Origin of the sequence: Kineosporia sp. R_H_3 (assembly GCF_002198675.1) — a bacterium.
In the GTDB taxonomy this organism is placed as follows: domain Bacteria; phylum Actinomycetota; class Actinomycetes; order Actinomycetales; family Kineosporiaceae; genus R-H-3.
This window is the reverse complement of sequence record NZ_MWLL01000085.1, coordinates 54,306-111,059: the sequence shown is the minus strand read 5'-3', so window position 1 is coordinate 111,059 and position 56,754 is coordinate 54,306. Positions and strand designations below refer to the sequence as shown.

At 74.8% G+C, this 56,754-nt stretch carries 54 protein-coding genes and 1 tRNA gene (2 of these 55 running past the window's edge); 22 read left to right on the top strand and 33 right to left on the bottom strand.

Annotated elements, in window-relative coordinates; genetic code table 11:
• The 3 genes from ECOMGDLI_RS36415 to ECOMGDLI_RS06580 form a co-directional block, all read right to left on the bottom strand.
• Positions 1-214: the 5' portion of an MMPL family transporter gene (locus ECOMGDLI_RS36415; RefSeq protein WP_088315289.1), read on the bottom strand. Its footprint begins 2,027 nt before the window's first position; 214 of the gene's 2,241 nt are visible here — the first part of the coding sequence; the start codon lies at positions 212-214; the stop codon falls past the left edge of the window.
• Positions 215-362: 148 nt separating this feature from the next.
• Entirely contained in the window at positions 363-1,661 is a 1,299-nt protein-coding gene (locus ECOMGDLI_RS06585; RefSeq protein WP_088315287.1) for an SLC13 family permease, read from the bottom strand.
• The gene (locus ECOMGDLI_RS06580; RefSeq protein ID WP_088315285.1) at positions 1,658-2,104 is read right to left on the bottom strand and encodes a CBS domain-containing protein; all 447 of its coding nucleotides are present in this window, start codon (positions 2,102-2,104) and stop codon (positions 1,658-1,660) included. The genes ECOMGDLI_RS06585 and ECOMGDLI_RS06580 overlap by 4 nt, the downstream gene beginning before the upstream one ends.
• Before the next feature lie 746 nt (positions 2,105-2,850).
• Between ECOMGDLI_RS06580 and ECOMGDLI_RS06570 the strand changes: the two genes are divergently transcribed.
• Complete coding sequence (locus tag ECOMGDLI_RS06570; protein ID WP_088315281.1) at positions 2,851-3,999, top strand: diguanylate cyclase; 1,149 nt, start codon at positions 2,851-2,853, stop codon at positions 3,997-3,999.
• A 13-nt stretch (positions 4,000-4,012) separates the two neighbouring features.
• On the opposite strand, the gene arsM is transcribed toward ECOMGDLI_RS06570, so the two are convergent.
• Positions 4,013-4,909 (bottom strand): arsenite methyltransferase, encoded by an 897-nt coding sequence (arsM, locus tag ECOMGDLI_RS06565; protein ID WP_088315278.1) that lies wholly within the window; start codon positions 4,907-4,909, stop codon positions 4,013-4,015.
• 114 nt (positions 4,910-5,023) lie between these two features.
• Here arsM and ECOMGDLI_RS06560 point away from each other — a divergent pair, with 114 nt between their 5' ends.
• The gene (locus tag ECOMGDLI_RS06560; protein WP_088315330.1) at positions 5,024-5,377 is read left to right on the top strand and encodes a metalloregulator ArsR/SmtB family transcription factor; all 354 of its coding nucleotides are present in this window, start codon (positions 5,024-5,026) and stop codon (positions 5,375-5,377) included.
• Between the two features lie 53 nt (positions 5,378-5,430).
• On the top strand, positions 5,431-5,775 hold the full coding sequence (locus tag ECOMGDLI_RS06555; RefSeq protein ID WP_088315276.1) for an iron chaperone: 345 nt from the start codon (positions 5,431-5,433) through the stop codon (positions 5,773-5,775).
• Between the two features lies 1 nt (position 5,776).
• Here ECOMGDLI_RS06555 and ECOMGDLI_RS06550 read toward each other — a convergent pair whose 3' ends face one another.
• The gene (locus ECOMGDLI_RS06550; protein ID WP_088315274.1) at positions 5,777-6,616 is read right to left on the bottom strand and encodes a DUF2510 domain-containing protein; all 840 of its coding nucleotides are present in this window, start codon (positions 6,614-6,616) and stop codon (positions 5,777-5,779) included.
• Between the two features lie 171 nt (positions 6,617-6,787).
• Here ECOMGDLI_RS06550 and ECOMGDLI_RS06545 point away from each other — a divergent pair, with 171 nt between their 5' ends.
• A complete protein-coding gene (locus ECOMGDLI_RS06545; RefSeq protein WP_088315272.1) occupies positions 6,788-8,443 on the top strand; it encodes an FAD-binding dehydrogenase in 1,656 nt (551 codons plus the stop codon).
• 27 nt (positions 8,444-8,470) lie between these two features.
• Here ECOMGDLI_RS06545 and ECOMGDLI_RS06540 read toward each other — a convergent pair whose 3' ends face one another.
• From ECOMGDLI_RS06540 to ECOMGDLI_RS06485, 12 genes are all read right to left on the bottom strand, one after another.
• On the bottom strand, positions 8,471-9,640 hold the full coding sequence (locus ECOMGDLI_RS06540; RefSeq protein WP_158220919.1) for an acyltransferase: 1,170 nt from the start codon (positions 9,638-9,640) through the stop codon (positions 8,471-8,473).
• Positions 9,641-9,803: 163 nt separating this feature from the next.
• Entirely contained in the window at positions 9,804-10,997 is a 1,194-nt protein-coding gene (locus ECOMGDLI_RS06535; RefSeq protein WP_088315268.1) for an EAL domain-containing protein, read from the bottom strand.
• A 154-nt stretch (positions 10,998-11,151) separates the two neighbouring features.
• Entirely contained in the window at positions 11,152-11,448 is a 297-nt protein-coding gene (locus tag ECOMGDLI_RS06530; protein ID WP_088315267.1) for a hypothetical protein, read from the bottom strand.
• Positions 11,449-11,497: 49 nt separating this feature from the next.
• A complete protein-coding gene (locus ECOMGDLI_RS06525; protein ID WP_143447547.1) occupies positions 11,498-12,340 on the bottom strand; it encodes a class I SAM-dependent methyltransferase in 843 nt (280 codons plus the stop codon).
• 102 nt (positions 12,341-12,442) lie between these two features.
• Positions 12,443-13,912: a cytosine permease gene (locus ECOMGDLI_RS06520; protein ID WP_088315263.1), complete on the bottom strand. Its 1,470-nt coding sequence runs from the start codon at positions 13,910-13,912 to the stop codon at positions 12,443-12,445.
• Positions 13,909-14,781 (bottom strand): purine-nucleoside phosphorylase, encoded by an 873-nt coding sequence (locus tag ECOMGDLI_RS06515; RefSeq protein WP_088315261.1) that lies wholly within the window; start codon positions 14,779-14,781, stop codon positions 13,909-13,911. Before ECOMGDLI_RS06515 ends, ECOMGDLI_RS06520 begins: the two co-directional genes overlap by 4 nt.
• Positions 14,782-14,874: 93 nt before the next feature.
• Positions 14,875-15,867, bottom strand: a complete 993-nt coding sequence (locus ECOMGDLI_RS06510; protein WP_088315259.1) for a PfkB family carbohydrate kinase — start codon at positions 15,865-15,867, stop codon at positions 14,875-14,877.
• A complete protein-coding gene (locus ECOMGDLI_RS06505) occupies positions 15,864-16,895 on the bottom strand; it encodes an ADP-ribosylglycohydrolase family protein (protein WP_088315257.1) in 1,032 nt (343 codons plus the stop codon). The genes ECOMGDLI_RS06510 and ECOMGDLI_RS06505 overlap by 4 nt, the downstream gene beginning before the upstream one ends.
• Before the next feature lie 96 nt (positions 16,896-16,991).
• Entirely contained in the window at positions 16,992-18,656 is a 1,665-nt protein-coding gene (locus tag ECOMGDLI_RS06500) for a sialidase family protein (protein ID WP_088315255.1), read from the bottom strand.
• 268 nt (positions 18,657-18,924) lie between these two features.
• On the bottom strand, positions 18,925-19,557 hold the full coding sequence (locus ECOMGDLI_RS06495; RefSeq protein ID WP_198954608.1) for an MBL fold metallo-hydrolase: 633 nt from the start codon (positions 19,555-19,557) through the stop codon (positions 18,925-18,927).
• On the bottom strand, positions 19,554-20,639 hold the full coding sequence (locus ECOMGDLI_RS06490; protein WP_088315253.1) for an S-(hydroxymethyl)mycothiol dehydrogenase: 1,086 nt from the start codon (positions 20,637-20,639) through the stop codon (positions 19,554-19,556). Before ECOMGDLI_RS06490 ends, ECOMGDLI_RS06495 begins: the two co-directional genes overlap by 4 nt.
• Positions 20,640-20,792: 153 nt before the next feature.
• Complete coding sequence (locus ECOMGDLI_RS06485; RefSeq protein WP_088315251.1) at positions 20,793-21,218, bottom strand: hypothetical protein; 426 nt, start codon at positions 21,216-21,218, stop codon at positions 20,793-20,795.
• A gap of 247 nt (positions 21,219-21,465) precedes the next feature.
• Here ECOMGDLI_RS06485 and ECOMGDLI_RS06480 point away from each other — a divergent pair, with 247 nt between their 5' ends.
• Positions 21,466-21,969: a DUF3145 domain-containing protein gene (locus ECOMGDLI_RS06480; protein WP_088288687.1), complete on the top strand. Its 504-nt coding sequence runs from the start codon at positions 21,466-21,468 to the stop codon at positions 21,967-21,969.
• A gap of 85 nt (positions 21,970-22,054) precedes the next feature.
• Here ECOMGDLI_RS06480 and ECOMGDLI_RS06475 read toward each other — a convergent pair whose 3' ends face one another.
• The 8 genes from ECOMGDLI_RS06475 to ppk2 all read right to left on the bottom strand — a co-directional run bounded on the left by ECOMGDLI_RS06475 (position 22,055) and on the right by ppk2 (position 30,495).
• Positions 22,055-23,683 (bottom strand): MFS transporter, encoded by a 1,629-nt coding sequence (locus ECOMGDLI_RS06475; RefSeq protein ID WP_143447546.1) that lies wholly within the window; start codon positions 23,681-23,683, stop codon positions 22,055-22,057.
• A 74-nt stretch (positions 23,684-23,757) separates the two neighbouring features.
• On the bottom strand, positions 23,758-24,384 hold the full coding sequence (locus ECOMGDLI_RS06470) for a TetR/AcrR family transcriptional regulator (RefSeq protein WP_088315249.1): 627 nt from the start codon (positions 24,382-24,384) through the stop codon (positions 23,758-23,760).
• A gap of 132 nt (positions 24,385-24,516) precedes the next feature.
• The gene (gene fabF / locus ECOMGDLI_RS06465) at positions 24,517-25,767 is read right to left on the bottom strand and encodes a beta-ketoacyl-ACP synthase II (protein WP_088315247.1); all 1,251 of its coding nucleotides are present in this window, start codon (positions 25,765-25,767) and stop codon (positions 24,517-24,519) included.
• 114 nt (positions 25,768-25,881) lie between these two features.
• Positions 25,882-26,130: an acyl carrier protein gene (locus tag ECOMGDLI_RS06460; protein WP_088288690.1), complete on the bottom strand. Its 249-nt coding sequence runs from the start codon at positions 26,128-26,130 to the stop codon at positions 25,882-25,884.
• Between the two features lie 124 nt (positions 26,131-26,254).
• Positions 26,255-27,283, bottom strand: coding sequence for a beta-ketoacyl-ACP synthase III (locus ECOMGDLI_RS06455; protein WP_088315245.1), 1,029 nt, complete (start codon positions 27,281-27,283; stop codon positions 26,255-26,257).
• Entirely contained in the window at positions 27,280-28,239 is a 960-nt protein-coding gene (locus ECOMGDLI_RS06450) for an ACP S-malonyltransferase (protein WP_088315242.1), read from the bottom strand. Before ECOMGDLI_RS06450 ends, ECOMGDLI_RS06455 begins: the two co-directional genes overlap by 4 nt.
• A gap of 101 nt (positions 28,240-28,340) precedes the next feature.
• Complete coding sequence (locus ECOMGDLI_RS06445) at positions 28,341-29,522, bottom strand: CdaR family transcriptional regulator (protein WP_233153340.1); 1,182 nt, start codon at positions 29,520-29,522, stop codon at positions 28,341-28,343.
• Positions 29,523-29,640: 118 nt separating this feature from the next.
• Positions 29,641-30,495 (bottom strand): polyphosphate kinase 2, encoded by an 855-nt coding sequence (gene ppk2 / locus ECOMGDLI_RS06440; protein ID WP_233153339.1) that lies wholly within the window; start codon positions 30,493-30,495, stop codon positions 29,641-29,643.
• Between the two features lie 408 nt (positions 30,496-30,903).
• On the opposite strand from ppk2, the gene ECOMGDLI_RS06435 reads away from it, so the two are divergent.
• A complete protein-coding gene (locus ECOMGDLI_RS06435) occupies positions 30,904-31,704 on the top strand; it encodes a hypothetical protein (protein WP_198954607.1) in 801 nt (266 codons plus the stop codon).
• Between the two features lie 73 nt (positions 31,705-31,777).
• Here ECOMGDLI_RS06435 and aceE read toward each other — a convergent pair whose 3' ends face one another.
• The gene (gene aceE, locus ECOMGDLI_RS06430) at positions 31,778-34,525 is read right to left on the bottom strand and encodes a pyruvate dehydrogenase (acetyl-transferring), homodimeric type (protein ID WP_088315240.1); all 2,748 of its coding nucleotides are present in this window, start codon (positions 34,523-34,525) and stop codon (positions 31,778-31,780) included.
• Positions 34,526-34,892: 367 nt separating this feature from the next.
• On the opposite strand from aceE, the gene ECOMGDLI_RS06425 reads away from it, so the two are divergent.
• Genes ECOMGDLI_RS06425 through ECOMGDLI_RS06415 form a run of 3 tightly spaced genes read left to right on the top strand, consistent with a single transcriptional unit; the run spans position 34,893 to position 37,821 of the window.
• Positions 34,893-35,360: a DUF3052 domain-containing protein gene (locus ECOMGDLI_RS06425; protein ID WP_088315238.1), complete on the top strand. Its 468-nt coding sequence runs from the start codon at positions 34,893-34,895 to the stop codon at positions 35,358-35,360.
• A complete protein-coding gene (speB, locus tag ECOMGDLI_RS06420; RefSeq protein WP_088315237.1) occupies positions 35,357-36,313 on the top strand; it encodes an agmatinase in 957 nt (318 codons plus the stop codon). Before ECOMGDLI_RS06425 ends, speB begins: the two co-directional genes overlap by 4 nt.
• The gene (locus ECOMGDLI_RS06415; protein WP_088315236.1) at positions 36,310-37,821 is read left to right on the top strand and encodes an amidase; all 1,512 of its coding nucleotides are present in this window, start codon (positions 36,310-36,312) and stop codon (positions 37,819-37,821) included. Before speB ends, ECOMGDLI_RS06415 begins: the two co-directional genes overlap by 4 nt.
• A gap of 23 nt (positions 37,822-37,844) precedes the next feature.
• On the opposite strand, the gene ECOMGDLI_RS06410 is transcribed toward ECOMGDLI_RS06415, so the two are convergent.
• From ECOMGDLI_RS06410 to ECOMGDLI_RS06395, 4 genes are read right to left on the bottom strand one after another with little or no spacing between them, the layout of a single operon-like run.
• The gene (locus ECOMGDLI_RS06410) at positions 37,845-39,530 is read right to left on the bottom strand and encodes an urease subunit alpha (RefSeq protein ID WP_088315320.1); all 1,686 of its coding nucleotides are present in this window, start codon (positions 39,528-39,530) and stop codon (positions 37,845-37,847) included.
• Positions 39,531-39,535: 5 nt separating this feature from the next.
• A complete protein-coding gene (gene ureA / locus ECOMGDLI_RS06405; protein WP_088315234.1) occupies positions 39,536-40,258 on the bottom strand; it encodes an urease subunit gamma in 723 nt (240 codons plus the stop codon).
• Between the two features lie 16 nt (positions 40,259-40,274).
• Positions 40,275-41,957, bottom strand: a complete 1,683-nt coding sequence (locus tag ECOMGDLI_RS06400; protein ID WP_088315232.1) for an amidohydrolase — start codon at positions 41,955-41,957, stop codon at positions 40,275-40,277.
• Positions 41,947-43,413 carry a cytosine permease gene (locus ECOMGDLI_RS06395; protein ID WP_198954606.1) on the bottom strand — a complete coding sequence of 489 codons (1,467 nt, stop codon included), beginning with the start codon at positions 43,411-43,413 and terminating at the stop codon, positions 41,947-41,949. Before ECOMGDLI_RS06395 ends, ECOMGDLI_RS06400 begins: the two co-directional genes overlap by 11 nt.
• A 120-nt stretch (positions 43,414-43,533) precedes the next feature.
• On the opposite strand from ECOMGDLI_RS06395, the gene ECOMGDLI_RS06390 reads away from it, so the two are divergent.
• Positions 43,534-44,244 (top strand): TetR/AcrR family transcriptional regulator, encoded by a 711-nt coding sequence (locus tag ECOMGDLI_RS06390; RefSeq protein WP_088315230.1) that lies wholly within the window; start codon positions 43,534-43,536, stop codon positions 44,242-44,244.
• On the opposite strand, the gene ECOMGDLI_RS06385 is transcribed toward ECOMGDLI_RS06390, so the two are convergent.
• Positions 44,219-44,761 carry an OsmC family protein gene (locus tag ECOMGDLI_RS06385; protein ID WP_233153338.1) on the bottom strand — a complete coding sequence of 181 codons (543 nt, stop codon included), beginning with the start codon at positions 44,759-44,761 and terminating at the stop codon, positions 44,219-44,221. The two genes, ECOMGDLI_RS06390 and ECOMGDLI_RS06385, sit on opposite strands and share 26 nt — an antisense overlap.
• Positions 44,762-44,858: 97 nt before the next feature.
• Here ECOMGDLI_RS06385 and ECOMGDLI_RS06380 point away from each other — a divergent pair, with 97 nt between their 5' ends.
• The gene (locus tag ECOMGDLI_RS06380; protein ID WP_158220918.1) at positions 44,859-45,605 is read left to right on the top strand and encodes a histidine phosphatase family protein; all 747 of its coding nucleotides are present in this window, start codon (positions 44,859-44,861) and stop codon (positions 45,603-45,605) included.
• A gap of 15 nt (positions 45,606-45,620) precedes the next feature.
• Here ECOMGDLI_RS06380 and ECOMGDLI_RS06375 read toward each other — a convergent pair whose 3' ends face one another.
• A complete protein-coding gene (locus ECOMGDLI_RS06375) occupies positions 45,621-46,559 on the bottom strand; it encodes a hypothetical protein (protein ID WP_088315226.1) in 939 nt (312 codons plus the stop codon).
• A gap of 96 nt (positions 46,560-46,655) precedes the next feature.
• Here ECOMGDLI_RS06375 and ECOMGDLI_RS06370 point away from each other — a divergent pair, with 96 nt between their 5' ends.
• From ECOMGDLI_RS06370 to ECOMGDLI_RS06340, 7 genes are all read left to right on the top strand, one after another.
• A complete protein-coding gene (locus ECOMGDLI_RS06370; protein ID WP_088315224.1) occupies positions 46,656-47,120 on the top strand; it encodes a peroxiredoxin in 465 nt (154 codons plus the stop codon).
• A gap of 85 nt (positions 47,121-47,205) precedes the next feature.
• A tRNA-Val gene (locus tag ECOMGDLI_RS06365) sits at positions 47,206-47,278 on the top strand.
• A gap of 166 nt (positions 47,279-47,444) precedes the next feature.
• Positions 47,445-48,623, top strand: coding sequence for a Nif3-like dinuclear metal center hexameric protein (locus ECOMGDLI_RS06360; protein ID WP_233153337.1), 1,179 nt, complete (start codon positions 47,445-47,447; stop codon positions 48,621-48,623).
• Positions 48,592-48,897, top strand: coding sequence for a hypothetical protein (locus ECOMGDLI_RS06355; protein WP_088315220.1), 306 nt, complete (start codon positions 48,592-48,594; stop codon positions 48,895-48,897). Before ECOMGDLI_RS06360 ends, ECOMGDLI_RS06355 begins: the two co-directional genes overlap by 32 nt.
• 110 nt (positions 48,898-49,007) lie before the next feature.
• Positions 49,008-49,748, top strand: a complete 741-nt coding sequence (locus ECOMGDLI_RS06350) for a C4-type zinc ribbon domain-containing protein (RefSeq protein ID WP_088315315.1) — start codon at positions 49,008-49,010, stop codon at positions 49,746-49,748.
• Entirely contained in the window at positions 49,745-50,482 is a 738-nt protein-coding gene (locus ECOMGDLI_RS06345) for a histidine phosphatase family protein (protein WP_158220917.1), read from the top strand. The genes ECOMGDLI_RS06350 and ECOMGDLI_RS06345 overlap by 4 nt, the downstream gene beginning before the upstream one ends.
• A 4-nt stretch (positions 50,483-50,486) precedes the next feature.
• Positions 50,487-51,734, top strand: a complete 1,248-nt coding sequence (locus tag ECOMGDLI_RS06340; RefSeq protein WP_088315215.1) for a mannosyltransferase family protein — start codon at positions 50,487-50,489, stop codon at positions 51,732-51,734.
• Between the two features lie 6 nt (positions 51,735-51,740).
• On the opposite strand, the gene gabT is transcribed toward ECOMGDLI_RS06340, so the two are convergent.
• On the bottom strand, positions 51,741-53,105 hold the full coding sequence (gene gabT / locus ECOMGDLI_RS06335; RefSeq protein ID WP_088315213.1) for a 4-aminobutyrate--2-oxoglutarate transaminase: 1,365 nt from the start codon (positions 53,103-53,105) through the stop codon (positions 51,741-51,743).
• Between the two features lie 130 nt (positions 53,106-53,235).
• Here gabT and ECOMGDLI_RS06330 point away from each other — a divergent pair, with 130 nt between their 5' ends.
• The 4 genes from ECOMGDLI_RS06330 to ECOMGDLI_RS06315 all read left to right on the top strand — a co-directional run.
• Positions 53,236-54,738: a PucR family transcriptional regulator gene (locus tag ECOMGDLI_RS06330; RefSeq protein WP_088315211.1), complete on the top strand. Its 1,503-nt coding sequence runs from the start codon at positions 53,236-53,238 to the stop codon at positions 54,736-54,738.
• A gap of 44 nt (positions 54,739-54,782) precedes the next feature.
• A complete protein-coding gene (locus ECOMGDLI_RS06325) occupies positions 54,783-55,196 on the top strand; it encodes a rhodanese-like domain-containing protein (RefSeq protein WP_088315209.1) in 414 nt (137 codons plus the stop codon).
• The gene (locus tag ECOMGDLI_RS06320; RefSeq protein ID WP_088315207.1) at positions 55,193-56,455 is read left to right on the top strand and encodes an O-succinylhomoserine sulfhydrylase; all 1,263 of its coding nucleotides are present in this window, start codon (positions 55,193-55,195) and stop codon (positions 56,453-56,455) included. Before ECOMGDLI_RS06325 ends, ECOMGDLI_RS06320 begins: the two co-directional genes overlap by 4 nt.
• Positions 56,456-56,704: 249 nt before the next feature.
• Positions 56,705-56,754, top strand: partial view of an ammonium transporter gene (locus ECOMGDLI_RS06315; protein WP_088315205.1) — the 5' portion only. It continues 1,300 nt past the right edge of the window; only the first 50 of its 1,350 coding nucleotides appear in the window; its start codon is at positions 56,705-56,707; the stop codon falls past the right edge of the window.

Below are 56,754 nucleotides of genomic sequence, written 5' to 3'. Positions count from 1 at the left end.
CGGCGGCGGCCTGCAGCCCTGCGTCGTCGAGGATCTGCATCGCACGGGCGGTGTCGCCCCTGGCGTACTCCTGCTCCGTCATCTGCTGCTGCCCGGCCCGGCTGCCGACGACCGAGGCGAGCAGGACCAGCACGACCCACCCCAGGACGGCCACCAGCCGGTGGCGCACGCTCCAGCCGCCGACCGTCGCAGCGATGCTTCTCGTCTCGGACACGTCCGGCTCCCTCCCCTGGTGCGCCGTACATCCACGTCATCGCTACACCCCGGGGAGCGGACGGCGGGAGCGACGGAGGTCCCGGACGCGGCTTCAGGGCCGGACGCGGACGAGGACCAGGATGACCGGGAGCACGACGAGGACGGGCTCAGGCGAGGACGAAGTAGCGCAGGACGACGTACGGCGTCGACAGGGCGATCGTCACGAAGGCGACGACGAGGCCGTACTTGGTGAAGCCCCAGAAGCCGATCTTGTAGCCGGCCTTCTCGGCGAGCCCCAGGACGACGACGTTGGCGGAGGCACCGACCGCGGTCGCGTTGCCGCCGAGGTCCGCACCGAGCGCGAGGGCCCACCACAGCGAACGGGCCTGCTCGCCGCCGCCCTCGGCCGCGACGAGCTCGGCGACGACAGGGCTCATCGTCGCGACGTACGGGATGTTGTCGACGACCCCGGAGATCGCGGCGGAGCCCCACAGCAGCCCGACCGACGCCCAGGCGAGGCGGCCCTCGGCGGCGTCGGCGGCGCTCGTCGCGACGGTGTCGATGGCACCGGTGTTGACCAGGGCACCGACCATGACGAACAGACCCGCGAAGAAGATGAGGGTGGGCCACTCGACCTCGCGGGCGACGTCCTCGGGGTCGAGCCGGGAGGCGGCCATGAGGACGAGCCCGCCGACGAGCGCGACGACGGACGGCTCGAGGTGGAGCACCGAGTGCAGGACGAACGCGACGGTGACGCCGACGAGGACGACGAGCCCGACGACGAGGAGGCGGCGGTCGCGGATGGCCTCCTTCTCGTCGAGCGCCATGATCGCCTCGACGCGTTCGGGGCGGTAGACGAAGGCCTTGCGGAACAGCACCCGGCACAGCCCGACGAAGACGACCATGAGGACGACGACGAGCGGGGCGAGGTGCACGAGGAAGTCGCCGTAGGTGAGGTCGGCGCGGCTGGCGATGATGATGTTCGGCGGGTCGCCGACGAGGGTCGCGGTGCCGCCGATGTTGCTCGCCATCGCCTCGGCGATGAGGTAAGGAGCGACGGCGACGCCGAGCCGCTCGCACACGAGGAACGTCACGGGCGCGATGAGCAGCACGGTCGTCACGTTGTCGAGCGCGGCGGAGGCGACGGCGGTGACGACGACGAGGATCACCATGACCCGGAACGGCTTGCCGCGGGCGCGTTTCACGGCCCAGATCGCGACGTACTCGAAGATCCCGGTGCGCTTGAGGACGCCGACGATGAGCATCATGCCGAGCAGCAGGAACAGCACGTTCCAGTCGATGCCGGCCTCGGGGGAGAAGAACGCCTCGTCGGCGTTCGTGGCCCCGACGAGCAGCATGAGGACGGCGCCGCCAAGAGCGACCTTGACCCGGTGGATCTTCTCGGTGGCGATGAGGACGTAGGCGACGGTGAAGATCGCGACGGCGACCCAGGCGAGCGTGGTCACGGGGCGAGCACCCGCTCGAGGAGCGCGTCGAGGGTGATGCCGCCGACGAGCGCCCCGCTGTCGTCGACGACGGCGACGAGCGGCGTGCGGGACCGGGCCATGAGCGCCGCGATCTCGAGCGCCGTCGCGTCGTCGTCGACGACCGGCAGCTCCCGGTACCGCTCGGGCAGCGCCTGGGCCACGGTGGCGTCGCCGAGCTGGTGGGCGAAGACGTCCGCCGCCGCCTCGTCGACGACGCGGGCCAGCGCCGGGTCGTTGATGCAGTACCGGGGGACGGCCATCGCGAGCACGTCCGTGCCCGCGAGCACGGTGAGCGGCCGGCCGGAGTCGTCGACGACGACGAGACCGGGGAGGTCCTGCTGGGCGAGGATCCGGGCGGCCTCGACGACACGCGTCGAACGGCTCACGGTGGGCAGGGGGACGGCGAGGTCACGGGCGCGCACTGGAACCTCCGGGTCGGGCGGGCATGGCGGGACGACCGCCGACCAGACTTCCCGGCACACCAGGGGGTCACGCTAGTGCAGCCGGACGGCGGCCACCCACCCAGCGCGCCGTCGGCGCCGGGCGGTCCCGCACGTGAGCCCTGCGCCGTCCGGGTGAAGCGGCGGCACCGGGCTCGTCACCGGGGCGCCGGCGACCGACGGGACGTCCGTGCGAGCCCGCCGGACCCTCACCGCAGCCGCCGCGGCCGTCGTCGTCGCGGCGGCGCTGCTCCCGGCGGTCGGTCCGGCCGCGGCGCGCCAGGTCTCCCGTGCGTCGGTGGAGTCCGTCGCCGGGGACGGCGTCGTCGCGCTGCAGAGCGAGGTGCTCGCGCTCGTCGCCCTCGAGGTGTGGCGTGCCCCCGTGCCGCAACGGCTCCAGGACGTCCACGACGAGTACGCGTCGTACGTCGACGGCCTCGACCGGCGGGCGCTCGTCGCGTGGGTGCTGTCGGCGGACGCCGACGGCGCGCGGGTCCTCGAGCGGCTCCGGGCCGGCGGCGCGCGCCCGGGCCCGGCCACGGTGGCCGCGCTCGGACCGCTGGGGTCCGCGGACCGGACGGCGCTGCGCGCGGGGCGCCCGCTGTCACTGGTCCCCGAGGACTACGTGCGCGCCCTGGACGAGCTCGACGACGTCGTCGGTCGCGCCGTCGGGCTCGTCGTCGGTCCCGCCGTCGGGCTCCGGGGCAGCCGACCGGTCGGGCACGGGTGTGCCCGCCGCGCTGCTCGGGCCGGCCGTTGCGCTCGCCGTCGTGGCGGCGTCCTTCGTGGCGCTGCGCCGGCGCCGACGCCCGGCCGGCACGGTGCTCTCCGCCCGCCACGTCGTCGGTCTGCTCGATGCCGGCCGCCTCCTCGGCGACGCCCGGGACGTCGCCGGGGTCGCGCAGGTCGCGGTCGCCGAGCTCGGGAGGATGCTGCGCGTCGAGGCCGTCGTGCTGCTGGCCGCCGACGGTCACCGCGGTGGCGGCCGGCAGGTGCTGGCCGATCCCCGGGGCTGCCTCGACGGTGCGCCGGAACCGGTGCCCGGGCTCCTCGCCAGGGTCGCCGCCACCGGGCAGGCGAGCCTGGAGGTGCTCGACGCCGACCCGTGCCTCGGCGACCGCGCGGTGCTCGCGGTCCCGGTGCTCGCCGGCGGGGAGGTCGTCGCGGTGCTGGCCGCCGTCCGACCGGCGGGGCAGCCGTTCGGCGTCGACGAGCTCCGGGTGGCGACCGAGCTCGCACCGCTCGTCGCCTCGGCCCTGCACGCCGCCGCCGCGCTCGAGACCGTGCGGACGCAGGCGACCCGCGACGCGCTGACCGGCCTGCCGAACCGGCGCAGCCTCGACCTCGACCTGCGGGCCGAGGTCGAGCTGAACGCCGGGCGCACCACGGCGGTCGTCATGGTGGACGTCGACCACTTCAAGAAGTTCAACGACCGCGAGGGGCACGCCGCCGGTGACGTGGCCCTCCAGGCGGTCGCACGGGTGCTCGCGTCGGCCGTCCGGGACCAGGACGGCGCCTACCGGTACGGCGGCGAGGAGTTCTGCCTGCTCGTCCGGCAGGTCACCGAGGCCGAGGTGCGCACCCTGCTCGACCGGGTGCTCGACGCCGTCCGCGCCGTCGACGTCCCCGGGGCGGTCGCCCAGCCCGCGGGCCACCTCTCGGTGTCGGCGGGGGTCGCCCTCGTCGAGACCGAGGACGCCGCCGTCGCCGTCCTGCGGGCCGACGAGGCGCTGTACCGGGCCAAGGAGCTGGGCCGGGACCGTTACGCGGTCGCCCCGCCGCTCGCCGGTCCGGGCGCTGCGCACCGGACCACCGCGCAACCGCCCGCCGCGGACCCGGCCGGACCGGACCCGTCGGACCGGCACGACCGGGTCTGAGCCCCGCGGCCGCTCAGGGCCGGGTGGCCCGGACGAAGGCGCTCGCGACCGCACCGTCGAGCGCGTCGACGACCCGCTCCGCCTCGGCCCCGGCCGGCAGCAGGTCGGCGGGCAGGGTCGCGGCGAGGTCGAGGACGTCCTGCCGGGAGTACGTCCGGGTCACCTCGACGCTCGCGTCGACGAAGCCGGCCGCGGTGAGCCCCGCGACGTAGTCGGTGTCACGCAGGGCCCCGGCGATGCAGCCGGTCCACAGCTGCATGAGGTGCCGAGCGGCCTCCGGGAGCGGCTTCAGGAGGACGACGTCGGAGACGGCGAACCGGCCGCCCGGGCGCAGCAGCCGGGCCGCCTCGGCGAGGACTGCGTCCTTGTCGGCGGCGAGGTTGATGACGCAGTTGGAGATGACGACGTCGACCGACGCGTCCGGCAGCGGCACGGCCTCGATCGTCCCAAGGAGGAACCGCGCGTTCTCCACCCCCGCCTCGGCCTGGTTGCGGCGGGCGAGGTCGAGCATCTCGGGGGTCATGTCCACCCCGTAGGCCGTGCCGCCGGGGGAGACCCGCCGGGCGGAGAGCAGGACGTCGAGCCCGCCGCCGGAGCCGAGGTCGAGGACGTCCTCACCGGGACGCAGGTCGGCCAGCGCGGTCGGGTTGCCGCACCCCAGGGACGCCGCGAGGGCGGCCTCGGACGTCTGCGCCGCCTCGTCGTCGTAGAGGTCGCGGGTGATGGCGTCCTTCCCGCCGCCGACGGCGGTGCCAGCGGCGGCAGCGGTGGTGCCGGCGTCGCCGCAGCACGACGGCGCGCAGCAGGCGTCGCCGTCCTGGCCGGACGCCGCGCGGGCCGCTGCGGCGTAGCGCTCACGGACGGCGGCGCGCAGCTCGTCGGCGTCCTGCGGGATCCGGGTGGTGCTCATGACGTCTCCTGACGACGGAGTCCGATATCGACGAACGTCGATATGACCATCCTCGTCCGCGCGGTGCCGCCGGTCAACCATCGACAGTCGTCGATGTCGTGCGACGATGGCCACATGGCCAAGCAGCTGCCCGTCCTCGAGCCCGCGGCGGTCGACTGCTGCGCCCCGCTCACCGAGGCCCCGCTGAACCCCGAGCAGGCCGACGTCCTCGCGCGCCGGCTCAAGGCGCTCGCCGACCCGGTGCGGCTGCGGCTCGTCTCGATCCTGCTCGCGAGCCCCGGGCAGGAGGCCTGCACCTGCGACCTCGTCGGGCCGCTCGGCATCGCCCAGCCGACCGTGTCGCACCACCTGAAGAAGCTCGCCGAGGCGGGCATCGTCTCCGGGGACCGCCGTGGTGTCTGGACCTACTACCGGGTGTCCACCGAGGCGATCAGCGCACTCCTCGGGATGCTCAGCCCGCTGCGGTAGGCGTTCGGCGGCAGACCGACCAGGGCCCTCGGGCGGCTGGCTACCCTCGTCGCATGGCTGACGTCGAGGACTACCTCGCCACCCTGGGCGCGGACGACCGGGCGGCGTTCGCGCGCGTCGTCGCCGTCGCGCGCGAGCTCGCCCCGGACGCCGAGGAGGGCACGAGCTACGGCATGGCGGCGCTGCGGTGGCACGGCAAGCCGCTGCTCGGGCTGCGGGCCGCGGCCAAGCACCTCGCCGTCTTCCCGTTCAGCCCGCAGGCCGTCGAGGCGGCGAGCGACCTGCTCGACGGGTTCGCGCTCTCGAAGGGCACGGTGCGGTTCACCGCCGCGAACCCGCTGTCGGACGACGCGGTGCGGGCACTCGTGCGGCACCGGATGGGTGAGATCGCCGGCTGACCTAGTGCGACTCGCAGGCGATGTCGTCGCCGTCGCGGTCACTCTCGGCGTTCGCGGCGTAGAGCGCGGTGCTCCGGACGAAGTCGGTGACGGGCGGGGCGCCGGTCGTGCGGTCGACCGCTCCCGGCTTGCCGACGCCGTGCGGGTAGTCGGCGTGCATCGCGGTGCAGTTCGCGTAGTCCTTGGCGGCCGGCTTCGTGGACGTCGTCGTCCTCGGCCGGGTGGACGTCGTCGACCTCGGCCTCGTGGTGCTCGCCTTCGCCCTCGTCGTGGTCGTCGTCCGCGGCTTCTTGCTCGTCGTGGTCGTCGTGGCCTCGGTCGTCGTCGGTGACGTCTTCTTCGCGGCCGCCTTCGTCGTCGTGCGGGACGTCGCCTTCGAGGCCGACGGCGCCGCCTTCGCCGTCGTCGACGACGTCTGCGTCGGGATCGCGGCGAGCGGCTGGATGCTGTCGGTCGTCGACGAGGCGGTCGGCGTCGAAGGCCCGCCGCCGAGCGAGGCGACGAGGGCGATGACGGCTGCGGCCGCGCCGGCGGCGAGCAGCACGGGAACGGCCTTGCGGCGCGGGGCCTTCGCGGACCCGGCGCCCTGCCGGGTGTGGCCCGGGACGCCCGCCGCCCGTCCGGGCGACCGGGGCAGCAGCTCGGCGAACGGCTCCTGCCCGAACGCCCGCTCCGGGACGAGGGGGACGACGGGGACGACCGGTGCGACCGGCGCGAGCGGGTCGCGGGCCTGGACCCCGTGCCGGCTCACGTGCTCGGTCCAGGCCGAGCCGTCCCAGAACCTCAGCTCGTAGCGCCCGTACGGGTCCGGAGCCCACTGCGGACCGGAGACCTGTGCCATGCCTGCCTCGCCTCGTCATCCCTCACGTCGGCGGACCTCGTCGTCCGACCGTGACGACGCTGCCACGCGCGGTGAGGCCCCGGGGGCCGGCCCGGAAAGGATGTCCGAATGGGGGAGACTCTCCGCCGAGGGCACGCCGGGCCCTCGGCAGCAGCGACCGACAGGAGAGACGTGGACGCCGACGCCGTCGTCGTGGGGGCGGGCCTCGCCGGGCTCGTCGCGGCCGCCGAGCTGGCGGACGCCGGCCGCCGGGTGCTGCTGCTCGACCAGGAGCCGGAGCAGAACCTCGGCGGCCAGGCGTTCTGGTCGCTCGGCGGGCTCTTCCTCGTGGACTCGCCGGAGCAGCGCCGGATGGGCGTCAGGGACTCGCTCGAGCTCGCCCTGCAGGACTGGGCGGGCTCCGCGCAGTTCGACCGCCCCGAGGACCACTGGCCGCGGCAGTGGGCGACCGCCTACGTGCACTTCGCCGCGGGGGAGAAGCGGGCCTGGCTCCGGCAGATGGGCCACCGGATCTTCCCCGTCGTCGGCTGGGCCGAGCGCGGTGACGGCCGGGCGGACGGGCACGGCAACTCGGTGCCCCGCTTCCACATCACGTGGGGGACCGGACCCGGGGTCGTCGCGCCGTTCGAGCGCCGGGTCCGCGAGCACGCGGCGACCGGGCGGATCCGGTTCTGCTTCCGGCACCGGGTCGACGGGCTCGTCACGTCCGGCCGCGCGGTGACCGGCGTCCGCGGTGCGCTCCTCGAGCCGTCGGACGCCGCTCGCGGCACGGCGTCGTCCCGCACCGAGGTCGGCTCCTTCGAGTACTCGGCGCAGGCCGTCCTCGTGACGTCCGGCGGGATCGGCGGCAACCACGACCTCGTCCGCGAGGCCTGGCCGGAGCGCCTCGGGACGCCCCCGCGCCGGATGGTCGCCGGCGTCCCCGCGCACGTCGACGGCCGGATGATCGCCATCACCACCGCGGCCGGCGGCACGGTCGTCAACCCGGACCGGATGTGGCACTACGTCGAGGGCCTGCGGAACTGGGACCCGATCTGGGACAACCACGGGATCCGGATCCTGCCCGGCCCGTCGTCGCTCTGGCTCGACGCCGCGGGGCGCCGCCTGCCCGCGCCGTTCTTCCCGGGGTTCGACACCCTCGGCACGCTGCGGCACCTGCGCTCGACGGGCTACGACTACTCGTGGTTCGTGCTCACGCAGAAGATCATCGAGAAGGAGTTCGCGCTCTCCGGCTCCGAGCAGAACCCCGACCTCACGGGCAAGGACGTCCGGCTGCTGCTCTCCCGGGTCCGCCCCGGCGCCCCCGGCCCCGTCGAGGCCTTCAAGCAGCACGGCGAGGACTTCGTCGTCGCCGACTCGCTCACCGACCTCGTCCGCGGGATGAACGCGCTCGCCGACCCGGAGGTCCCCGCGATCGACGAGAGCGCCCTGCGCGCGCTCGTCGAGGGGCGGGACCGCCAGTTGGCGAACCCCTTCGGCAAGGATGCCCAGGTGACCGCGATCCGCGGAGCGCGCGCCTACCGCGGCGACCGGCTCGTCCGGGTCGCGACGCCGCACCGGCTGCTCGACCCGAAGGCCGGCCCGCTCATCGCCGTCCGCCTCAACGTGCTGACCCGCAAGACGTTGGGCGGTCTGCACACCGACCTCGACGGCCGGGTCCTCGGGGCGGACGGCGCCCCGGTGCCCGGGCTCTACGCCGCGGGCGAGGTCAGCGGCTTCGGCGGGGGCGGCATGCACGGCTACAACGCGCTCGAGGGCACGTTCCTCGGCGGCTGCCTGTTCTCGGGCCGGACGGCGGGACGCGCCGCCGCGGCACAGGTCGGTTGACCGACCGGCCCGCCACGGAGCGAGCCGCTACCGGACCGAGCCGGCGTCGACCTCGACCTTGGCCGCCGCAGCGGTGTGCCCCTGCTGCTGGGGGAGCGGCGCGTGCGGAGCGGAGGCCGTGAGCCGTCGCCGTGCCCAGTCCCGCACGGGGCTCTCGAGGTAGCGGCTCGACAGGGCGGCCGCGCCGATCGTCAGCGGCACGCACACGAGCAGGTCGGTGACGGGACCGGCGCCGAAGTAGTGGCCGGCCACCTTGAAGATCGGCGACTGGAACAGGTAGACGCCGTAGGACACCGTGCCGAGCCAGGCGAGCGGTGCCCACTCCAGCGCCCGGACCAGCGCGGACCCCTGCGAGAGGTAGACGCCCAGCACGAGCAGGCAGGACGTCAGGCCGGCGGCGAGGAGCTGGAGCGTGAAGCCCTCGCTGCGGGGGACGACGCCGGCGTAGGCCATGACCGCGGCCAGCCCGAGCAGGCCGAGCGGGGCGAGCACCGGTGCCGCCGGACGCAGGACGCCGCCGACGCGACCGCCGACCAGCCGGTCGAGCTGACGCCCGGGCCCGTGGCCCGCGCGCGAGAACACGAGGGCGGCGGCCGCAGCCCCGAGGAGCAGCTCGAAGACCCGCGTGTGCGGCGCGAAGTACGCGACCGGGACCCCCTTGTCGAAGACGGTGCGCCCGGAGCCCAGCAGGGTCGCGAGGAAGGAGAGGGTCGCGCCGCCGAGGGCGGCCGCGAGCACGAACCGGCGCCGGCCGCGGAGGAGGACGACGACGAGCGGCCACAGCAGGTAGAAGTGCTCCTCCACGGCGAGGCTCCACGTGTGGGTGAGGCGCCCGTAGGCGTGCCCCGACACGAGGATCGCGACGTCCGAGAGGTAGGTCAGGGCGACCGCGGCCGTCACGACGTAGCCCTCGGCGTCACCCTTGTAGCCGAGGTACCCGGCGAACGGGATGCAGGCCACGACCATGACGAGCAGCGCCGGGTAGAGCCGCGCGGCCCGCCGGACGTAGAAGTCGGCGATGGCGATGCGGCGGGTGCGTGCGTGCTCGCGCATGAGCAGGGTCGTGATGAGGAACCCGGACAGCACGAAGAACAGGTCGACGCCGATCCAGCCGCCGCCGACGAGGTCGATGTGGAAGAGCAGGACGGCGAGGACGGCGATGGCACGCAGACCGTCGAAACCCTTGACCCGTGCCACGCAGCTCCCTCGTCCGTTGCGGCCTGCGACGGCCGGCCTGTGAATCGACTGGAAGATTACTGAAGGTGAGCCGCCGGCCTCCCCCGATCGGGCGCAAAGGCACCTTCGATGTGATCCGTCCAACACGGTCCGCGACACCGGTCCTGCGGCCAGGACCGCGGTGTCAGTGCCAGGCGGACGCCGGCGCGGGCCGGCCGAGCAGCCAGCCCTGGCCCCACCGGACCCCGAGACCCGCGAGCACCTCGGTCTGCGCCGGCGTCTCGACGCCCTCGGCGACGACCTGGGCGCCGATGTCGTCGGCGAACGCGACGAGCGCCGCGGCGAGGGCCCGGCGGGCCGGGTCGGCGTCGATCCCGGTCACGAGGGAGATGTCGAGCTTGATGATGTCCGGGTGCAGGTGCAGCAGGTGGCGCAGCCCGGCGAACCCGGCGCCGGTGTCGTCGAGCGCGAGCAGCGCACCCGCCTCGCGCAGCGGTGCGAAGGCGGCGGCGAGGGCGTCGTAGTCCGACACCGGCACGTGCTCGGTGAGCTCGACGACGACCGGCGAGCCGCGCAGCGTCCCGGGCACGAGCGCGACCTCGTGGAGCCGGCCGCCGACGAGCGTCGCGGGGGAGACGTTGAGCGCGACGAACCCCTCCTGCGGCAGCTGCGGCGTCTGCGAGACGGCGTGGTGCGCCGCGGCGAGCTCGAGGTCGGCCGCGAGCCCGACGCCCTCGGCCTCCGAGAACCACGTCGCGGTGTCGGGCGTGCCGGGGGCGAAGCGGGCCAGCGCCTCGTAGCCGACCACGGCGCTGTCGGCGAGGTCGACGACGGGCTGGAAGACGGTGCTGAGGTCGCCGCCGGACAGCACGGCGCCGATCCGCTCCCGGGTGTCGACCTCGCTGCCCGGCCCGCCGCCGGGCACGCCGATCGCGCGCTCGAGGTCGGCGTCGGCGTCGCCGAGGCGTCGCTGCAGGGTCCGGTGCAGCTCGCCGGCCTCGAGCAGGTTGCGCACCCGCAGCGTGATCTCGGTGCCGTTGAAGGGTTTCGTGACGAAGTCCGTCGCGCCGCGGGCCAGGGCGGCCTCGAGGGCGGGCGCCGTCGGGTCGGACGTGAGGACGACGACCGGCAGGTAGGCGCCGGCCGCCCACCGGCGCAGCCCGTCGAGGACGGCGAGGCTGTCGACCCAGGGCATCTCGAGGTCGAGCAGCACGAGGTCCGGTGCGAGGCCGTCGAGCCGGCACAGTGCGCGGCGGGCGTCCTGCTCGAGATGGAGGTTGTGCAGTCCGCGTCTCGTGAGGAGACGTCCCAGCAGTGCGAGGTCGGCCGCTTCGTCGTCGACGACGAGCACGGACGCGGCCGCGAAGTCCTGCAGCATGGCGGCGCTCCTGACCGGGGCCGGGGCGCCTGCGATGACCGACGGCTGCTCGACGGTTGTTCGACGACCGTGCCCGATTAGTTCGGTAGGAACCTTTTAGCATGGTCGAAGAACGGGGCCCGCGCCAGAACCGCGCAGACCTTTTGCGGACTTCTCACACCGCGGGCGGGGCGCCGTCGCCGGAGCCCGCCGCCCGGCCCGGACCGGTCGCCCCCGGGCGCCCCGGCAGGCTCCCCCAGTAGGCGAGGAGCGGACCGGCGATGCACAGCCACGTGAGCAGCGTCCAGTCCTCGCCGAGGAGGCGGCCGAGCGCGTAACCGCCGACCCCGAGGCCGAACAACGCGTACCCGCCGCCGCTCGCCCGCTCGGCGGGACCGCGCAGCGCGACGCGTGCGCCGTACCCGACGACCGCGAGCCCGGCGACGACGAGGACCACCCAGAGCACCGTCACGACGCACCTCCGCCGGTGAGCCTAACGACCGACGGGCGTGGCCGGCGGGTCAGGCCGCGGGGGAGCGGGCCCCGGCGACGAGCAGGTGGAACGGCACGGACCTGCCGGCCGCCCCGCCGAGCGCACCGACGACCTGCTCGACGACGTCGTGGACGGCCTCGTCGCCGGCACCGCGGAAGGCCGCGGCCATCGGGGTCGAGGCGAGGTGCCGGGGCACGAACGTCGTGAGGTCGCCGAGGGTGACGTCGAGGGTGACGTTCTCCACCGCGATGTCCTCGAACCCGCCGGCGCGCAGGGCGCCCCACAGCTCCGGGGCGGAGCCGAGCGTGCAGGCCGACGTGAGGTGGGTCGCGACCTGGGGGCCCATCGTGCGGTCGATCGCGCGTGCGAGGGCGTCGAAGTACGGGTTCTCCTCGATCGAGGCCCAGGTGCCGACGGCGGCCCGGCCGCCGGGCACGAGCACCCGGACCATCTGTGCGCAGGCCCGGGCCCGCTCCGGCACGAACTGCAGCGTGTTCGCGCACACGACGACGTCGACGCAGTGGTCGCGCAGCGGCAGCTGGCGGGCGTCCCCCTCGCGCAGGTCCACCGGCGCTGCACCGTCGTGCGGGCCGAGCACCTCGCGGGCGACGTCGAGCATGTAGCGGTTGACGTCGACCGCGACGATGCGGCCGGTGGCACCGAGCCGGTCGCGCGCGGCCGCCGCCGCTGCTCCCGTGCCGCAGCCGACGTCGAGCACCGTCTCGGAACCGCTCGGGGCGGCCCGCTCGACGACGGCCTGGGCGGCCGGTCCGAGGTAGGCGGGGACGAGCACCTGCGCGTAGTGCTGTGCGGCGTCCCGTGCGAGCTGCCACTGGAGTGCGGTCATGGCGCTCTTCGACGACGTCGTCACGAGGCCACCCCCTTCGTGCGGGTCCGGTGCCGCGACGCTACCGCCGCCGGGCACCCGCGCGAGAGGACCCTTCGTACCTCGTTCGTCACACCGGGCGTGCGCTCAGGCGCGGTCCTCCTGGCGGCGAACCGCGCCGGACGACAGCGCCGCGTACCCGGCCGCGCCGAGGACGATCGCGACGAGGACGCCGACGTTCGCGAACGCCCAGGCGCCGTCGGCCTTCGAGCCGAGCCCGAGCGGCTCGAGCAGGTAGCCCTGCCACCCCAGCCAGCCTGCGTACGTGTTCGTCACGAGGCCCCAGCCGACGACCGTCGCCACGACCATCGTCGCGACGGCCGGTGCGTTGACCGTGCCGTAGCGGCCCCGCGGCTCGAACAGCTCGGCCTCGGCGTAGTCCCGGCGGCGCAGGAAGAGGTCGGCGAGGAAGATCCCGCACCAGGCGGCGATCGGCACCCCGAGCGTGATGAGGAAGCCCTGGAACGGGAAGAAGAAGCTGTCGGCGACCCAGACGAAGTACACGGTGCCGATGACCATGATCACGCCGTCGATGCCGGCCGCGGCCCAGCGCGGGACCTTGAGCCCGAGGGTGAGCAGCGCCAGGCCCGAGGAGTAGATGTCGAGGACGGCGCCGCCGATGAGACCGCCGATCGCGACGAGGGCGAACGGCACGAGGTACCAGGTCGGCAGGATCGTCGTGAGGCCGCCGACCGGGTCGCTGCCGATGGCCTCCGCGAGCGTCGGGTCGCTGCCCGCGAGGAGCAGCCCGTACAGGACGAGCACGAGCGGGGCGACGCTCGCGCCGACGGTCGTCCACGCGACGACGCCGCGGCCCGACGCGGCGCGCGGCAGGTAGCGCGAGTAGTCGCCGCCGGAGTTCACCCAGCCGAGCCCGAACCCGGTCATGACGAAGACGAGGGCGCCGACGAAGGTCTGCGTCGAGCCGTGCGGGATCGCGCCGACCGTGGACCACTCGACGTGGTCGAGGGTGAGGACGACGTACCCGACCGTGAGGACGGCGAGCGCGACGGTGAGGATCGTCTGCAGCCGCATGATGACGTCGAAGCCGAAGACGCCCGCGAACACGATGACCGCCGCGACGACGAGGAAGGCGAGCACCTTCGTCACGTTCCCGTCGCCCCAGCCGAGGCGGCCGAAGACCGTGGCCGTCGCAAGGGTCGCGAGCGCGCAGAGCACGGTCTCCCAGCCGACGAGCAGCAGGTAGGAGACGGCCGCGGGCAGCGAGTTGCCGCGGACCCCGAACGCCGCGCGCGAGGTGATCATCGTCGGGGCGGACCCGCGCTTGCCGGACAGGGAGACGAGCCCGACGAGGAGGAACGACACGACGATCCCGACGAGCCCGGCGACGAGCGCCTGGGCGAACGAGACGCCGAAGCCGAGGATGTACGTGCCGTAGCCGATGCCGAGCACCGAGATGTTTGCGGCGCACCACGGCCAGAAGAGGTCGCGCGGGGTGCCCTTGCGCTCGGACTCCGCGATGACGTTGATGCCGTTCTGCTCGACGCCGCCCGCGGTCACGGTCGGGCCGGCGGCGACGCTGCCGGGTTCGGTCATGGCGTGCTCTCCCTCCCGGCCGTGGTGCCGGCCGGCGTCAGGTCGGTCGCCCCGGTGAGCACCGTGGCGATGACACCCCCCAACCGGGTGGCGGCGGCTGCCGCGACCCGGACGACCTCCTCGCCGTCGATGACCTCACCGGTCGCCTCGACGGTCGTCACGACGGACAGCCCGAGCAGCTCCAGGCCGGCCTCCCGGGCCGCGATGGCCTCGGGCACGGTCGACATGCCGACGACGTCCGCCCCGAGCGTGCGGAGCATGAGCGCCTCGGCGACGGTCTCGTAGTGCGGGCCGCGGAGCATGGCGTAGACGCCCTCGACGAGGTCGGGGTCCGCGGCGAGCGCCCGCCCGCGCCAGCGCGGGGACCAGGCGTCGGTGAGGTCGACGAAGCGCGGCCCGACGAGCGGCGTCGCGTCGGCGAGGTTCAGGTGGTCGCGCAGGACGACCCCGGTGCCCGTGCCCCACTCCGGGCGCAGCGAGCCGTTCGCGTTGGTCAGGACGGCGAGCCGGCAGCCCGCGGCCGCCGCGGTCCGGACGGCGTGCACGACCTGGGCGGCGCCGCGCCCCTCGTACAGGTGCGTGCGGCCGAGGAACGTCAGCACCCGCAGGCCGCCGAGCACGGACGACCGGACCTGCCCGACGTGGCCCTCGGCGACGACCGGCACGAAGCCCGGCAGGTCGGTGACGTCGACCTCGACGGGGGCGCTGCCCGGGTCGGCGAGGGCGCGCGCCGCACCGGCCCAGCCGGAGCCGAGGACGACGACGACGTCGTGCTTCTCGACGCCGGTCGCGACGGCGAGGGCGCGCGCGGCGTCGCGCGCGGCGCCGTACGGGTCGGCGGCCACGGCGGGGGAGGGACCGGCGGGCACGGCGTGAACGTAGCAGCGGGCACCGACGAGGACGAGACCGGCCGACGACCCGGCCGACGACCCGGCCGACGACCCGGCCGACAGTCTGTGCGGTCAGGCTCCCGGCACGCGCAGGTCCGCACCGTCGGCCAGGTCGGCGTCGGTGGGGCCGCTGTTCGCACCCGGCCGCGTGACGGAGACGGCCGCCGCGGCGTTCGCGAGGGCCGCCGCGGCCGGCAGCGCGAGCCCGCGCGACAGCCCGGCGACGAGAGCGCCGGTGTGGACGTCGCCCGCGCCGTTCGTGTCGACGACCGGCCCGGGGGCCGGGACGCCGGGGACGGTGACGACCGGGCCGCCCGGGAGCCGGACCCGGGCGCCGTGCGCCCCGGCCCGGAGCACGACGGCCGCCCCGGCGGGCAGCCCCGGGGCGTGCAGGTCGTCGTCCAGGCCGAGCACCTCGGCCTCGGCGCGGGACAGCGTGACGAGGTCGAGCCGGGCGAGGACCGCGGCCAGCAGGGCGGCGGGCACGTCGGCGACGAGGGGACCGGGGTCGAGGACGACGAGCGGCCCGCCCGCGGGCCCGGCGGGCGGCAGCCCCGCGACGAACGCCGCGACCGCCGGGCCGGCGTCCGGGTAGGCGAGGTCGTACCCGGAGACGTAGAGCGCGTCCCGGTCGTGCAGCCGCAGCGTCGCGAGCCGGTCGCCGCGCTGCCGGGCCTCGGCCCCGGGCACGGTGACGAAGGTGCGCTCGCCGTCCGGCTCGACCATCGCCAGGCACCAGCCGGTGTCGGCGCCGGGGGCGGGCACGAGGAGCGGCACGACGCGGTCGGCGGCCAGGGCCGCCCGCACGCTGTCGCCGTTCGGGCCGGTGCCGTGCGGCCCCGCGTACGCGGCGGGCAGTCGCAGCCGGGCCGCCGCGGCCAGCGCGTTGAGGCCGCCGCCCGCCGCCCGGCCGGCGTCGTCCGCGACGACGTCACCGCCGCGCTCGGGGAGCGCGGGGAGCCGGACGGCGACGTCCACGAGGATGCTCGCGAGGCCGACGAGGCGGGTCGGGCGCAGCAGCGGGGTGCCGGCCGCGGTCCACGCCACCGGGGTGCCGGCGCTCATCGCGCCGCGCGCAGGGCGAGCAGCCCCTCGACGAGCGGGCCGAGGTCGAGCCCGTTGACCGCGACGACCTGCGCGACGACGTCGGGCGGCAGGGCCGCCGTCCCGGTGCAGGCCGCGACGCAGGCGCCGGCCATCGCCGCGACCGTGTCGGCGTCACCGCCGAGCCGGGCCCCGAACCACGCGGCCCGCCACGGGTCGCCGGCCGCGAGCGCCGCGACGGCGAACGCCGCGGGCACCGACTCGTGCGTGGCGAGCGTCGTCCCGACCCGGGTCGCGACGGCGTCGAGGAGCGCGCTCCCGCCGTCCGCCGCCGGCCGTCCGCCGCGGGCACCGGACCGGACCAGGGCGAGCGCGGCCTCGATCCGCCCGGCCACGTCCTGGTCGTCCGGCCGCGCACCCCGCAGGCCGGCCTCGCGGGCGGCCCGGACCGCGAGCGGCAGTGCCGCGTCGAACGCGGCGCCGTCCACCCCGGCGGCCACGACGGCGGCGACCGCCGCGGCACCGGCGTGCGCCGTCCCGGTGTCGTGCGTGACCTGCCCGGCCGCGACGACGGCGTCGACGAGCGCGGCGAGCGGCTCCGGCGGGGTCGCGACCCCGACCGGTGCGACCCGCATCGCCGCACCGTTCGTCGTGCCGGCGCGCCCCGTCGTCGCCGGGTCGGCGCCGCCGCGGACGGCGAGCAGCGCGGCCTTCGTCGAAGGGCCGAGCAGGTCGAGCGAACCGCGGGCGGCCATCGCGGTCTCCCAGCCGAGGAGCCGGTCGGCGAGGTCGTGCGGGTCGACCCGGCCGTGGCCGTCGACGAGGAGGCGGGCGAGCAGGAGCGCCTGCGCGGTGTCGTCGGTGACCGACCCGGCCGCCAGGCCCGGGCAGACCGGGTTGTCGGCCGGGCCCTCGAGCAGGACCGGGCCGGCACCGAGCAGCTGCTCGGCGCGGGCCCGGGACAGCTCCTGCGTCGGCATCCCCAGGGCGTCGCCGACGGCGAGGCCGAGGAGCGCGGCGAGGGCGCGGTCGTGCCGGGAGGCGTCCACGGGGCGCAGTGTGGCAGGCCGGGCGCGCGGACGGGCCGCCGCACCGGGGTGCGGCGGCCCGTCGTCGGGGCACGCGGCAGCAGGTGCCGCGACGCCTCAGCGCTTCGCGAAGAAGACGTCCGGGTCGTTGCGGCCGGCCGGCCACAGCGAGTTCTTCACGATGTCGCGGTTGTCGCCCCAGGCGAGGTAGAGGCGGCCGTCGGTCGCGACGTTCGCGATGTAGTCGCCCATGTACCCGGTCGCGATCACGGGGTCGAACTGGGGGTTGTTGAAGACCCCGGGGAAGGCCTTCGTCGTGACCCGCTTCGTCGTCCAGGCCGTCCCGTTCCTGGAGTCGGACAGCAGCACGTCGACCGTGAGGTCGGGGTTCTTGTGGTACGCCGCGAGGTGCAGCCCGGCGGCGTCCGCGGACAGCGCCGGCTGGAAGTCCTCGCCGGCCGGCGAGGGTACCGGCACCGTCGCGCTCCAGGTCGCGCCGCCGTCCTTCGACGCCGACCACAGCGTGCGCGACGCTCCCGGGGCACCCTCGTTCCACGCCGTGACGAGGGTGCTGCCGAGGCGGGTCACGGTCGGCAGCGGCAGGTTGCGCGCCACCCGGCCGGGGCCGAGGTCGATGGCCGCGAAGTCGCTCACGGTGGCGACGACGACGGGCTCGCTGAAGGTCGCGCCGCCGTCCTTCGAGGTGACCGAGACGATGTCGAAGACCTCGGTGCCGCCCTCGCACGTGGGGTCGTCCACGGCGATGCGCACCGAGACGACCGTGAGGTCGCCGGTGGCCGGGTCGACGCTGGGCTGCGAGCCGATGTACTGGCCGAAGCTGCAGCTCGACGGGTCGCTCGTGATCTTGTCCGCGTACGCCAGCTGGAACGTCCGGCCCCCGTCCTCGGAGCGGGCGACGGGCAGGCCCGCGAAGAAGCCGCCCTGGCCGTCGTCCACGAAGTCGTCCCAGGCGACGTACACGGTGTCCTTGGCCGCGGAGGCCTTGGAGCGGCCGACCGTGAGGGCCTCCTTGTCACCGGAGTAGAAGAGCGCCGGGTCGTTGGGCGAGGCGTACACGGGCACCGTCCACCGGGCGCCGTCCTTCGACGTCGAGACGCCGATCTCCAGGCCGCCGGACTCGCCGCTGATGACGAGCTCGGAGTAGTAGAAGACGCCCTTGCGGTCCACCCCGAGCCACGGGTCGCCGAGGTTGACCTGCCCCGGTCCCTGCGGCAGGTTGCCCGCGTCGGTGAAGGTCCTGCCGCCGTCGGCTGAGTACGCGACCCCGGTGAGGTTCGCCGCCGCCGTGAGGAAGCCGCCGGGGTAGACGTGCTGGGAGTCGTTGAACCCGACGACGACCCGCTTGCCCTTCACGGCGATCGCCGTCTCGCTCTGGGTCGTCTGCTCCAGGGTCGTGTCGGTCCGCGGATCGTTGACGCGGACGTTCTGCAGGCCCGCCGACGCGACCGCGGCGCCGGCACCCTGCGTGGCCGCACCGGCCCGGCCGGCGGCGGGCTCGTCGCCCTCGCCGACGAGGCCGCCGGGGCGGTTCTTGCCGGCGAGGAAGCGCAGCCCGGCGAGCGCACCGGGGGAGAGGAACTCGCCGCGGCGCTCGAGCAGTGTCTCGGCGACCTGCTCACGGGTCAGCTTCGACGTGCCCGTCGCCGCGGTCGTCGGCGACAGCTGCGTCGCGAGCACCCCGCCCGCGACGAGGACCGAGGCCGTCGCCGCGGCGCCGACGCGGACCGATCTGCGGGCATGGAAAGGCGTACGTCCGGACATGTGGATCCCCCAAGCCGCCCGGCCCCCCGGGCGTCGACGGCGCCCGGTTCCCGTCCGGACGTCCGTGGACGACGAGGGTGGCCCTGCCGATCTTGCTCCGCAAGAACCGTCACGGATGGTTCGCGCGTGATCGTTACCAGATCGCAGGGCGGGCAGGGTCGCGAGCGCTCCGTACCGGGACCCCTCGTCCCGATCGGACGACGGGACGCCGCCGGTCGCCGTGCGCGACCGACGGCGTCCTCGGTGTCCGGGGCTGCGTCCGTGGGGCTCAGTGCCCGCGGGCCACCCACGCGTCGTAGTCGCCGGCCTCGGCGCCGATCGTCGTCGAGTCGCCGTGCCCGGTGAGCACGGTCGTCGTCGGTGCGAGCGTGAGCAGCCGGGTCCGGATCGACTCGAGGATCGTCGGGAAGCTCGAGAACGAGCGGCCCGTCGCCCCCGGACCGCCCTTGAACAGGGTGTCGCCGGAGAAGAGGACCTCGAGGTCCGGGACGTGCAGGCACACCGCGCCGGGGGAGTGCCCCGGGGTGTGGAGCACCCGCAGCGTCGTCCCGCCGACCTCGACGACGTCGCCGTCGGCGAGGTACCCGGGCTCGCGGTCGGGGTGGACGACGTCCCAGAGCATCCGGTCCTCGGGGTGCAGGAGGATCGGCGCACCCGTCGCGTCGGCGACCTCGCCCGCGGCGTTCACGTGGTCGTTGTGGCCGTGGGTCGACACGATCGCGACGACCTTCCGGCCGGCCACGGCGTCGAGGATCTTGCCCGCCTCGTGGGAGGCGTCGACGACGACGACCTCGTCGGCGTCCCCGATGAGCCACACGTTGTTGTCGACGTCGAAGTCCTGCCCGTCGAGGCTGAAGACCCCGCTCGTGACGACGTTCTCGATGCGTGCCCTGCTGCTCACAGGACCACGACCGACCGCAGGACCTCGCCGTGGTGCATCTTCGCGAACGCCGCCTCGACGTCCCCGAGGCCGACGGTCTCGCTGACGAACTTGTCGAGCGGGAGCCGGCCCTGCAGGTACAGCTCGATGAGCGTCGGGAAGTCCCGGGACGGCAGGCAGTCGCCGTACCAGGACGACTTCAGCGAGCCGCCGCGGCCGAAGACGTCGATGAGCGGGAGCTCGAGCGTCATCGTCGGGTTCGGCACGCCGACGAGGACGACGGTGCCGGCGAGGTCGCGGCCGTAGAAGGCCTGCTTCCACGTCTCGGGGCGGCCGACGGCGTCGATGACGACGTCCGCGCCGAAGCCGTCCGTCGCGGCCTGGATCGCCTCGACGGCGTCCTGCGTGGAGGAGTTCACCGTGTGGGTGGCGCCGAAGTCCTTGGCCCACTCGAGCTTCTTGTCGTCGATGTCGACGGCGATGATCCGGCGGGCGCCGACGAGCCGGGCGCCGGCGATCGCCGCGTTTCCGACACCGCCGCAGCCGATGACGGCCACGGTGTCGTCGCGCTGCACGTTGCCGGTGTTGATCGCCGCGCCGAGGCCGGCCATGACGCCGCAGCCGAGCAGGCCGGCGACGGCCGGCGCGGCGGCCGGGTCGACCTTCGTGCACTGGCCGGCGGCGACGAGCGTCTTCTCGACGAAGGCGCCGATGCCGAGCGCGGGGGACAGCACGGTGCCGTCCTCGAGGGTCATCTTCTGCGTGGCGTTGTGGGTCGCGAAGCAGTACTGCGGGCGGCCGCGCCGGCACGAGCGGCACTGGCCGCACACCGCCCGCCAGTTGAGCACGACGTAGTCACCGGGGGCGACGTCCGTGACGCCGGCGCCGACGGCCTCGACGACACCCGCCGCCTCGTGGCCGAGGAGGAAGGGGAAGTCGTCGTTGATGCCGCCCTCGCGGTAGTGCAGGTCGGTGTGGCAGACGCCGCAGGCCTGCACCTTCACGACCGCCTCGCCGGGACCGGGGTCCGGGACGACGACCGTCTCGACCGTGACGGGGGCACCCTTGCCCCGCGCGACGACGCCCTGCACCTTCTGCGACATGTCTCGCCAGCCCTTTCCGACCGGGAAGTCGGGTCAGCTCCGACCCGGCCACCCGGCAGGTGCCGGTGGCGTTCCGACCCTACTGGCGCGGCCTGCGCCGCGCGGGCCGACCGGTGATCGTCGCCGCGGCCGGACCGGTCGCCGCCCGTCCGCTCAGAACCGGAACGGGCGGGGCGGCGCGGCCAGGGCGGCCCGCGGGCACTCGGCGAGGGTCAGGTCCCCGAAGCCCAGCGCCTCGTCGCACAGGGACTCGACGGTGAAGCCGAGGGCGGAGCCGAGCTTGGAGATCATGACGCGGTAGATGGTGATCTCGTACTTCGTCGGGGTGCCGTACGCGATCTGCAGGCTGCCGACGAGACCGGTGGCGTCCTCCGGGCGCTCCCCGGGCCACGGCTGCTCGTACCGGGTCCAGCGGCTCGGCTCGGCGAGCCAGAGCCCGTCGGCGTGCACCGAGTTCAGCGAGAGCTCGACGAGGATCGCCCGGGCGGCCTCCTCCGGCACGATCGCGGCAGGACGGATCACCTCGGTGACGACGCCTTCGTCGTACGCCTCGTCCAGGCCGATCGGCTCCTGGTTCACGCGACCTCCCAGTCGTCCCTCCTGGTACCTCTCGGCGTGTCGCGGTCCGATCTTCACTCCGTGGTCGATGGAATACGGAACGTAGTTGTCGTTCTACCCAGAGTTTCGATGAGAAAGGTGGTGCGGGTGTGATCCGTGGTGCAGAATGGCCGGAGACAGGCGCCAGCATCATGCCCCTGCCAGCAAGGCTGCTCATCGGACGAGGTCGTTGGGGAAGACGCACCTCAACCCGGTGAAGGAGGCCCCCATGGCCGGTGCGACGACGCGAGGCGTCCTGTTCGTGCACTCCGCGCCGCGTGCGCTGTGCCCACACGTCGAGTGGGCCGCCGGCGGCGTCCTCGACGTGCGCCTGTCGCTGGACTGGATCCCGCAGCCGGCGGCGGCGGGGCTCTACCGCACCGAGCTCTCCTGGCAGGCCGAGCAGGGGACCGGGGCGCTCTTGGCGTCCGCCCTCCGCGGGTGGGCGCACCTGCGGTACGAGGTGACCGAGGAGCCGAGCCCCGGTGTCGACGGCGGGCGGTGGATGCACAGCCCCGAGCTGGGGATCTTCCACGCCGTGACCGACGTGCACGGCAACATCCTGGTGCCCGAGGACCGGGTCCGGCACGCCCTGGAGAGCGGGCACGGCGACCCGGCGACGATCGTGGCCCAGCTCGACCTCGCCCTCGGCAGTGCGTGGGACGACGAGCTCGAGCCGTTCCGGCACGCCGGGGACGGCGCCCCCGTGCGCTGGCTGCACCGGGTCGGCTGACCCGGGACCGCGCACCCGGGCCGCCCGGCCCGTACGACGCGCGAAGGGCCCCGACCGGACGGTCGGGGCCCTTCGTCGTGCGTGCTCAGTGCATCGTCACCTGGACCTGGTCGGTCGCCAGGTCCTCGTGCCGGACCCGGAGGAAGGCCACGACGAGCAGCCCCGCGCCGAGGATCATCCCGGCGGCGACGACGAACGCCGCCGTCGCGCCGGAGGTGAACGCCTCGACCTCGACGAGCGCCTTGAGCTGGGCGAGCTGGTCGGCCGGCAGGCCCGCGGCCGCCTTGGCCTGGAGGTCGGCCGCGAGCTCGGCCGCCTTGTCCGTGGCCGACCGGGACGCCACGGTGCTCAGGGTCGCCAGACCGATCGCGCCGCCGATCTGCTGCATCGTGTTGAGGACGGCGGAGGCGACCCCGGAGTCCCGCTTCTCGACGCCGGCCACGGCGGTGAGGGTCAGCGGCACGAAGATCAGGCCGAGGCCGAACGCCATCGTCACCATCGGGCCGAGCAGCCCCGTGACGTACTCCGTCTGCGGGGTGATCTGGGCCATCCACAGCATGCCCGCCGCCGCGATGAGCGCACCGGGCCCGGAGATCCACCGGGCGTCGACGCGGCTCACGAGGAACGAGCCGAGCTGGGCCGCGGCGATGATGCCCGCGCTGAAGGGCAGGAACGAGACACCCGCGCGCACCGGCGAGTACTCGAGCACCGTCTGGATGTAGATGCCGAGGAAGTAGAAGAGGGCGAACATCCCGGCGCCGACGACGAGCATCGCGAGGTAGGACGCCGCCCGGTCCCGCTGGGCGAGCACCCGGAACGGCATGAGGGCGTGGGCCGAGCGCGACTCGATGAGGAGGAACGCCACGATGAGCGTCACACCGGCGGACAGGTACAGCAGGGTCGCGGTCGTGCCCCAGCCCTTCTCCGCGGCCTGGGTGAGGCCGTAGACGAGGCTGACGAGACCGGCCGTCGCGGTGAGCGCGCCCGGCAGGTCGAACCGGCCGCGCTGGCGGGCCGACTCCGGCAGCACCATGGGCGCCAGGACGATCACGGCGATGCCGATCGGCACGTTGACGAAGAACGTCCAGCGCCAGTCGATCTCGGTGAGCAGCCCGCCGAGGATGAGCCCGATCGCCGCGCCCGCGCCGGACATCGCCGCGTAGATCGCGAACGCCCGGTTGCGGGCCGGCCCGGCCGGGAACGTCGTCGTCACGAGCGACAGCGCCGTCGGGGACGCGATGGCGGCGCCGAGCCCCTGGAGGATGCGCGCGCCGATGAGCTGGCCCTCGGACTGCGCGACACCGCCGAGGAACGACGCGAGCGCGAAGACGCCGACGCCGACCATGAACGTCTTGCGGCGCCCGAGCAGGTCGCCGGCCCGGCCGCCGAGCAGGAGCAGGCCGCCGAAGGCGAGCGTGTACGCGTTGACGACCCAGGACAGGTTCGCCTGCGAGAAGCCGAGGTCGGTGCCGAGCGTCGGGAGCGCGATGTTCACGATCGTCGCGTCGAGGACGACCATGAGCTGCGCGGTGCTGATGACGGCGAGCGCGAGGCCCAGGGCCCGGCGGCGGGCCGGTGCGACCCCGTCGGTGCCGCCGGTGGCGGCGTCGAGCTCGGCATCGAGCTCCGGGTCGAGGGCCGGGTCGAGCAGCGGGTCGACGGCGCCCGTGGGGGCGTCACCGTCGTGCCCGCCGGTGCTGGCGGAGGTGGACATGGTGCTCCTCGGTCGGTGCGGGGCGTGCTGGAGGAGCGCCGGACGTCGGTGTCACGGCGCGGGGTGGGCGTGGTTCAGTCCCGGGTCCCCCGGACCGCGGGCAGGACGACCTGGTCGACGACGCGCGCGACGAGCGACGCGAACGGCTCATCGGGGGTGCCGAAGGAGAGGCGGAACATGACGACCGCCGGGACGATCTGACCGACGAGCTCGAGGTCGACACCGGCGTCGATCTCCCCGCGGTCGCGGGCGCGTTCGAGCACGGCCAGGACGGTGTGCCGGCGCGGTTCGAGGAACCGGTCCCGCAGCGCCGCGCCGAGCGCGTGGTCGCGGTACATCGCCGTCGACAGACCGCACACGAGGTCCATCTGGCCGGCGTCGAGGACGCCGCACTTGTCGTCGGTCAGCGCCAGCAGGTCACCCCGGAGGGTGCCGGTGTCCGGCACCGCCGGCACACCGCCGTCCAGCTGGCTCATCGCGTCGGCGACGAGCTCGGCCTTGGTGGGCCAGCGCCGGTACAGCGTCGCCTTGCTCGCCCGGGCCCGGGCGGCGACGGTGTCGATGGTCAGCTTGTCGTAGCCGACCTCGCGCAGGACCTCGAGCGCGGCGTCGAGGATCTCCTGCTCCCGGTCCCCGCTCACTCGGGGCCGCGGCCGGGCGGTCGCCGGCTGCGGGCGGTCGACGTCGTCCGTCGTCGTCACGAGCGCCTCCTCCCGCCGTCCGGCCGGGGAGTCCCGCCGGACGAAACGAAACCGTTCCGTACCGTCGAGAGGACAGTACGGAACGGTTTCGTTTCATGCAAGCCCGACCACCCGGTCGGACGAACGCGACGGTCAGACGCTCCGGAAGGCCACGGCGACGTTGTGGCCGCCGAAGCCGAACGAGTTGTTCAGCGCGACGATGTCGCCGGCCGGCAGCGGCCGCGGGTCCTTGCGGACGACGTCGAGGTCGACGGCCGGGTCCGGGTCGTCGAGGTTGATCGTCGGCGGCGCGAGCCGGTGGTGCAGCGCGAGGACGCAGAAGATGCCCTCGAGCGCACCGGCGGCGCCGAGCAGGTGCCCGGTCATCGACTTCGTGGCGGAGATCGCGACGTGGTCGGCGTCCTTGCCCAGCGCGCCGCGGATCGCGTTGAGCTCCGCGAGGTCGCCCACCGGGGTCGACGTCGCGTGCGCGTTGAGGTGGACGACGTCCGCCGGCGACAGCCCGCCGGACTCCAGCGCGAAGAGCATCGCGCGCGAGGCGCCGGAGCCCTCCGGGTCCGGGGCGGCGATGTGGTGGGCGTCGGACGTCAGCCCGGCCGACACGAGCTCGGCGTAGATCCGGGCGCCGCGGGCCTTCGCGTGCTCCTCGGACTCGATGACGACGATGCCGGCGCCCTCGCCGAGGACGAAGCCGTCGCGGCCCGCGTCGTACGGCCGTGAGGCGGCGGCCGGGTCGTCGTTGCGCGTCGACAGCGCCTGCATCGCGGCGAAGCCGGCGATCGGCAGCGGGTGGATGGCCGCCTCGGTGCCGCCGCACACGACGATGTCGGCGCGGCCGCTGCGGATCATGTCCATGCCGTACGCCATGGCCTCGGCGCCGGACGCGCACGCCGACACCGGGGTGTGGGTGCCGGCCCGGGCGCCGAGCTCGAGGCTGATCGCCGCGGCCGGGCCGTTCGGCATGAGCATGGGGACGGTCAGCGGGAAGACCCGGCGCGGGCCCTTCTCCTTGAGCACGTCGTAGGAGTTGAGGAGGGTCCAGACCCCGCCGATGCCGGACGCGACGACCGCGCCGAGGCGCAGCGGGTCCACCTCGGGGGAGCCGGCGTCCTTCCAGGCCTCGCGCGCGGCGGCGAGGGCGTACTGGCCCGACGGGTCGAGACGGCGGGTCTCCACCTTCGCGAGCTGGTCCTCGGGCCGGACGGCGACCTCGGCGGCGAAGGTCACGGGGAGCTCGTAGCGCTCGACCCAGTCGTGCTCGAGCGCGCGGGCACCCGAGCGGCCCTCGAGGGCCGCCTGCCAGGTGGTGGGCACGTCCCCGCCGAGGGGCGTGGTCGCGCCGAGACCGGTCACGACGACCTTGGTCCGATTCTCGGTGGCCATGTGGGAGTCCTTCGCTGCTGTTCGGGCCGGATGGGGTCGGCGGCTCACGGGGGTGGCCGCGCGCCCGCCGGTGACCTNGACCTGGCCCTGCTCATCGGCTTCGGCGCGGGCCGGTCAGCCCTGGGCGGACTGGATGTACGAGACGGCGTCGCCGACGGTCTGGAGGTTCTTGACGTCCTCGTCGGGGATCCGGACGCCGAACTTCTCCTCCGCGTTGACGACGATCGTCATCATCGACAGCGAGTCGATGTCGAGGTCGTCCGTGAAGTTCTTGTCGGGCTGGACGGCGTCCGCCGCGAGACCGGTCTCCTCGTTCACGATCTCGGCGAGACCCGCGAGGATCTCCTGCTCGCTCAGTGCCATGGGATGTTGCTCCTTCGTCGACGTCCCGTCGCGGGTGCGGCGGGTGGTGGCGGTTCGTATCGTGCCGGTCCGTGGTGCGGTCCGCCGCGCAACGCGGCGGGGTTCTGTGGGGATCCTGCCGTGCTCAGGGCAGCTCGACGACCTGCGCCGCGTAGGCCAGGCCCGCGCCGAAGCCGATGAGCAGGGCCAGGTCGCCGCTCTTCGCCTCGCCCTCGGCGAGCATGCGGTCCATCGCCAGCGGGACGGACGCGGCCGACGTGTTGCCGCTCGTCGCGATGTCGCGGGAGACCGGGACGTGCTCGGGCAGGCCCATCTGCTTGACCATCGCGTCGATGATCCGGACGTTCGCCTGGTGCGGGATGAACGCGCCCAGGTCGCCGATCGCGACCCCCGCGGCGTCGAGCGCCTTCTGCGCGACCGGCGACATCTGCCACACGGCCCAGCGGAAGACGGTCTGGCCGGCCATCTTCAGCGCGGGCCACTCCTCGTGGCCGCTGTCGCGGTACTCGACCCAGGACTGCTTGTTGACGATGGCGTCCCACTGGGCGCCGTCCGAGCCCCAGACCGTCGGGCCGATGCCCGGGGTGTCGCTCGGGCCGACGACGACCGCGCCCGCGCCGTCGCCGAAGATGAACGCCGAGCCGCGGTCGTCGAGGTCGAGGAAGTCCGTGAGCTTCTCGACGCCGACGAGCAGGACGTGCCGGGCCGTGCCCGCGCGGATCATGTCGTTCGCCAGCGCCACGCCGTAGCAGAAGCCCGCGCAGGCGGCCGAGATGTCGAACGCGGCGGCCGGCGTGGCGCCGAGCCGGTGCGCGAGCAGAGTCGCCGCCGAGGGCGTCTGGTACGGGTGCGTCACGGTCGCCACGAGGACGACGTCGATGTCGGCGCCGGTGAGCCCGGCCCGCTCCAGCGCGACCCGGGAGGCCGCCTCTGCCATGTCGACGACGGACTCGTCGGGGCGGGCGAAGCGGCGGCTCTCGATCCCGGAGCGCTCGCGGATCCACTGGTCGGAGGAGTCGATGCGGTCGACGATCTCCGAGTTCGGGACGACGCGCTCGGGGCGGTAGCTGCCGGTCGAGAGGAACCGGGCGTACCCGGTGACGGGCGGGGCCGTGAGGCGGTGCCCGGTCGCCGGGACGGTGGTGTCGCTCATGCGGTGCCTCCGTGGTTCGCGACGAGGGTGCGGGCGGCGTCGAGGTCGTCCGGCGTCTTCAGCGCGACGATCTCGATGCCCTTGAGCGCGCGCTTCGCCAGCCCCGCGAGGGTGCCCGCGGGCGGCAGCTCGAGCAGTGCGGTGACGCCGAGGTCGGCGAGGGTGGCCGTGCACAGGTCCCAGCGGACCGGGTTGCTCACCTGGGCGACGAGCCGGGCGAGGGCCTGCGCGCCGTCGGTGACGGCCGCGCCGTCCGCGTTCGACAGCAGGGTCACGGACGGCGCCCCGGGGGTGATGCCGGCCGCGAGCGCCGCGAGGGTGTCCACGGCGGGTGCCATGTGGTGGGTGTGGAACGCCCCGGCGACCTGCAGCGGGACGACCCGGGCCCGGGCGGGCGGCTCGGCGCCGAACGCCGCGAGCTGCTCGAGCGTGCCGGCGGCGACGACCTGGCCACCGCCGTTGTTGTTCGCCGGCGTGAGGCCGTGCTTGTCGAGGGCCGCCGCGACCTCGTCCGGGTCGCCGCCGAGGACGGCGCTCATCCCGGTCGGGGTGACGGCGCTCGCGGCGGCCATCGCCCGGCCGCGCTCCCGGACGAAGGTCAGCGCCTGCGCCTGCGTGAGGACGCCGGTCGCGGCGGCCGCGGTGATCTCGCCGACGGAGTGGCCGGCGACGGCACCGGTACCGGCCGGCAGGCCCGTCCCGGTGTCGGGGGCGGTCGCCCCCGACGGGTCGGAGAGCGCGGCGAGCCCGAGCAGTCCGGCGGCGACGATGAGGGGCTGGGCGACCGCCGTGTCCCGGATCGTCTCGGCGTCGGACGTCGTGCCGTGCGCGACGAGGTCGAGCCCGGTCACCTGCGAGCAGACGGCGAGCCGGTCGGCGAGGCCGGGGACCTCGAGCCACGGGGCGAGGAAGCCGGGGGTCTGGGAGCCCTGTCCCGGGCAGACGATGGCGAGCACGTCTCAAGAGTTGCCGCTGGAGGCCGTGATCAGGCGCTCCGGCGGCGACGAACCTCCGGCAGCCGGTTTGGAGGTTTCCTACAAACCGGGGTCGGGCGGCGTCAGCGCGGCGGGCCGTCGGCCAGGCGACCTGCGGCGATGGCGACCTGGAGCACGAAACCCTCTCTCGGGTCGGCCGGGTCCCAGCCGGTGATCTCGCACACACGACGCAGGCGGTACCGCACGGTGTTCGGGTGGACGAACAGGGCACGGGCCGCTCCCTCGATGGACCGGCCGAGGTCGAGGTAGGCCGCGACGGTGTCGAGCAGGGGGGAGTCCTCGTCGTCCGTGAGGCGCCGGTAGGCCCGGTCGACGAGGGCGCGGCGGGCGGTGACGTCACCGGACAGGACGCGTTCGGGGAGCAGCTCGTCGGCGGCGACCGGACGCGGGGCACCGGGCCACGCGCGGGCCGCGACGAGCCCGGCGAGCGCGGCCCGGGCGGAGCGGCTCGCCTCGGCGAGGGTGGCCATCACCGGACCGGTGACGACCGGCCCGGGGCCGAACCGCTCGGCGAGCGCACCGGCCGCCGCGAGCGGGTCGTCGGCCCGGCCGAGGACGACGACGACCCGGTCGCCCTGGACGCCGACGAGGGCGTCCGCGCCGAGGTGGCGGGCGGCCCGGCGCAGGTCGTCGACGACGTTCTCGACCCGGCCCTGCGGCGTGGAGCCCACGACCACGGCGACCTTCTCGGTCTCGTTCCAGCCGAGCGCCGCCGCGCGGGAGCGCAGCCCGTCGTCCGCCTCGCCGCGCACGAGCGCGTCGACGACGAGGGCCTCGAGGCGGGCGTCCCAGGCGCCGCGGGCCTCGGCGGCCCGCGCGTAGATCTCGGCGGCCGCGAAGGCGACCTCGCGGGAGTAGCGCAGGACCGACTCGCGCATCCGCTGCTGCGGCGCGCCCGCGGCCTCGAGCGCGACCCCTTGCTCCTCGACGACGTCGACGACGACGCGCATGAGCTCGAGGGTCTGCTGCAGCGAGATCGACCGGGTCAGCTCGCGCGGGGCGGTCCCGAAGACGTCCGCGGTGATCTCGAGCTCGCGGCCGGGGTTGCCGTACCAGGTGACGAACGCGCCGATGCCGGCCTGGGCGACGAGCCCGACCCAGGAGCGCTCCTCGGCGGGCATCGCGCTGTACCAGGGCAGCCGCTCGTCCATCCGCTGGAGCGCGGCCGTCGCGAGCGTCCCCGCGGCCCGGCGCAGCCGGGTCAGGGACGGGTCGGACGCGCTGACGGACACGTCGCTGCTCACGGGTGGACTGTAGCCCCGCGCGGGCGCGCGCAGGCAGTGCCTCTTTGTGCCGATGTGACAACGGGCACACCTGTGAGCCCGGTCGGCGGGCGCGTCGGGAGAGCCGCCGGGCGGCCCCTCAGCCCTGCTTCGCGATGAGCGAGGCGGCGTGGTCGGGGACGCTGCGGAACAGCTCGCGCGGCGGGCGCTCGTAGTCCTTGGCCGGCGGCCGCGGCGGGAGCTTGACGACGGGGACGTCGACCCGCTGCCAGGGCAGGATGCCGAGGAAGTGCTTGATCATGTTGAGCCGCGCGTGCCGCTTGATCTCGGCCTCGACGACGTACCAGGGGGCCTCGGGCAGGTCGGTGTGGACGAACATCTCGTCCTTGGCGCGGGAGAACTCGACCCACTTGTCGCGGGTCAGCAGGTCGTTGGGGGAGAACTTCCACTGCCGCAGCGGGTCCTCCAGCCGGGAGCGGAAGCGGCGCTCCTGCTCCTCGTCGCTCACCGAGAACCAGTACTTCACGAGGTGGATGCCGTCCTCGACGAGCATCCGCTCGAACGTCGGGCACTGGTGGAGGAAGCGGCGGTACTCCTCGACCGTGCAGTAGCCCATGACGCGCTCGACACCGGCCCGGTTGTACCAGGAGCGGTCGAACAGGACGATCTCGCCGGCCGCGGGCAGGTGCGGGATGTAGCGCTGGAAGTACCACTGGCTCTTCTCGCGCTCGGTCGGCGTCGGGAGCGCGACGATCCGGGCGACGCGGGGGTTGAGGTACTCGGTGACCCGCTTGATCGTGCTGCCCTTGCCGGCGGCGTCCCGGCCCTCGAAGACGACGACGACCCGCTGGCCCGTCGTCTTGACCCACTCCTGGAGCGCGACGAGGTCGGCCTGGAGCGTGATGAGCTCGGCCTCGTACGCGTCCTTGGAGAGCTTCGCGACGCCCTTCAGCCGCCGTCCGTCGTCCTCGCGGTCGCCCTTGGTCTTCGCCACGCCTGCCCCTCCCGTGCCGTCGGCCGCACGGTGCGCGCGCGGTCCCTCGTCGAACCTCATCGTGCAGGTCTGCCGGGCGCAACCCCCGGACGTCGGTCCCGGGCGCGCCGGGCCGCCCGGGGCCGTCCGGGGCCGTCCCGGGNCGCACCGGTCGGCCGTCCGGTCGGCCGTCCGGTGCGCCGGGCGGGGCAACGTCGGCGGCCCGGCGCGCGTCACCCGTTCGGGCGAGGTCGTTCGCTCCTGTCGGGACCCGGGGCTAGGGTCGGGAAAAGGACGGAACCGGACGAGTCGCTCGAACAGCGGGGCGACGGCCTCGGGGGGCCGCTTCTTGGAAGGAACGACATGAAGGCTTTCGACCGTTTGAGAACGCTCTTCGCAGGGCGCACCACGGACCCGGCCGAGGCCCCCGTGGCGAGGCCGGAGGCCCCGTTCTCGGAGCCGTTGCCCGTCGACGCGGCCGAGGAGAACCGGCTCTGGGCCGTCCTGCGGGAGGACCCCAACGACGTCGTCGCGTTCGCGCAGCTCGCCGAGGTGGTCCGGCAGCACGCCGCCGAGGGGCACCCCGTCAACGAGCGGGTCCGGTCGGCGGACGACGCCGTCTGGTCGCTCGCGGAGGAGCTCGCCCACTCGCCGCGGGCCTGGTTCCCGCTCGTCGAGCTCGCCCGGCTCTCGATCCACGACGACCGCGACCAGGCGCTGCGCCGGCTCGCGACGGCGGCCGAGCGCGACCCCTCGGGGGACGCGCTCGCGACCGGGCTGCTCATGCTCCGGGACGCCGGCCTACCCGGTGACGCGCTCAACCTCGGTGTGGGCCACTGGCGGCCCCGGGAGCACGACCTCGAGGCCGGCCGCCAGCTCGTCGAGGCCGCCGTCGAGGCGGGCCGGGTCGGCGAGGCCCGCCGTCACCTCCAGGCCCTCGGCCAGCACCCGGACGCGCACGGGGCGGCTGTCCTGCGCCGCGAGCTCGAGCGGCTCATCGCCATCCGGTCCGGCGAGCCCGAGCCGCCGGCCGCGCCGCCGGTCGCGCCGCCGCCCACGGATCTCTCGCTCCAGGACACCCCCGGGCCCGGCTACGGCAGCGGCCCGGCGACCGGCCCGATCCGGCTCGGCCCGGCCGAGGGGGCGCTCGACGTCCGCGAGGAGGTCGTGGACCTCACGATGACCGACGCGCAGACGCCCGAGCAGCGCAGGTTCTTCCGCCGCAGCTGACCGGCCGCGGCCGGCACGCAGACCCGCCCCCGCCCCCGGAAGGGGACGAGGGCGGGTCTGCGTGCCCGGTGGGTCAGGCGTCGCCGCCCGAGGAGCCGGTGGTCCCGGCCGCGACGTCGAGCAGCCGGTACCGCTCGATCGCCTGGCCCGGCAGCGAGGGGTCGACCTCGCCGCGGACGGCGAGCTGCTGGAGCACCTTCGTGACGATCGACGGGCCGTCCACGAGGAAGAACCGGCGTGCCGCGGGCCGGGTGTCGGAGAAGCCGAACCCGTCGGTGCCGAGCGAGCTGAAGTCCTGCGGGACCCACTGCCGGATCTGGTCGGGCACCTGGCGCATGTAGTCGCTCACCGCGACGACCGGCCCGGGTGCCCCGGCGAGGCGCCGGGTCACGAAGGGCATCGGCGCCTCCTCACCGGGCCGGGTGAACGCGTGCTCGTCGCAGCGCATCCCGTCGCGGCGCAGCTCGGTCCAGCTCGTGACGCTCCAGACGTCGGCCGCGACGCCCCAGTCGTCGAGGAGCAGCTGCTGCGCCTCGAGCGCCCACGGCACGGCGACGCCGCTCGCGAGCACCTGCGCCCGGGGGCGCTGCTCGCCCTCGGGGACGTCCGCGGCCCGCAGCCGGTAGATGCCCCGGAGCACGCCCTCGACGTCGAGGTCGGCCGGCTCGGCCGGCTGGACGATCGGCTCGTTGTAGACGGTGAGGTAGTAGTAGACGTCCTCGGGCGACTCGCCGTACATCCGGCGCAGGCCGTCGCGCATGATGTGGCCGATCTCGTACCCGTAGGCCGGGTCGTAGGAGACGACCGCCGGGTTCGTCGCGGCGAGGATCGGCGAGTGCCCGTCGGCGTGCTGCAGGCCCTCGCCGGTGAGCGTCGTCCGGCCCGCCGTGGCGCCGATGACGAAGCCCCGGCACATCTGGTCGGCGGACGCCCACAGCGCGTCCGCCGTCCGCTGGAAGCCGAACATCGAGTAGAAGATGTAGATCGGCACCATCGGCTCGCCGTGCGTCGCGTACGAGGAGCCGACCGCGGTGAACGCCGCGGCCGAGCCGGCCTCGTTGATCCCGAGGTGCAGGATCTGGCCGGACTCCGACTCCTTGTACGCGAGCATGAGGTCGCGGTCGACCGAGACGTAGCGCTGGCCGTGCGGGTTGTAGATCTTCGCCGTCGGGAAGAACGAGTCCATCCCGAACGTGCGGGCCTCGTCGGGGATGATCGGGACGACGCGCGGGCCGAACTCCTTGTCCCGCATGAGGTCCTTGAGGATCCGGACGAACGCCATCGTCGTGGCGATCTGCTGCTTGCCCGAGCCACGGCGCGCACCCTCGTACGCGCTGTCGTCCGGGAGCTTGAGCGTCGAGCCCGTGACCCGGCGCTGCGGCAGCGCGCCGCCGAGCCGCGTGCGCACCTCGCGCAGGTGCTGGATGACCGGGTCGGAGTCGCCGGGGTTGTAGTAGGGCGGCAGGTACGGGTCGGCCTCGAGCTGCTCGTCGGTGAAGGGGATCCGCAGCCGGTCGCGCAGCATCTTGAGGTCGTCGAGGCTGAACTTCTTCATCTGGTGCGTCGCGTTCCGGCCCGCGAAGTGCGGGCCGAGCGTCCAGCCCTTGATGGTCTTCGCGAGGATGACGGTCGGCTGGCCGCGGTGCTCGCTCGCGAGCTTGTACGCCGCGAACACCTTGCGGTAGTCGTGACCGCCGCGGCGCAGCGACCAGATCTGGTCGTCCGTCATGCCCTCGACGAGCCGGCGGGTGCGCGGGTCGCGCCCGAAGAAGTTCTCCCGGATGAAGGCGCCGTCCTCGGTGCGGAACGTCTGGTAGTCACCGTCCGGGGTGGCGTTCATGAGGTTGACGAGCGCGTGGTCTCGGTCGGCGGCGAGCAGCGGGTCCCACTCGCGGCCCCACACGACCTTGACGACGTTCCAGCCGGCACCCCGGAAGTACGACTCGAGCTCCTGGATGATCTTGCCGTTGCCGCGCACCGGGCCGTCGAGCCGCTGCAGGTTGCAGTTGACGACGAACGTGAGGTTGTCGAGCTCCTCGAACGCCGCGATCTGCAGCGCGCCGCGGCTCTCGACCTCGTCCATCTCGCCGTCGCCGAGGAACGCCCAGACGTGCTGCTGGCTCGTGTCCTTGACGCCGCGCGCGTGCAGGTACTTGTTGAACTGGGCCTGGTAGATCGCGTTGATCGGGCCGAGGCCCATCGACACGGTGGGGAACTCCCAGAAGTCCGGCATGAGCCGCGGGTGCGGGTAGGACGGCAGCCCGCCCGTCGGGTGCGACTTCTCCTGCCGGAAGCCGTCGAGCTGCTGCTCGCTGAGCCGGCCCTCGAGGAACGCCCGGGCGTAGACGCCGGGGGAGGCGTGGCCCTGGATGAAGACCTGGTCGCCGCCGCCGGGGTGGTCCTTGCCGCGGAAGAAGTGGTTGAAGCCGACCTCGTAGAGCGTCGCGGACGAGGCGTACGTCGAGATGTGGCCGCCGACGCCGATGTTCGCGCGCTGGGCGCGGTGCACCATGACCGCGGCGTTCCAGCGGATCCACCGGCGGTACGCGCGCTCGGCGTCCTCGTCACCGGGGAACCAGGGCTCGTGCTCCGGCGGGATCGTGTTGATGTAGTCGGTCGACGCCAGGCTCGGCACCCCGACGCCCTGCTCCCGGGCGCGCTGGAGCAGCGCGAGCATGAGGTAGCGGGCCCGGTCGCGGCCGCGCTCGTCCACCGCGCCGTCGAGCGAGGCGAGCCACTCGGCCGTCTCCTCCGGGTCGATGTCCGGGAGCTGGCTCGGGAGCCCGTTGAGGATCGGTCCGGCGTCCTCGCGTGCAGCCACGTCTTCTCCTTGTCAGAGGTCCTCGTCGGGTGGGGCCGGGCCTCGTGAGCAGCACCTCACCGCGGGGTCTTGCACCCCATCCTCGTCCCCTGCCCGTCGATCGTCACATCTACCCCCCGGTAGCCCGATGGGTGGGACGCCGTCCCGTGCCGTGACGTACCCGTGACGCAGCCGCGACGGGTCGTCCGCGTGCTCGGCGGCCGGCCGGGACGGGGCCGTGATCGATAACGATCCGGGCCGTCCGACCCGGTCAATACCCGCGAATCGGCGCCAAACACTGCGGTCGGAGCCGCGACGCGCCGATGATCGCCCTGCGGGCGGTTGCGCTCGGCAGGTGGAGTGCAGTGCACTAGCGTGACGAATCGACATGGTGTTCGACCGGTCGAAGGAGGAGGAGGTCATCGAGGTGGGCACGACCGCGGAGTCCGCGGCGGATCAGTCCATGGCAGGTCGCCTGGGCTTCCGCCCTGGACAGGTGGTCCAGGAGTTCGGCTACGACGACGACGTGGACGACGAGCTCCGGCTCGCCGTCGAGGACCTGACCGGCAACGAGATGGTCGACGAGGACAACCAGGAGGTCGTGGACGCCGCCGTGTACTGGTGGCGCGACGGCGACGGTGATCTCGTCGACTCCCTCATGGACGCTCTGACGAACCTCGCCGAGGGCGGGGTCGTCTGGCTGCTCACCCCGAAGTCCGGGCGGCCCGGGCACGTCGAGCCCGCGGAGATCGAGGACGCCGCCCCGACCGCGGGGCTGCACGCGACGAGCACGATCAGCGCCTGCAGCGACTGGACGGGCACCCGCCTGGCCAGCCCGCGCAACGGGCGCAAGTGACGGCGGAGCCGCCCGTCGGACCGCCCTCAGGTCTGGAACGTCCCCGGTTCGCCGGGCCCGACACGTTCGCCCGCCTGCCCCGCCTCGACGAGGTGGGCCGGGCGGGTGTCGCGGTTCTCGGCGTCCCCTTCGACTCGGGGGTCTCGTACCGGCCCGGCGCCCGGTTCGGGCCGGCCGCCGTCCGCGCCGGGTCGAAGCTGCTGCGGCCCTACCACCCGTACCTCGACGTCCACCCGTGGGACGTCCACCAGGTCGCGGACGCCGGGGACCTCGCCGTCAACCCCTTCGACCTCGTCGCCGCGATCGAGCAGGTCGAGCGCGGTGCGCGCGAGGTGCTCGAGGTCGCCGGCGCCCTCGTCACGGTCGGCGGCGACCACACGATCGCGCTGCCGCTCCTGCGCGTCCTCGCGCAGCGGCACGGGCCGGTCGCGCTCGTGCACTTCGACGCCCACCTCGACACGTGGGACACCTACTTCGGCGCTCCCTACACGCACGGGACGCCGTTCCGGCGCGCGGTCGAGGAGGGCCTGCTCGACCTCGGGACGAGCGCCCACGTCGGCATCCGCGGGCCGCTCTACTCCGCCGCCGACCTCACCGCCGACCGCGAGCTGGGCTTCGCGGTCGTCTCGACCGTCGACGTCGCCCGGCGCGGGGTCGACGCCTGCATCGACCAGGTGCGCGAGCGGGTCGGCGGCCGGCCGGTCTACGTGAGCATCGACATCGACGTCCTCGACCCGGCCCACGCCCCCGGCACGGGCACCCCGGAGCCGGGCGGCCTGACGACCCGCGAGCTCCAGATGATCCTGCGCGGCTTCGACGGCCTCGACATCGTCGGGGCGGACGTCGTCGAGGTCGCCCCCGCGTACGACCACGCCGAGCTCACGACGATCGCCGCGGCGAACGTCGTCTACGAGCTGCTCGGCCTGCTCGCGCTGCGCGCCGGACGGCGGTGACCGGGCCGGTCGGCGGCACGGCGCGGGCCGTCGCGGACCGCGTCGTCACCGCCCGCCGTTGCGCCGAGGAGTCGCTGCGCCGGATCGCCGCGGCCACCGACCTGGGGGCCGTGGTGGCGCTGCGGGCCGACGAGGCGCTCGCCGAGGCCGACGCGCTCGACGCGCAGGTCGAGGCCGAGCACCGGCGGCACCGCACCCGCGCGGACGCCGTCGCCGCGGTGCTCGCGCGGTGGCCGCTCGCCGGTGTCCCCGTGCTCGTCAAGGACCTCGAGGACCTCGCCGGGCTGCCCACCCGGCGCGGTTCGCGGCTCTTCGCCGCGGCACCACCGGCCACCCAGGACGAGGTGGTCCCCGCCCGGTACCGGGCCGCGGGCGGGGTCGTCGTCGGCAAGACCGCGCTGCCCGAGCTCGCGATCGAGGGCTTCACCGCGTCGTCCGCGCACGGCGTGACCCGCAACCCGTGGAACCCCGAGCGTTCCCCGGGCGGCTCGAGCGGCGGGTCGGGCGCGGCGCTCGCGGCCGGGCTGGCACCGGTCGCGACGGCGACGGACGGCGGCGGCTCGGTGCGCATCCCCGCGGCGTTCTGCGGGCTGCTCGGCCTCAAGCCGACCCACGGGCTCGTCGGCCGCTGGCCGGTCGCGGACTGGGTCGACCTGTCGACGTACGGCCCGCTCGCGCACGACGCCGGCGACCTGCGGCTGCTGCTCTCGCTCATGACGGGCGTCGTCCCGGGAGACCCGGACAGCGCCCCGGCACCGCCCGACGTCGCCGACCCGCACCGCCGCGGGCACGACGGGCCGCCGGTCGGCCGGGTCGTCGTCGCCGACCGGACGTCCCCGCTCGGCCCGCTGCCGGACGGCGTCGCGGAGCGGCTGCGGACCGGCGCCGGGGCGCTCGTCGACCTGCTCGCCGCCGGCGGCCCGCCGCCCGAGGTCGAGCGGCTCGACCCGGCGTCCCTCTTCGCGGGCGTCGGCGACCCCGACCTCGACTGGTTCGTGCTCGCCCCGGCCGAGCACGTCGCCTCGCTGGCCGCGGTGCTCGGCGGCCGGGACGCCGTCGCCCGGCTCGTCGAGGCCGGCGACCTGCTCGACACCTCCACCCGGCAGTTCCTCGCCGACGGGCTCGCGGTGGACGTCGACCGGTACCTGGCCGCGCGGCGGCGGCGGACGGTGTACACCCGGGCTCTCGACGTGCTGCTCGGCGACGACGGCGTGCTCGTCACCCCGACCGTCGCCGTGGACGCGTGGATCGCCGACGGCCGGCTCGTCCGCGACGCCGGCCCGGGGCTCCTGCCGCCCGAGGTCTTCTCCACGGCGGTGCAGAACGTCACCGGGCACCCGGCGGTCAGCCTGCCGTGGGGGCTCGACGCCCACGGGGTGCCGTCCGGGCTGCAGGTCACCGCGCCGCGCTGGCGGGACGGTGTCCTGCTCGACGTCGCGGAGCGCTGGCAGGCCGCGCACCCGTGGCCCGTCGTCGCGCCCGGGTACGCGCCCTGGCCGACCTGGTGAGCGTCAGATCAGCCTGGCGAGTGTCAGATCAGGTAGAGCCGGGCGAGGCTGACCCGGTCCTGGGCGGCGGAGGTCACGACCTCGCCGTCGAGGCGCACCCGGGCCGTCCCGGGGTCGACGGTCACGGTGCCGGTGCGGCCGTGGTGCGCCATGTCCGCCAGCCCGACGTCGCGGCAGCCGCGGACGGCGACCCGGCGGCGGCGGGTCGGCAGCCGGTCCTCGCCGGCGTCCGCGCAGGCCTGCGAGACGAAGAGCACCGACAGGTCGGCCGCTGCGCCGCCGTGCCCGCCGAACTGCGGGCCGAGGACGAGCGGCTCGGCGGCGTCGATCGTCGCGTTCGGGTCGCCGGTGACGCCCCACGCCGGCACTCCGGCCTTGAGGACGACCTGCGGCTTGACCCCGAAGAACGCCGGGTGCCACAGCACGACGTCCGCGAGCCGCCCGGGCGCGAGCGACCCGACCTCGTGCGCGAAGCCGTGCGCGAGCGCCGGGTTGAGCGTCAGCTTGGCGAGGTACCGCAGCACCCGCGCGTTGTCGTGCCGGCCGTCCGCGGGGTCGCCGTCGAGGGGGCCGAACTGGGCCTTCATCGCACCCGCGAGGGCGAAGGTGCGGGCCCACGTCTCGCCGGCGCGGCCCATGCCCTGGGCGTCGGACGACGTGATCGGGACGACACCGAGGTCGTGGAGGACGCCCTCGGCGGCCATCGTCGCGGCCCGCACCCGGTCCTGGGCCAGCGCCTCCTCGCCCGGCAGGTCGGTGCGCAGGCCGTGCGCGGAGACGATCATCGCGTAGTGCTCGGCGGTCGCGTCGCGGCCGAACGGCAGGGTCGGGTTCGTGCTCGACCCGATGACGTTGGGCACCCCGGCGAGCGACAGGACGTCGTGGTGCCCGCCGCCGCAGCCCTCGACGTGGAACGCGTGGACGGCGCGGCCGGCGACGACGGCGAGGGTGTCCGCGACGCTCATCGCCTCGTTCAGGCCGTCGGTGTGCAGCGCCACCTGGACGTCGTGCTCGTCGGCGACGCGCAGCGCGGTGTCGAGCGCCCGGTGGTGGGCGCCGGTGTCCTCGTGCACCTTGAAGCCGCAGACCCCCGCCCTCACGAGGGCCTCGACGAGCGGCTCCGGCCGCGACGAGGAGCCGCGGCCGAGCCAACCGACGTTGACCGGCCACGCGTCGAAGGCGGCGATCCCGGCCCGGACGCCGAACGCGTCGTTGACCCCGACGCCCCACATCGGGCCGTACTCCTGGCCGAGCACCGTCGTCATCCCCGACGACAGCTCGGCCTCCATGACGCGCGGGGAGAGCATGTGGACGTGGGTGTCGATGCCGCCCGGTGTGGCGATCAGCCCTTCGCCGTTGACGATGCCGGTCCCGGTGCCGACGACGACGTCCACGCCGTCGAGGGTGTCCGGGTTGCCGGCCCGGCCGACGGCGACGACCCGGCCGTCGCGGACGCCGATCGACGTCTTGCGGATGCCGAGCACCGGGTCGAGGAGCAGGCAGCCGGTGACGACGAGGTCGCACGACCCGGACGGCGGCACGGCCTGCAGGTGCATCCCGTCCCGGGCGGTCTTGCCGTAGCCGATGAGCAGCTCGTCGCCGCGACGGGCGTCGTCGACCGGGACCTCGACGACGAGGCCGGTGTCGCCGAGACGGACCCGGTCGCCCGCCGTCGGGCCGTAGACCCCGGCGTACGTGGCGCGGTCCATGCCGGTCACCGGACCTCCCCGTCCGGAGCGTCAGGGCCGCCGGCCCCGAGGTAGCCGAACGCCCGCGCCCGCCCCAGGGCGGCCTCGCGGGCCCCGTCGGCGTCGAGCGGGCCGTCGACGAGCCCGGCGAACCCGACGGCGACCCGGGCGCCGCCGACCGGCACGAGCGCCACGGTCGTCGGTACCCCCGGGTCGAACCGGACGGCGGACCCGGCCGGGACGGCGAGCCGGCGGCCGTACGCGGCCGCCCGGTCGAAGCGCAGCCGCGGGTTGGCCTCGAAGAAGTGCCAGTGCGAGGTCACCGTGACAGGCAGCGTCGCGGTGTTCGTGACGACGACCTCGACGGCGTCGTGACCCGTTGCGGGAGAAACGGTCTCGTCGGTGCCGGGCAGGACCGCCCCGGGTGCGGCGGCCCCCAGGTGCCCGCCGCCGACCGGGTCCGGGACGACGACGAGCCGGGTGCCGTCGTCGAAGACGGCCTCGACCCGCACCTCGGTGACGACGTCCGCGACCCCCGGCAGGACGTCGTCCGGCCCGAGCAGCGCGCGGGCGGCCTCGACCGCCTCCGTGAGCCGGAGCCCGTCGCGGGCCGCCTCGACGGCGGCGTCCGCGACGAGCGCGACCGTCTCGGGCACGTTGAGCCGCAGCCCCCGCCCGCGCCGCCGCCGCGCCTGGGCGGCGGCGGTCGCGAGCAGCAGCCGGTCGCGCTCGGCGGGTGTCAGCCTCATGCGCCCATCGAAGCGGTCACTGCGCCGTCGCGGAGTGCACGACGCGCCCGGCGGCCACGGTGAGCGTCACCGAGGCGTCGGCCACGGGGACGTAGCCGTTGCGGGAGAACGACTCCGCGAAGACGTCGGTGTCGAGCACCGCGAGGTCCGCCCGGGCACCGACCTCGACCCGGCCCGCGTCGTCGTCGTGGTTGACGTACGCCGACCCGGCGGTGAACGCGTCGACGGCGACCCGCAGCGGCAGCTTCTCCGACGGCAGGAAGGCCGGGACGTCGCGCGCCCACGGACCGGCCCGGTTCACCGCGACCTCGATCTGCTCGAGCGGGTCGGCGCTGCTCACCGACCAGTCGCTGCCCATCGCGAGGCGGGCGCCCGCGGCCCGGATGCTCTCGAACGGGTACTGGAAGCCGCCGCGGTCCGGGCCGAGGAACGGCATCGTCAGCTCGTCCATCTGGGCGTCGCTCTGCGCCCAGAGCGCCTGGCAGTTCGCGACGGCGCCGAGCGCCGCGAACCGCGGGACGTCGTCCGGGTGCACGACCTGGACGTGCGCGACGTGGTGCCGCCGGTCGCCCGCCCCGTTGGCCGCCAGCGCGGCCTCGACGGCGTCGAGGCTGTTGCGGACGGCGCGGTCGCCGATCGCGTGCATGTGCACCTGGAAGCCGTGCCGGTCGAGGGTGGTGACCGCCTCGACGAGCAGGTCGTGCTCGACGTACGCGAGCCCGTGGTTGCCCGTGTGCCCGCCGCAGCCGTCGCAGTAGGACTCGAGCAGGGCGCCGGTGTAGTTCTCGAGCACGCCGTCCGTCATGATCTTGACCGTCGTCGGGTGGAAGCCCGGCACCGGGGCACCCGCCCGCGCCGCGACGGCCAGGGCGTGCTCGCGCTGGGCCAGCAGGTCGTCGACCTGCTCCAGGCCGCGGTGCCGGTCCCACCACAGCGACCCGACGACCCGGCCGGTGAGCCGGCCGTCGGCGGCGACGGTCTCGTAGGCGCGCAGGGTGGCGGGGGTGACCCAGGCGTCCTGCCAGCCGGTGATGCCCAGGGCGTGCAGGTGGCGCTGCCCCTCGAGGACCGACGCCACCCACTCCTCGTGGCTCGGCACCGGGACGACGGTGTCGTTGAACGTGTACGCCGCGCCCTCGTGGAGCGTCCCGGTGGGGGAGCCGTCCGGGTCGCGCTCGATCCGCCCGTCGGACGGGTCGGGCGTCACCGCGGTGATGCCGCCGACCTCGAGCGCCCGGCTGTTGACCCAGGCGCCGTGGACGTCCCGGTTGAAGAGGAACACCGGCCGGTCGGGGACGACGGCGTCGAGGTCCTCCTTGCGGGGCGTCCCGCCGGGGAAGAACTCCATCGCCCAGCCGCCGCCGAGGATCCACGGCTCGTCCGGGTTGGCCGCCGCGTACGCCGCGATCGCGTCGAGGTAGGCCTGCTTGCCGTGCAGGTCGTTGAGCCACACCCGCAGGCGGTTGCGGCCGGCGAACGGCGCGTGCACGTGGCTGTCCTGGAAGCCGGGGAGGACGAGTCCGCCGGCCGCGTCGACGACCCGGGTCGCGGGGCCGACGAGGTCGCGGACGGCGTCCGCGGACCCGACGAAGACGATGCGGTCGCCGCGGACGGCGACGGCGTCGGCGGGTGCGCCCCCGGCGCGCGGGGCGTGGACCCGCGCGCCGGTGACGACGAGATCGGCTGTCTCAGTGGACAACGGGGAGGACCCCTTCCTCCTCGACGAGGCGCCGCTCGTGCGCCAGGTCGAGGTCGCGGCACAGGTACATGTAGAGCAGGCCGGCGACGGGCAGGCCGATGAAGATCGAGTAGTCGACCCCGCCCATGGCCGTCGCGAGGAACCCGGTGTACGGCACCGTCACCATGAACGGCGCCATGACGAGGAGCGTGACGAGGTAGGCGACGTTGCCGCGCCACCCCCAGCGGCCGTAGATGCCCCTCGCCTTGAAGATCTCGGCGATGACGTAGTTGCCCTTGCGGACGAAGAAGTAGTCCACGAGGTTGATCGCCGTCCACGGGGTGAATAGGTAGGCGAGGAAGATGAGCACGTTGCCGTAGAACGTGTTGAAGCGGTCGATGCCGACGAACTGGGCGGTGCCCCAGACCGTGACGAACATGACGGCGATCCCGATCGCGCGGACCCGGACCGATGGCGTCACGGGCTTGAACGAGTCCCGGATCGAGATCATCGACATCATGCCGCCGTACTGGTTGATCCCCATGACGGAGAGCAGCCCGAGGAGCAGGGCGAAGACCGCCACCCAGCCGAAGCCGCTCACGAGCCGGTCGCCCGCGCCGCGGAACGCCGCGACCGGGTCGGCGGCGTCGGGCCCGGCGGCGGACATCACGGCCCCGAGCACGAAGACCCAGATCGCCGACAGCCCGCTCGACAGGTAGGTCCACCAGAAGGTCGACCGGACGCCGACGTCCGCCGGCAGGTAGCGCGAGTAGTCCGAGACGTAGGGTGCCCAGCCGAGCTGGAAGCCGGCCACGATGACGAAGACCGTCATGAAGGCGGCGAGCTTGAACTCGCCGAACGCGAACGCGCCGTCCGGGAGCTGGGCGTCGGACAGGGCCGCGACGGTGAGCACGACCATGACGGCCATGAGCGGCCAGTTGAGCCAGCGGTTGACACGGTGGATCCAGTGGTAGCCGTAGAGCGCGATGAGCGCGGCGATCGACGCCGCGAGGAAGTAGCCGACCCCGGTCGGGATCCCGACGAGGGTGTTGAACGCGGCGCCGGAGAGCAGGGCGTCGGAGGTGTTGTAGGCGATGTAGTTGACGAGCGCGAACACCCAGACGGTGACCGCGGCGCCGACGTAGCCGAACTGCGGCCGGGACTGGACGAGCTGCGGGAGCCCGAGCTGGGGGCCCTGCGCGGAGTGGAACGCCATGAAGAACGTGCCGAAGAGCGAGCCGATGACCGTCGCGACGACGGTCCACATGAGCCCCGCGCCGATGCTCAGCGCGGCGACGCCGGTGGCCATCGCGGTGAGGTTGATGTTGCTCACGAACCACAGCGGGCCGAGGTGCGACACCTTGCCGTGCCGCTCGGAGCTGGGGACGTAGTCGATGGACCGGGACTCGAGCCCGATCGGCTGGACGGCCTCGGGCCGGGGCTCGAGGTCGTGCGGGGAGGGGGAGTGAGTCGTCACGGGAGGCCTCCGGGCGTGGACGGTGGGTGGAACGCTGGAGGTGCTGTGATCGAGAGTGTGAGCCTGGTCACGGGCATAGTCAATGGGTCAGACTATGAAGGTCGGAGACGAGGGGGACGCATGGCGAAGACGGAGCCGGGCGCAACGACGGGTGCCCGCACGCGCCGTCCGCGCAACAGCCTCAACCCGGACGCGATCGTCGAGGCGGCCGTCCGGGTCACCGACCGGGACGGCATCGGCGCCCTGACGTTCGAGGCGCTCGGCCGTGAGCTCGGATCGCACCCGACGGCCATCTACCGGCACTTCCGGGACAAGGACGAGCTCGTCCGGGCGCTCGTCGACCGGATCAACGCCGAGGCCCAGCTCGACGGGCTGCCGCAGACCGACGACTGGCAGGCCGACCTGCGCCGGATCGCGGCGGCGATCCACCGCGCCTTCCTCGCGCACCCGGCGGTCGCCCAGCTGGTCCCGGCCCGGACGGCGGCCCGCGAGCACGAGTTCGTCACCGTCGAGTACATCGTCTCGTGCATGCGCCGGGCCGGGCTGCCGGACGAGGAGGCCGCCGCCTGCTACCGGGTCTTCGCCGACTTCGTCCTCGCGTACGCCGGGATGGACGCCGCCCTCGCGGCGCTCGCGCCCTCGACCCGCGAGGCCGAGCTGCTCACGTGGGACGTCGACTACCGGCGGCTGCCGCCCGAGCGGTTCCCGCACGCGGCGGCGACCGCCGAGCACTTCCCGCGCCTCGACGACCCGCGCAACTTCGCGCTCGCCGTCGACCTCATGATCGAGGCGATCGCGGCCCGGGCTACGGCGCGGCGCGCCGCACGGTGAGCGTCATCGGCTCGCGCAGGCTCTGCCCGACGACGCAGTAGCGCTCGGCGACCTTCGCGAGGCGCTCGAGCGCGGCGTCGTCCGCGTCGGTGTCGAGCTCGGCGACGACGGCGACGTCCCGGACGCCGACCGGCACCGCGCGGTCGACGCCGAGGGTGCCGCGCGCGTCGAAGGCGGCGGACGCCGTGAGCGTCGCGGACCGGACGTCGAGGCTCATCGCCGTCGCCACGCTGCGCAGGGTGACGCCGGCGCACGCGAGCAGGGCCTGCAGGAGCATGTCGCCCGAGCAGGCGTCCGTGCCGTCGCCCCCGGTCGTCTCGTGCAGGCCGGCGCGGACCGGTCCGGCGAAGGTGTCGACGGTGCACGTGACGCCCGGGTCCGCGAAGGTCGCCCGGGCGGACAGCGCGCCCAGGGCGGCGTCCGGGTCCTCGCGGTAGCGCTCCTTGAGCGGGGCCTGCGCGGCCCGCAGCGCGTCGGCGTCGTCGATGCGGCGGCCCACGGGGAAGGGTGTCGGCACGGTCGGCTCCTCACGTCGGCGGGCGGCCCGGGCATCGTCGCACCCGTGGCAGGACGGCGCCCGCGGGGCTGTCGGGGCGCCGTGCTTGACTGCAACGGTGCGCCTGATCTTCGTCCGACACGGCCAGTCGTCCAACAACGCCGCCTACGCGGCGTCCGCCGGCGGGGCGGCCGACACCGCCGCCGGGAAGGCCGCCGAGCGGGACGAGCACTCCGGCTGGGCGTACCCGGGGCGGGTGCCCGACCCGCCGCTCACCGCGCTCGGGCTGCGGCAGGCCGAGGCGCTCGGCGGTGCGCTGCGGCTCGGCCGGGCCCCGTTCCGGCCGACCCATCTCTACTCGAGCCTGACGACCCGGGCCGCGCAGACCGCCCGCCCGCTCGCCGAGGCGGTCGGGCTGCCCGTCGTCCTGCGGCCCGACCTCCACGAGGTCGGCGGTATCCACCACTACGACCCGGTGACCCGGACCCGGCAGCCGCGCGAGGGGGCCACCCTCGCGGCGCTGCAGGCGGTCTGCCCGCCGGCCGTGCCCGGGCCGGGCGTCGACCCGGTCGTGCCGTGGGCCGGCGGGTTCGAGGGGGACGACGCGCTCGCGCTGCCGCGGGCCCGCGCGCTCCTGACCGACCTGCGGGCCGCGCACGGTCCGGACGACGTCGTCACGCTCGTCACCCACCAGTACTTCAGCCAGTTCCTCATCGCCGTCCTCATCGGCCTGGAGAGCCCGCCGTGGCAGCGGTTCCGGGTCGACAACACCGCGCACGTCGCCGTCCGGCTCGAGGGCGGCGCGGTGTCGGTCGACTGGGTCAACCGCGGCGACCACCTCGCGGCGGCGGACGTCACGAACTGAGCCGGTCCGCGCGGCTCAGCGCCCGGAGAGCACCCCGAACCGGGAGAAGGCCTGACCGGTCCGGGCGACGGCACGGGCCGCCGCCTGCAGCGCGCCGCCGCCCGGGAGCGACTGGACGGCGTCGAGCGCGGGCACCACGGCGAGCAGGCCGGGCACGTCGCGCAGCCGCAGCCGACGACCCAGGAGCATCGGGACCGGCTGCCGGCGCCCGCTCGCGGCGTCGAGGACGTCGGCCGCGGTGCCCTCGACCGTCGGCCACCCGGTGTCGGTGAGGCCGCTGCCCCCGAGCCGGACCGTCGTCCAGCTGCCCTCGGCGTCCGTGGCCGTCGCCCAGGCGGTGTCCGGCGTGCGGACGAGGAAGGTCACCTCGAGGCCCTGGCGGGCGGCGAGCCCGGCCGTCACGTCGACGAGGGCGCCGATCGCGGCGTCCGTGACGGCCGGCGGGACGTCGCCCGGCGGCGCGACGTCGAGGACGCCCACCGCGAGGTCGTACGTCGCGGCCGCGAGCACGCACGTCAGGGGGAGCGGCCCGACGGCCGACTCGGTCGTCTCGCGGCCGAGCGTCACGGCGTCGGGGGAGCGCAGGAAGTCCACCACCGCCGCGCCGGCGCGGCGCAGCGCCGCCGCGACCTCGGCGTTGTCGGCGTCGTGGTGGGCGGCGACGACGAGCGCGGACCGGCCGGCGGCGTCGTCCACCTCGTGGACCCGGTCGGCCCGGACGTCGGCGACGAGCGAGACGAACCGTCGGTGCTCCTCCCACGACCCCAGCGGGACGAGCACCTCGCGGACCGTGCGGCCGGTGAGCCGGGACGGCAGGTCCAGCGGGAGCTGCTCGGCGACCTCGGCGGCGGCGGACCAGGCGTCCCCGAGCAGGTCGGCGACGTCGTCCGGGTCGGCCGTCGCGAGGCCGCGGTCGCCGACGTCGGGAAGCAGCGGGGGGCGTGTGCCTGACACACTGGCATCCTGCCGTGTCCGGGCACCCGCTCGTGCACGCACCCGTCCCAGGACGCCGCCCCGCGGCGTCCGCCCGCGTCCACAGGAAGGTCAGGTATGGCCCTCGAGGTCGGAACCCCGGCGCCGGACTTCGCGCTGCCGGACCAGAACGGCGAGACCGTCAGGCTCTCGGACTTCCGCGGCGAGTCGAACGTCGTCCTCGTCTTCTACCCGTTCGCGTTCTCCGGGATCTGCACCGGCGAGCTGTGCGAGATCCGGGACAACATCTCGGTGTTCGCCGACGAGGACGTCCAGGTCATCGGCATCTCGTGCGACCCCAAGTGGAGCCTCAAGGCGTTCGCGGAGGCGGAGAAGTACGACTTCCCGCTGCTGTCGGACTTCTGGCCGCACGGTGCCGTCGCCCAGCAGTACGGCGTCTTCAACGACCAGATCGGGTTCTCGATCCGGGGCTCGTTCCTCGTCGACACCGAGGGCACGCTGCGCTGGCAGGTCGTCAACGGCCCCGGCGAGGCCCGGCCGCTGTCGGCCTACCAGGAGGCGCTCGCGGCCCTCAAGGCCTGAGCATCTCGTCTAGCCTGCCTTCTCCACGGATCCACCACGTTCCACCGGGCGGGGGCCTGGTCCCGGACCAGCCCCCGCCCGAGCAGGGCCTGTAGCTCAGCTGGTAGAGCACCGCGCTTACACCGCGGACGTCGTCGGTTCGAACCCGGCCGGGCCCACCGCCGGTCGCCTCCGCGGAGGTGATCACAAAATGACTACAATCGGGGCAAGACGGTGACGTTCGGTCACTCGGCGGGCGATCTTGACTCCGATTCGTAACGGCTTGGTTGCAGCGTGTGGGCAAAAAGCCTCCGACCAGGCTCCGGCCTGGGTAGGGTGCGGCGCGTGACCAACGAACTACAGCCTGCGACTCTGGCCCAGGTCGTCGACGTCCTCGACCGGATGTACGACCCGTCGTGGGCGCGCGACTGGGACGCCGTCGGACTCGTCTGCGGCGACCCGTCGGCCCCCGTCCGCCGGGTGCTCCTCGCCGTCGACCCGGTGCAGACCGTCGTCGACGAGGCGCTCGCCTGGCACGCGGACCTCGTCATCACCCACCACCCCCTGCTCCTCAAGGGGGTGCACGGGGTGCCGTCGACGACCGCCAAGGGGCGGATCGTCCACCGGCTCATCCGCGGCGGGTGCGGCCTCTACACGGCGCACACCAACGCGGACGCCGCGGCGCCCGGTGTCTCCGACGCGCTGGCCCGGGTGCTCGGTCTGACCGACCTCGAGCCGCTGTCGGCCGACCCGGGCAACCCGGTCGACAAGATCGTGACGTTCGTGCCGGCCGAGGCCGTCGAGGCCGTCGTCGACGCGATGTCCAAGGCGGGCGCCGGGCACGTCGGCGAGTACGCGCGGTGCGCCTTCACGGCGGCCGGCACGGGCACCTTCGTGCCCGGTGCGCTCGCCTCCCCGGTCGTCGGCCGGGTCGGGGAGCGGACCGACGTCGTCGAGCAGCGCGTCGAGATGGTCTCCTCGCGGGCCCTGCGCGGCCAGGTCATCGCCGCGCTGCGTGCCGTCCACCCGTACGAGCAGCCCGCGGTCGACGTCTACGAGCTCGCCGCGTGGTCGAGCCCGCGGGGCATCGGCCGGGTCGGCAGCCTCGCGTCGCCGACGACGCTGCGCGAGTTCGCGATGCTCGTCGCCGAGGCGCTCCCGGCGGCCGTGCAGGGCGTCCGGATCGCCGGCGACCCGTCGGCCGAGGTCTCCCGGGTCGCCGTCTGCGGCGGCTCCGGCGACGACCTCCTCGACGCCGCGCGGGCCGCGGGCGCCGACGTCTTCGTCACCTCCGACCTGCGCCACCACCCCGTGAGCGAGCTGCGCGAGGAGGCCGACGAGTTCGGCCCGTTCCTCGTGGACGTCGCGCACTGGGCCAGCGAGTGGCCCTGGCTCGCGGGCGTCGCGAACCGGCTCGAGGGCGTCCTCGAGGCGGCCGGGACCCCGGTCGAGGTGCACGTCTCCCAGCGTTCCACCGACCCCTGGAGCTTCCGTGTGCCGAGTCCCGGCAGCGTCGTCCGCTGACGACCGCGGGCCGGCGGGCCGGGCCTTCGGGCCCGCCGCCGCCGACCTGCGGCCGGTCCCCGCGCAGTGGTCCGGTCCGGCCACCCCGACGAACGCCGTCCTCGCCGCGACGCGCGGCTGGGTGCTGCGCGGCGCCGTCCCGGTGCGGCGCCCCGTCGTCCGGCCGCGGCCCGCGGCGGACGGCGACCCCGCCGGCCTGCCCGTGCTGGGCCCCGTCGCACAGCCGGTCGCACAGCCGGTCGCACAGCCGGCCGCGCACCCCGCCGCCCGCTGACACCGCGCCGCGGGCGGGGCCGGGTCGCGTAGGGTGCGGCGTGCCGGTGCACGGTGCCCTCCGGGGCGCGCGAGGCACCGGAAGGCGAACGTGACGGAGGTACGACCGTGGTGACCGCGGCGCCCCAGGACCAGTGGCGGCTCCTCGACGTCCAGGCGCACGACACGCGCCTGGCGCAGATCGCGCACCGCCGTCGGACCCTGCCCGAGCTCGCCGAGATCGAGCGGGTCGACGGCCGGCTCAAGCTCGTCGCCGACGACCTCGTCGCGGCCCGCACGGTCGCCTCCGACATCGAGCGCGAGCTGAAGAAGGCCGAGGCGGACGTCGAGCAGGTGCGGCAGCGGGCCGCCCGCGACCAGGCTCGCCTCGACAGCGGCCAGGGCACGTCGAAGGACCTCACGGCCCTCCAGCACGAGATCGCCTCGCTCGCCGAGCGCCAGTCCGTGCTGGAGGACGTCGAGCTCGAGGTCATGGAGCGGCTCGAGGCCGCGCAGGTCCGGATCGCCGAGGTCGAGGCCGAGCAGGAGCGCCTCAGCACCGAGCTCGCCGGCTTCACCGCCGCCCGGGACGCCGCGTTCGCCGAGCTCGACGCCGAGGCGCAGCGGGAGTCGGCCGACCGGGTCAACGCCGCCGCCGGTGTGCCGGCCGACCTCCTCGCGCTCTACGAGAAGATCCGCGAGCAGGTCGGCGGGGCCGGGGCCGCCAAGCTCCACCAGCGCCGCTGCGAGGGATGCCGGCTCGAGCTGAACAACTCCGAGATCGGCCGGTTCCGGTCGGCGCCGGACACCGAGGTGCTGCGCTGCGAGGAGTGCCGGCGCATCCTCGTCCGCACGGCCGACTCCGGGCTGTGAGCGACGGCGCCGCCGCGCCGACGACGTCCTACGGCTCGGTCCGGGCCCCGCGCCGCGACGGCGACCCGGGCGCCCCGACGACGCTCCTCGTCGCCCGGCACGGCCGGACCCCGAACACCGAGGCCGGCCGGTTCGCCGGCCGCGACGGCGAGGACCCGGTGCTCTCCGCGCTCGGCGAGCAGGACGCCGCCCGGCTCGGTGCGGTGGTCGCCGCGTTGGGCGGGCCCGGTGCCGTCCTGCCCGACGTGCCGCGCCCGACGTCGGTCGTCGCCTCGCCGATGCGCCGCACCCGGCAGACGGCACAGCTCGCGGCCGCCGCGCTGGGCCTGGGCCCGGACGACGTGACGCCCGACGAGGACTGGGTCGAGGCGTCCTTCGGCAGCTGGGAGAACCTCACGTACGGCGAGATCGCGCAGCGGTTCCCGCAGGACCTCGCCGCCTGGCAGGGCTCGATGACCGCCGCCCCGCACGGCGGGGACGCGCTGACCGACGTCATGGCACGGGTCCGCGACGCGCGGCGGCGGCTCGTCGAGCAGCACCCGGGGGAGTGCGTGCTCGTCGTGACCCATGCGACGTGCGTGCGGGCCGTCGTCCACGAGGCGCTCGCGTGCGGCGACGAGGGGATGTGGCGCACCCGGGTCACCCCGGCTGCGCTCACCGTCGTGCGGTACTGGCAGGACGGCGGCGTCGAGGTGGCCGCCGTCAACGCGACGGCGCACCTCGCCGGGGCCTGAGCCGATGCGACGTCGTCCCGACGGGCTCACGCCCGGCGCCCTGCGCGACTCCCTGCGCCGCACCGGGGCGGGGACCCGCGAGGCGCTCACGCTCTGGCTCGCGACCCGGGCCGCGCTCGTCGCGTTCTCGCTGCTCGCGACGTGGCTCCTCGGGTTGTCCGACGCGGCCCGCGGCCGGGTCGGCGGCACCCCGCTCACCGGGTCGACGGCCTGGGTGCTCGAGCGCTTCACGTGGTGGGACTCGTTCCACTTCCTGCGGATCGCCGACCTCGGCTACTTGCCGCCCGGCCTGCCGTGCTGCGACCAGGCCTTCCTGCCCGGGTACCCCATCTCGATCGCCGCGGTCGCCCCGCTGCTCGGCGGTGACCTGGCGCTCGCCGGGTTCGTCGTCTCCGTCGTCGCGAGCGCGGCGGCCGCCGTCGGGCTGTGGCACCTTGCGGAGCGGGTCGCCGGCGCGGGCGCCGGCCGGGCGGCGGTGCTGCTGCTGGCCGCCATGCCGTACGGGTTCTTCCTCACCGCGGTCTACAGCGAGGCGCTGTTCCTCGGGCTCGCGCTGGCCGCCTGGCTCGCCGGCCTGCGCCGGCACTGGTGGCTCGCGGGGTCGCTCGCGGCGCTGTCGACCGCCGTCCGGATCAACGGGCTGTTCCTCGCGCTCGGCCTGGCGGTCATGCTCCTCGTGCAGCTGCGGCAGGACGGCGCGTGGCCGTTCCGGGGCGCCGGCGCGGCCGCGGGCGATCGCCGCGGGTGGCCGGGGACGCTGCGGCAGGCGCTGCCGCTCGGGCTGCCGGCCCTGACCTACCTGGCCTGGACGCTCTACCTGTGGTGGCGCACCGGCTCACCGAACGCCTGGCAGGAGGCGCAGCGGCTCGGCTGGGACCGGCACGTCGCCCCGCCCTGGACCGGGCTCGGCGAGGGCGTCAGCAGCCTGCTCGCCGCCCGCGCGCCGAACATCGTCGTGAGCCGCTTCGCTGACCTGCTCCTCGCCGTCCTCGGGATCGTGGTCGTCGTCGTCCTGCTGCGGCTCCGGCGCTGGGCCGAGGCGGCCTACATGCTGCCGAGCGTCGCCGTGCTCGTCTGCTCGACGACGCTCATCTCGACGCCGCGGTACGCCGTCCTGTGGTTCCCGGCGTTCCTGCTGCTCGCCGGGGCCGCGCGGACGCGGCCCCGGCTCGTCCCCGCGCTCGCGCTGCTCGGCGTCCCGTGGCTGGCCCTCGTCGCGCTGTCGTTCAGCGCGCACCTGTGGACGGCGTAGCCAGGCTCAGCCCGCGAACGCGCCCTCGAGGATGTCGAGGCCCTCGCGGAGCAGGTCCTCGCCGATGACGAGCGGCGGCAGGAAGCGCAGGACGTTGCCGTAGGTGCCGCACGTCAGCGTGACGAGGCCGGCCTGGTGGCAGGCGGCGCTGACGCGCGAGGTCTCCGCGGCGTCCGGGTCGGTGGTGCCGGGCTTGACGATCTCGACGGCGATCATCGCGCCGCGGCCGCGCACCTCGCCGATCTGCGGGAAGCGCGCCTGCAGCTCGGTGAGACGGGCGACCATGATGTTCTCGATGAGCCGGGCCCGGGCCGCGAGGTCGTGCTGCTCGATCGTCGCGATGGCGCCCAGCGCCGCCGCGCACGCGACGGGGTTGCCGCCGTACGTGCCGCCGAGGCCGCCGCCGTGCACGGAGTCCATGATCTCGGCGCGGCCGGTGACGGCGGCGAGCGGGAGGCCGCCGGCGATGCCCTTGGCGGTCGTCATGAGGTCCGGGACGACACCCTCGTGGTTCACCGCGAACATGTCGCCGGTGCGGGCGAAGCCGGTCTGGATCTCGTCGGCGATGAACACGACGCCGTTCGCGGTGCACCACTCGGCGATCGCCGGGAGGAAGCCCTCGGCCGGGACGACGAAGCCGCCCTCGCCCTGGATCGGCTCGATGACGACGCACGCGACGCGGTCGGCGCCGACCTGCTTCTCGATGACCGAGATCGCGCGCATCGCGGCCTCGGTGCCCTTGATCGAGGCCGGCTCGTGGAACGGGTACGACATCGGCGCGCGGTAGACCTCGCCCGCGAACGGGCCGAAGCCGTCCTTGTACGGCATGTTCTTCGCCGTCATGGCCATCGTGAGGTTCGTGCGGCCGTGGTAGGCGTGGTCGAAGACGACGACCGCGTCGCGACCGGTGTACCGGCGGGCGATCTTCACGGCGTTCTCGACGGCCTCGGCGCCGGAGTTGAACAGCGCCGAGCGCTTGTCGTGGTCGCCGGGGGTGAGCCGGTTCAGCGCCTCGCAGACCTCGACGTAGCCCTCGTACGGCGTGACCATGAAGCAGGTGTGGGTGAACTGCGCGACCTGGTCCTGCACCCGGGAGACGACCTCGGGGGCGGCGTTGCCGACGTTGACGACGGCGATGCCCGAGCCGAAGTCGATGAGCTGGTTGCCGTCGACGTCGACGAGGATGCCGCCGCCCGCCTTCGTCACGTAGACGGGCAGCGTGGTGCCGATGCCGGCGGCGACGGCCGCGGTCTTGCGGGCGTGCAGAGCCTGGGAGAGCGGGCCCGGCAGATCGGTCACGAGGACCCTGCGCTGCTCGACGCCGCCGGCGCCGCCGAGGGTCTCGAGGTCCGGGTGCAGGGTGTCCGTCATCGCTGCTCCAGCGTCGTCGTGGGTGTTCCCTCCACGCTAGGGGGCGCAGGCCTCCGCCGCCGCTCTCCCGGGCGGCGAAACACCCGGTGGCGGCTCGCCCGGGCGTACATCGAGCGGGCACCATGGGCCCATGACGACGCTGCGCCGGCTGCTCGCCGCCCCGGGACTCGGACTCCGCGTCGTCGCCGGGGCCGGCTCCGACGCCGCCCTCGACCGGGCGGTCACCTGGGTGGCCGTCTCCGAGCTCCCCGACCCGACGCCGTACCTCGAGGGCGGCGAGCTCGTCCTGCTCACCGGCGTCACGGTGCGCTTCGGGAACCAGCACGCGCGCGAGTACGTCGACCGGCTCGTCGCGCGCGACGTCGCCGCGGTCGGGCTCGGCATGGGGGTCTTCCACGAGGAGATGCCGCCCGGCCTGGTCCTCGCCGCGGACGCCGCCGGCCTGCCGCTGCTCGAGGTCGACCGGCCGACGCCCTTCATCGCCGTCGGCAAGGCGCTCGCCGACCTGCTCTCCGCCGAGCAGACCGAGCGCGGACGCCGCCGGGTCGAGTCGATGCGGACCCTCACGTCCGTCCTCGCCGGGGGCGCCGAGCCGTTGTCGGCCGTGCGCCGGCTCGCGAGCCGGCTCGACGGCTGGGTGGCCGTCCTCGACGCCCGCGGGGACGTCGTCCTCGGCGCCGGCCGGCCCGAGCGGCCGGACGCCGCGGCGGGCCTGGCCCGTCAGCTCCGCGGGCGCGGCGGGCACGCGAGCGCCGCGACGTCCGACGAGACCGGGCGCACCGTCGTCCTGCCGCTCGGGCTCGGCGACCGCGCCCACGGCTACCTCGCCGTGTCGACGCCGCCCGGCGCCGAGCCGGACCACAGCCTCGTCGCGTTCGCGGCGTCCCTGCTCACCCTCGACCGCGAGCGGTCCCGGGGCACCCGCCCGGCGCTGCGCTGGGCCCGGGCCGCGCTCCTCGCCGACCGGGTCGGCCGCCCGGTCCCGCCGCCGCCCGCGGTCCTGCTCGGGCCGCTCGCCGGCACCGGCCGGGTCGTCGCCGTCCATGTCACCGAGCCCGCCGACGCCGCCGTCCTCCTCGACGCCCTCGACGACGAGGACCGGGTCGTCGCGCTGCCCGCGGCCGCCGGTGCGACGGGTCCGCGCGGCACCCTGCTCGTGACCGCCGAGCACGACGCGGACGAGGTCCTCGTCGCGCTGGCGGCCGTCGCGGGGCTGCGCGGCGGGGTGAGCCGGCCGACGCCGGTCGAGGCGGTCGCGGACGCCGCCCGTCAGGCGGCCTCGCTGGCCGCGCGGTCGCGGGCCGGCGTGCTCCGTGCCGAGGAGGCGACGCTCTCGCTTCGCGACCTCGTCGACCCCGCCGCGGCGCTCGCCTTCGCGGACGCCCTGCTGCGCCCGCTGCGCGAGGCCGGGCCCGCCGAGGAGGCGCTGCTCGTCGAGGCGCTCGGCACCTGGCTCGTCCGCAACGGCGAGACCGGGACGGCGGCCGAGGCGCTCGGCGTCCACCGGCACACGCTGCGCGAGCGGCTGCGCCGCGCAGGGAAGCTGCTCGGGGCGGACCTCGACGACGCCGCCGTCCGCGCCGACCTGTGGGTCGCGCTCGGGGCGCGCGGCGCCCTGCCCGGGCTGCCGTGAGAGGCTCCTCCTGACACCCCCAGCGCTGCCCGGAGGACCGAGCCATGCCCTACGCGGGCGACCTGAGCCCCACCGACGCCTATCGTCGCGTCGCGGACGGCGACGCCGTCCTCGTCGACGTGCGGACCGCTGCCGAGTGGTCGTACGTGGGGGTCCCGGACCTGTCGGGCATCGGGCGCGAGCTCGTCCGGATCGAGTGGGTCTCGTTCCCGGACGGCGCGCGGAACCCGGCCTTCCTCGAGCAGCTCGAGGCGGAGGGCGTCGGCCAGGACACGCACGTGCTCTTCCTCTGCCGGTCCGGGGTGCGCTCGGTCGCGGCGGCCGAGGCCGCGACCGCCGCGGGCTGGGCGAACGCCTACAACGTCACCGACGGCTTCGAGGGGCCGACCGACGCCGCCGGGCACCGCGGCACGTCGGCGGGCTGGAAGGCCGCGGGCCTGCCCTGGCGGCAGGGGTGAGCGCGCGCGAGGGCGGACGGCTCGGCACCGACGGCCCCCGGCAGGGGCCGACCGCGGCCGAGCTCGCGACCTGGCGGCCGGACACCCTCGCCGTCCGCGGCGGGGTCGCCCGGTCGAGCTTCGACGAGGTCTCCGAGGCGGTCTTCCTCACCCAGGGGTACGTCTACGCCGACGCGGCCCAGGCCGAGGGGGCCTTCGCCGGCGACGTCGACCACTACATGTACTCGCGCTACGGCAACCCGACGATCTCCGTGTTCGAGGAGCGGCTGCGGCTGCTCGAGGGTGCGGACGACTGCTTCGCGACGGCGACCGGCATGGCCGCGGTCTTCAACTCGCTCATCGCGTTCCTCAAGGCCGGTGACCGGGTCGTCGCGGCGCGGGCGCTGTTCGGCTCCTGCTTCGTCATCCTCGACGAGCTGCTCCCGCGGTGGGGGATCACCTGCGACTTCGTCGACGGGCACGACCTCGACCAGTGGGCGCAGGCGCTCTCCACGCCCGCCCAGGCGGTCTTCTTCGAGTCCCCGAGCAACCCGATGCAGGACCTCGTCGACGTCGCCGCCGTCTGCGAGCTCGCGCACGCCGCAGGGGCGAAGGTGGTGGTGGACAACGTCTTCGCGACCCCGCTGCTGCAGAAGCCGCTCGACCTCGGGGCGGACGTCGTCGTCTACTCGGCGACCAAGCACATCGACGGCCAGGGGCGGGTGCTCGGCGGCGCGATCCTCGGCGACCGGGAGTACATCCGCGGCGGGGTCGAGACGCTCATGCGGCACACCGGCCCGTCGATGTCCCCGTTCACCGCGTGGGTGCTCCTCAAGGGCCTGGAGACGATGGGCCTGCGGGTCGACCGCCAGTGCTCGTCCGCGCTGACCGTCGCCGAGCACCTCGACGCCCACCCGCGGGTGCGCTCGGTGCGCTACCCGTTCCTGCCGTCGCACCCGCAGCACGACCTCGCGAAGCGGCAGATGCGGGCCGGCGGCACCGTCGTGACGTTCGACGTCGACCCGGCCGGCCCGGGGGAGGGTGCCGCCAAGGACACCGCGTTCGCCGTCCTCGACGCCCTGCGGATCGTCGACATCTCGAACAACCTCGGCGACGCGAAGTCGCTCGTCACCCACCCCGCGACGACGACGCACCGGCGGATGACCCGCGAGGCCCGCGCGGCCGCCGGGATCACCGACTCGACGGTGCGCGTCTCGGTCGGGCTCGAGGACGTCGCCGACCTCGTCGCCGACCTGGACCAGGCCCTCGGCGCGCTGTGAGAGCACCCGGACGCCCCGGACGGCACGACGACGGTCTGAACAGACTCTGAACAGGTGACGTTGCGTGCAGGCATGATCGACACGTCGTCGCCGAGGTGACCACGCTCGGTGATCATCCTGGCGCGAACGGTCGTTACTGGTCGGTAACATCGTCATTTTCGATGTGATCGCTCCCATCGGGCTCTGAGACTTGACCTCGATCACGCCCCCCGCCCGGGGCGTGACGGGGATCGAGCAGAGGTCCGTCCAATGAGTGTCTTCGTGGCCGCCACCACGGGAACCGGGGGGAGCGTCGACAC

Coding starts and splice junctions, on each gene's coding strand:
- ECOMGDLI_RS06370 (WP_088315224.1), top strand. CDS start 46,656: ATGGCCCTCGAGGTCGGAACCCCGGCGCCGGACTTCGCGCTGCCGGAC.
- ECOMGDLI_RS06510 (WP_088315259.1), bottom strand. CDS start 15,867: ATGAGCGCCGGCACCCCGGTGGCGTGGACCGCGGCCGGCACCCCGCTG.
- ECOMGDLI_RS06480 (WP_088288687.1), top strand. CDS start 21,466: ATGGCCGGTGCGACGACGCGAGGCGTCCTGTTCGTGCACTCCGCGCCG.
- ECOMGDLI_RS06490 (WP_088315253.1), bottom strand. CDS start 20,639: ATGTCGCAGAAGGTGCAGGGCGTCGTCGCGCGGGGCAAGGGTGCCCCC.
- fabF (WP_088315247.1), bottom strand. CDS start 25,767: ATGGCCACCGAGAATCGGACCAAGGTCGTCGTGACCGGTCTCGGCGCG.
- ECOMGDLI_RS06500 (WP_088315255.1), bottom strand. CDS start 18,656: ATGTCCGGACGTACGCCTTTCCATGCCCGCAGATCGGTCCGCGTCGGC.
- ECOMGDLI_RS06555 (WP_088315276.1), top strand. CDS start 5,431: ATGGCTGACGTCGAGGACTACCTCGCCACCCTGGGCGCGGACGACCGG.
- ECOMGDLI_RS06475 (WP_143447546.1), bottom strand. CDS start 23,683: ATGTCCACCTCCGCCAGCACCGGCGGGCACGACGGTGACGCCCCCACG.
- ECOMGDLI_RS06520 (WP_088315263.1), bottom strand. CDS start 13,912: ATGACCGAACCCGGCAGCGTCGCCGCCGGCCCGACCGTGACCGCGGGC.
- ECOMGDLI_RS06550 (WP_088315274.1), bottom strand. CDS start 6,616: ATGGCACAGGTCTCCGGTCCGCAGTGGGCTCCGGACCCGTACGGGCGC.
- gabT (WP_088315213.1), bottom strand. CDS start 53,105: ATGACGGACACCCTGCACCCGGACCTCGAGACCCTCGGCGGCGCCGGC.
- ECOMGDLI_RS06560 (WP_088315330.1), top strand. CDS start 5,024: ATGGCCAAGCAGCTGCCCGTCCTCGAGCCCGCGGCGGTCGACTGCTGC.
- ECOMGDLI_RS06535 (WP_088315268.1), bottom strand. CDS start 10,997: ATGCTGCAGGACTTCGCGGCCGCGTCCGTGCTCGTCGTCGACGACGAA.
- ECOMGDLI_RS06390 (WP_088315230.1), top strand. CDS start 43,534: ATGGCGAAGACGGAGCCGGGCGCAACGACGGGTGCCCGCACGCGCCGT.
- ECOMGDLI_RS06410 (WP_088315320.1), bottom strand. CDS start 39,530: ATGGACCGCGCCACGTACGCCGGGGTCTACGGCCCGACGGCGGGCGAC.
- arsM (WP_088315278.1), bottom strand. CDS start 4,909: ATGAGCACCACCCGGATCCCGCAGGACGCCGACGAGCTGCGCGCCGCC.
- ECOMGDLI_RS06325 (WP_088315209.1), top strand. CDS start 54,783: ATGCCCTACGCGGGCGACCTGAGCCCCACCGACGCCTATCGTCGCGTC.
- ureA (WP_088315234.1), bottom strand. CDS start 40,258: ATGAGGCTGACACCCGCCGAGCGCGACCGGCTGCTGCTCGCGACCGCC.
- ECOMGDLI_RS06460 (WP_088288690.1), bottom strand. CDS start 26,130: ATGGCACTGAGCGAGCAGGAGATCCTCGCGGGTCTCGCCGAGATCGTG.
- ECOMGDLI_RS06340 (WP_088315215.1), top strand. CDS start 50,487: ATGCGACGTCGTCCCGACGGGCTCACGCCCGGCGCCCTGCGCGACTCC.
- ECOMGDLI_RS06455 (WP_088315245.1), bottom strand. CDS start 27,283: ATGAGCGACACCACCGTCCCGGCGACCGGGCACCGCCTCACGGCCCCG.
- ECOMGDLI_RS06425 (WP_088315238.1), top strand. CDS start 34,893: ATGGTGTTCGACCGGTCGAAGGAGGAGGAGGTCATCGAGGTGGGCACG.
- ECOMGDLI_RS06330 (WP_088315211.1), top strand. CDS start 53,236: ATGACGACGCTGCGCCGGCTGCTCGCCGCCCCGGGACTCGGACTCCGC.